The sequence below is a fragment of the Tolypothrix campylonemoides VB511288_2 genome, from assembly GCF_045999855.1.
GTDB lineage: Bacteria > Cyanobacteriota > Cyanobacteriia > Cyanobacteriales > Nostocaceae > Scytonema > Scytonema bouteillei_A.
On sequence record NZ_JBFPMW010000002.1, the window covers coordinates 1 to 57,671 of the forward strand.

Annotated in this window: 49 protein-coding genes and 1 pseudogene (1 of these 50 running past the window's edge); 25 read left to right on the forward strand and 25 right to left on the reverse strand. The window is 42.6% G+C overall.

All coding sequences use genetic code 11. The annotated features are described in order from the left end of the window. Positions 1–126 precede the first annotated feature (126 nt). Both AB0756_RS04520 and glyA read right to left on the reverse strand, forming a co-directional pair. Positions 127–1,170 carry a glycosyltransferase family 4 protein gene (locus AB0756_RS04520; protein WP_038113018.1) on the reverse strand — a complete coding sequence of 348 codons (1,044 nt, stop codon included), beginning with the start codon at positions 1,168–1,170 and terminating at the stop codon, positions 127–129. Between the two features lie 224 nt (positions 1,171–1,394). Continuing rightward, positions 1,395–2,678 carry a serine hydroxymethyltransferase gene (gene glyA / locus AB0756_RS04525; protein WP_050046269.1) on the reverse strand — a complete coding sequence of 428 codons (1,284 nt, stop codon included), beginning with the start codon at positions 2,676–2,678 and terminating at the stop codon, positions 1,395–1,397. Between the two features lie 299 nt (positions 2,679–2,977). Between glyA and AB0756_RS04530 the strand changes: the two genes are divergently transcribed. Beyond that, a complete protein-coding gene (locus tag AB0756_RS04530) occupies positions 2,978–3,175 on the forward strand; it encodes a hypothetical protein (RefSeq protein WP_050046270.1) in 198 nt (65 codons plus the stop codon). An 84-nt stretch (positions 3,176–3,259) separates the two neighbouring features. Continuing rightward, positions 3,260–3,736, forward strand: a complete 477-nt coding sequence (locus tag AB0756_RS04535) for a Tic20 family protein (protein ID WP_038088205.1) — start codon at positions 3,260–3,262, stop codon at positions 3,734–3,736. Positions 3,737–3,739: 3 nt separating this feature from the next. On the opposite strand, the gene AB0756_RS04540 is transcribed toward AB0756_RS04535, so the two are convergent. Continuing rightward, entirely contained in the window at positions 3,740–4,513 is a 774-nt protein-coding gene (locus AB0756_RS04540; RefSeq protein ID WP_038088208.1) for a fumarylacetoacetate hydrolase family protein, read from the reverse strand. 452 nt (positions 4,514–4,965) lie between these two features. Here AB0756_RS04540 and rpsF point away from each other — a divergent pair, with 452 nt between their 5' ends. Together rpsF and AB0756_RS04550 are read left to right on the forward strand one after the other, a co-directional pair. After that, positions 4,966–5,292, forward strand: coding sequence for a 30S ribosomal protein S6 (gene rpsF, locus AB0756_RS04545; RefSeq protein WP_038088241.1), 327 nt, complete (start codon positions 4,966–4,968; stop codon positions 5,290–5,292). A 311-nt stretch (positions 5,293–5,603) separates the two neighbouring features. Then, the gene (locus AB0756_RS04550) at positions 5,604–6,158 is read left to right on the forward strand and encodes an Npun_F5560 family protein (RefSeq protein ID WP_038088210.1); all 555 of its coding nucleotides are present in this window, start codon (positions 5,604–5,606) and stop codon (positions 6,156–6,158) included. A gap of 480 nt (positions 6,159–6,638) precedes the next feature. Here the strand turns inward: AB0756_RS04550 and AB0756_RS04555 are convergent, their stop codons facing one another. After that, complete coding sequence (locus AB0756_RS04555; protein ID WP_038088214.1) at positions 6,639–6,992, reverse strand: STAS domain-containing protein; 354 nt, start codon at positions 6,990–6,992, stop codon at positions 6,639–6,641. 434 nt (positions 6,993–7,426) lie between these two features. On the opposite strand from AB0756_RS04555, the gene AB0756_RS04560 reads away from it, so the two are divergent. From AB0756_RS04560 to AB0756_RS04580, 5 genes and pseudogenes are all read left to right on the forward strand, one after another. Next, on the forward strand, positions 7,427–8,059 hold the full coding sequence (locus AB0756_RS04560; RefSeq protein ID WP_038088218.1) for a DedA family protein: 633 nt from the start codon (positions 7,427–7,429) through the stop codon (positions 8,057–8,059). A gap of 629 nt (positions 8,060–8,688) precedes the next feature. After that, positions 8,689–9,666: a cysteine synthase A gene (locus AB0756_RS04565; protein WP_038088221.1), complete on the forward strand. Its 978-nt coding sequence runs from the start codon at positions 8,689–8,691 to the stop codon at positions 9,664–9,666. After that, positions 9,663–9,973: pseudogene (locus AB0756_RS04570) on the forward strand ((2Fe-2S) ferredoxin domain-containing protein). Before AB0756_RS04565 ends, AB0756_RS04570 begins: the two are co-directional and overlap by 4 nt. Positions 9,974–10,047: 74 nt before the next feature. Next, positions 10,048–11,016, forward strand: coding sequence for a DUF5331 domain-containing protein (locus AB0756_RS04575; protein ID WP_050046272.1), 969 nt, complete (start codon positions 10,048–10,050; stop codon positions 11,014–11,016). 128 nt (positions 11,017–11,144) lie between these two features. Beyond that, the gene (locus AB0756_RS04580) at positions 11,145–12,473 is read left to right on the forward strand and encodes a flavin monoamine oxidase family protein (protein ID WP_038088223.1); all 1,329 of its coding nucleotides are present in this window, start codon (positions 11,145–11,147) and stop codon (positions 12,471–12,473) included. A 16-nt stretch (positions 12,474–12,489) separates the two neighbouring features. Here AB0756_RS04580 and ygfZ read toward each other — a convergent pair whose 3' ends face one another. Beyond that, positions 12,490–13,497, reverse strand: coding sequence for a CAF17-like 4Fe-4S cluster assembly/insertion protein YgfZ (gene ygfZ, locus AB0756_RS04585; RefSeq protein WP_038088245.1), 1,008 nt, complete (start codon positions 13,495–13,497; stop codon positions 12,490–12,492). Between the two features lie 125 nt (positions 13,498–13,622). On the opposite strand from ygfZ, the gene AB0756_RS04590 reads away from it, so the two are divergent. Together AB0756_RS04590 and AB0756_RS04595 are read left to right on the forward strand one after the other, a co-directional pair. Continuing rightward, complete coding sequence (locus tag AB0756_RS04590; RefSeq protein ID WP_153021517.1) at positions 13,623–13,772, forward strand: hypothetical protein; 150 nt, start codon at positions 13,623–13,625, stop codon at positions 13,770–13,772. Positions 13,773–14,512: 740 nt separating this feature from the next. Next, positions 14,513–18,652: a non-ribosomal peptide synthetase gene (locus AB0756_RS04595; RefSeq protein ID WP_038088226.1), complete on the forward strand. Its 4,140-nt coding sequence runs from the start codon at positions 14,513–14,515 to the stop codon at positions 18,650–18,652. 129 nt (positions 18,653–18,781) lie between these two features. On the opposite strand, the gene AB0756_RS04600 is transcribed toward AB0756_RS04595, so the two are convergent. Continuing rightward, positions 18,782–19,267: a hypothetical protein gene (locus tag AB0756_RS04600; protein WP_038088231.1), complete on the reverse strand. Its 486-nt coding sequence runs from the start codon at positions 19,265–19,267 to the stop codon at positions 18,782–18,784. Positions 19,268–19,430: 163 nt separating this feature from the next. Here AB0756_RS04600 and AB0756_RS04605 point away from each other — a divergent pair, with 163 nt between their 5' ends. Beyond that, positions 19,431–21,302 carry a serine/threonine protein kinase gene (locus tag AB0756_RS04605; protein ID WP_038088234.1) on the forward strand — a complete coding sequence of 624 codons (1,872 nt, stop codon included), beginning with the start codon at positions 19,431–19,433 and terminating at the stop codon, positions 21,300–21,302. A gap of 233 nt (positions 21,303–21,535) precedes the next feature. Here the strand turns inward: AB0756_RS04605 and AB0756_RS04610 are convergent, their stop codons facing one another. From AB0756_RS04610 to ndhL, 10 genes are all read right to left on the reverse strand, one after another. Further along, positions 21,536–22,084 (reverse strand): hypothetical protein, encoded by a 549-nt coding sequence (locus AB0756_RS04610; RefSeq protein ID WP_038088247.1) that lies wholly within the window; start codon positions 22,082–22,084, stop codon positions 21,536–21,538. Between the two features lie 182 nt (positions 22,085–22,266). After that, complete coding sequence (locus AB0756_RS04615) at positions 22,267–25,653, reverse strand: SdrD B-like domain-containing protein (RefSeq protein WP_237266066.1); 3,387 nt, start codon at positions 25,651–25,653, stop codon at positions 22,267–22,269. Continuing rightward, entirely contained in the window at positions 25,535–27,865 is a 2,331-nt protein-coding gene (locus AB0756_RS04620; RefSeq protein ID WP_038088236.1) for an OmpA family protein, read from the reverse strand. Before AB0756_RS04620 ends, AB0756_RS04615 begins: the two co-directional genes overlap by 119 nt. A gap of 7 nt (positions 27,866–27,872) precedes the next feature. Continuing rightward, positions 27,873–31,760, reverse strand: coding sequence for a hypothetical protein (locus tag AB0756_RS04625; protein WP_237265857.1), 3,888 nt, complete (start codon positions 31,758–31,760; stop codon positions 27,873–27,875). Next, positions 31,757–32,686: a DUF11 domain-containing protein gene (locus tag AB0756_RS04630; RefSeq protein ID WP_038072447.1), complete on the reverse strand. Its 930-nt coding sequence runs from the start codon at positions 32,684–32,686 to the stop codon at positions 31,757–31,759. The genes AB0756_RS04625 and AB0756_RS04630 overlap by 4 nt, the downstream gene beginning before the upstream one ends. A 254-nt stretch (positions 32,687–32,940) precedes the next feature. Beyond that, positions 32,941–33,156 carry a hypothetical protein gene (locus AB0756_RS04635; RefSeq protein WP_137986456.1) on the reverse strand — a complete coding sequence of 72 codons (216 nt, stop codon included), beginning with the start codon at positions 33,154–33,156 and terminating at the stop codon, positions 32,941–32,943. Between the two features lie 883 nt (positions 33,157–34,039). After that, positions 34,040–34,687 carry a hypothetical protein gene (locus tag AB0756_RS04640; RefSeq protein WP_038072445.1) on the reverse strand — a complete coding sequence of 216 codons (648 nt, stop codon included), beginning with the start codon at positions 34,685–34,687 and terminating at the stop codon, positions 34,040–34,042. 244 nt (positions 34,688–34,931) lie between these two features. Beyond that, on the reverse strand, positions 34,932–35,732 hold the full coding sequence (gene trpA, locus AB0756_RS04645) for a tryptophan synthase subunit alpha (protein WP_038072443.1): 801 nt from the start codon (positions 35,730–35,732) through the stop codon (positions 34,932–34,934). A 77-nt stretch (positions 35,733–35,809) separates the two neighbouring features. Beyond that, entirely contained in the window at positions 35,810–36,121 is a 312-nt protein-coding gene (locus AB0756_RS04650; RefSeq protein WP_038072441.1) for a DUF3007 family protein, read from the reverse strand. A gap of 103 nt (positions 36,122–36,224) precedes the next feature. Continuing rightward, positions 36,225–36,437, reverse strand: a complete 213-nt coding sequence (ndhL, locus tag AB0756_RS04655) for an NAD(P)H-quinone oxidoreductase subunit L (protein WP_050046274.1) — start codon at positions 36,435–36,437, stop codon at positions 36,225–36,227. 29 nt (positions 36,438–36,466) lie between these two features. On the opposite strand from ndhL, the gene AB0756_RS04660 reads away from it, so the two are divergent. Then, positions 36,467–36,757 (forward strand): hypothetical protein, encoded by a 291-nt coding sequence (locus AB0756_RS04660; RefSeq protein ID WP_137986457.1) that lies wholly within the window; start codon positions 36,467–36,469, stop codon positions 36,755–36,757. A 650-nt stretch (positions 36,758–37,407) separates the two neighbouring features. Next, entirely contained in the window at positions 37,408–38,727 is a 1,320-nt protein-coding gene (locus tag AB0756_RS04665; protein ID WP_038072437.1) for a hypothetical protein, read from the forward strand. A gap of 8 nt (positions 38,728–38,735) precedes the next feature. Here the strand turns inward: AB0756_RS04665 and AB0756_RS04670 are convergent, their stop codons facing one another. Continuing rightward, positions 38,736–39,647 carry a lysylphosphatidylglycerol synthase domain-containing protein gene (locus AB0756_RS04670; RefSeq protein ID WP_038072435.1) on the reverse strand — a complete coding sequence of 304 codons (912 nt, stop codon included), beginning with the start codon at positions 39,645–39,647 and terminating at the stop codon, positions 38,736–38,738. Between the two features lie 182 nt (positions 39,648–39,829). Here AB0756_RS04670 and AB0756_RS04675 point away from each other — a divergent pair, with 182 nt between their 5' ends. The 3 genes from AB0756_RS04675 (at position 39,830) to AB0756_RS04685 (ending at position 41,303) form a co-directional block, all read left to right on the forward strand. Then, positions 39,830–40,036 carry a hypothetical protein gene (locus AB0756_RS04675; protein ID WP_038072433.1) on the forward strand — a complete coding sequence of 69 codons (207 nt, stop codon included), beginning with the start codon at positions 39,830–39,832 and terminating at the stop codon, positions 40,034–40,036. Between the two features lie 40 nt (positions 40,037–40,076). Then, a complete protein-coding gene (locus AB0756_RS04680; RefSeq protein WP_038072451.1) occupies positions 40,077–40,616 on the forward strand; it encodes a DUF6658 family protein in 540 nt (179 codons plus the stop codon). 93 nt (positions 40,617–40,709) lie between these two features. After that, the gene (locus AB0756_RS04685) at positions 40,710–41,303 is read left to right on the forward strand and encodes a hypothetical protein (protein WP_038072431.1); all 594 of its coding nucleotides are present in this window, start codon (positions 40,710–40,712) and stop codon (positions 41,301–41,303) included. Between the two features lie 57 nt (positions 41,304–41,360). On the opposite strand, the gene larC is transcribed toward AB0756_RS04685, so the two are convergent. Next, positions 41,361–42,614 carry a nickel pincer cofactor biosynthesis protein LarC gene (larC, locus tag AB0756_RS04690; protein ID WP_038072430.1) on the reverse strand — a complete coding sequence of 418 codons (1,254 nt, stop codon included), beginning with the start codon at positions 42,612–42,614 and terminating at the stop codon, positions 41,361–41,363. A 395-nt stretch (positions 42,615–43,009) separates the two neighbouring features. Between larC and AB0756_RS04695 the strand changes: the two genes are divergently transcribed. From AB0756_RS04695 to AB0756_RS04715, 5 genes are all read left to right on the forward strand, one after another. Beyond that, positions 43,010–43,666 (forward strand): L-threonylcarbamoyladenylate synthase, encoded by a 657-nt coding sequence (locus AB0756_RS04695; RefSeq protein WP_038072428.1) that lies wholly within the window; start codon positions 43,010–43,012, stop codon positions 43,664–43,666. 375 nt (positions 43,667–44,041) lie between these two features. Beyond that, positions 44,042–45,262, forward strand: a complete 1,221-nt coding sequence (locus tag AB0756_RS04700) for a HetZ-related protein (RefSeq protein WP_038072426.1) — start codon at positions 44,042–44,044, stop codon at positions 45,260–45,262. A gap of 614 nt (positions 45,263–45,876) precedes the next feature. Then, a complete protein-coding gene (locus AB0756_RS04705; protein ID WP_050046276.1) occupies positions 45,877–46,083 on the forward strand; it encodes a DUF751 family protein in 207 nt (68 codons plus the stop codon). A 56-nt stretch (positions 46,084–46,139) separates the two neighbouring features. Beyond that, the gene (gene rbfA, locus AB0756_RS04710) at positions 46,140–46,538 is read left to right on the forward strand and encodes a 30S ribosome-binding factor RbfA (RefSeq protein ID WP_038072423.1); all 399 of its coding nucleotides are present in this window, start codon (positions 46,140–46,142) and stop codon (positions 46,536–46,538) included. 1,067 nt (positions 46,539–47,605) lie between these two features. Then, positions 47,606–47,842: a DUF4327 family protein gene (locus AB0756_RS04715; protein WP_017749881.1), complete on the forward strand. Its 237-nt coding sequence runs from the start codon at positions 47,606–47,608 to the stop codon at positions 47,840–47,842. Between the two features lie 321 nt (positions 47,843–48,163). On the opposite strand, the gene AB0756_RS04720 is transcribed toward AB0756_RS04715, so the two are convergent. Beyond that, positions 48,164–48,511 (reverse strand): hypothetical protein, encoded by a 348-nt coding sequence (locus tag AB0756_RS04720; protein WP_038072421.1) that lies wholly within the window; start codon positions 48,509–48,511, stop codon positions 48,164–48,166. A 137-nt stretch (positions 48,512–48,648) separates the two neighbouring features. On the opposite strand from AB0756_RS04720, the gene AB0756_RS04725 reads away from it, so the two are divergent. Continuing rightward, a complete protein-coding gene (locus tag AB0756_RS04725) occupies positions 48,649–49,536 on the forward strand; it encodes a cation diffusion facilitator family transporter (protein WP_038072419.1) in 888 nt (295 codons plus the stop codon). 62 nt (positions 49,537–49,598) lie between these two features. Here AB0756_RS04725 and guaA read toward each other — a convergent pair whose 3' ends face one another. From guaA to AB0756_RS04750, 5 genes are all read right to left on the reverse strand, one after another. After that, entirely contained in the window at positions 49,599–51,221 is a 1,623-nt protein-coding gene (gene guaA, locus AB0756_RS04730) for a glutamine-hydrolyzing GMP synthase (protein WP_038072417.1), read from the reverse strand. Positions 51,222–51,443: 222 nt separating this feature from the next. Then, positions 51,444–52,562 carry a cobalt-precorrin-5B (C(1))-methyltransferase CbiD gene (cbiD, locus tag AB0756_RS04735; RefSeq protein ID WP_038072416.1) on the reverse strand — a complete coding sequence of 373 codons (1,119 nt, stop codon included), beginning with the start codon at positions 52,560–52,562 and terminating at the stop codon, positions 51,444–51,446. 46 nt (positions 52,563–52,608) lie between these two features. Continuing rightward, on the reverse strand, positions 52,609–52,905 hold the full coding sequence (locus AB0756_RS04740) for a DUF7734 family protein (RefSeq protein WP_038072413.1): 297 nt from the start codon (positions 52,903–52,905) through the stop codon (positions 52,609–52,611). Between the two features lie 144 nt (positions 52,906–53,049). Continuing rightward, entirely contained in the window at positions 53,050–53,643 is a 594-nt protein-coding gene (locus tag AB0756_RS04745; protein ID WP_038072411.1) for a DUF3177 family protein, read from the reverse strand. Between the two features lie 335 nt (positions 53,644–53,978). Beyond that, positions 53,979–54,200 carry a Calvin cycle protein CP12 gene (locus tag AB0756_RS04750; RefSeq protein WP_038072409.1) on the reverse strand — a complete coding sequence of 74 codons (222 nt, stop codon included), beginning with the start codon at positions 54,198–54,200 and terminating at the stop codon, positions 53,979–53,981. A gap of 408 nt (positions 54,201–54,608) precedes the next feature. Between AB0756_RS04750 and AB0756_RS04755 the strand changes: the two genes are divergently transcribed. Further along, a complete protein-coding gene (locus AB0756_RS04755; protein WP_038072407.1) occupies positions 54,609–55,823 on the forward strand; it encodes an FIST signal transduction protein in 1,215 nt (404 codons plus the stop codon). A 346-nt stretch (positions 55,824–56,169) separates the two neighbouring features. Here the strand turns inward: AB0756_RS04755 and AB0756_RS04760 are convergent, their stop codons facing one another. Continuing rightward, the gene (locus tag AB0756_RS04760; RefSeq protein ID WP_050046277.1) at positions 56,170–57,276 is read right to left on the reverse strand and encodes a metallophosphoesterase family protein; all 1,107 of its coding nucleotides are present in this window, start codon (positions 57,274–57,276) and stop codon (positions 56,170–56,172) included. Positions 57,277–57,570: 294 nt separating this feature from the next. On the opposite strand from AB0756_RS04760, the gene trmB reads away from it, so the two are divergent. Beyond that, positions 57,571–57,671 carry the beginning of a tRNA (guanosine(46)-N7)-methyltransferase TrmB gene (gene trmB, locus AB0756_RS04765; RefSeq protein WP_038084102.1) on the forward strand. 535 nt of this gene lie beyond the right edge of the window, so only the first 101 of its 636 coding nucleotides appear in the window; its start codon is at positions 57,571–57,573; its stop codon lies beyond the right edge, outside the window.

The following is a 57,671-nucleotide window of genomic DNA, read 5'->3' on the forward strand; positions in this document are numbered from 1 at the left end:
CCATTAGCCATTAGCCATTAGCCATTAGCCATTAGCCATTAGCTATTAGCTATTAGCCATTAGCCATTAGCCACTAGCCATTAGCCATTAGCCATTAGCCACTCACCACTAACCAATAACCTTCCACTAAGTTTGCCGACAAATTTTCCATACTCTCCAAGTTGCGTAAATGAGCAACGAGGTCGCACAACAAGTGTAAATAATACCACTAGGGACACCAGCAAGAACTAATGCTAAACTTCCAACCCATAGGGTCAAAGAGTAAATAAATAAAACAGTCAATCTGTGGGATAACCCCGCTCGCAACAAGCGATGGTGCAAATGACTCTTATCTGCAGTAAAAGGTGATTTACCACGGCGCAGTCGTGCCAAAATCACTGCTGACATATCGACAATTGGTACAGCTAGAATCAAAAAAGGCAGTAATACTGCAGTAGCAGCAGTTTTCACCAGACCAACTACGCTCACTGCTGCTAGCGTGAATCCCATAAAATAAGCCCCGCCATCTCCCATAAAGATTTGTGCGGGGTTAAAATTATAACGCAGAAATCCCAGTGCTGCACCTGCTATGGCAGCCGCTATAATGGCGGCGGCTGTTTGTTGCATAAATAAGGCAACCACAAGAATAACCAAAGCTGCTATTCCCGATACTCCCGCAGCTAATCCATCTAAACCGTCAATCCAGTTAATCGCATTGACCATTCCTACCAGCCACAGGAGTGTGATGGGTAAACTCAACCAACCAAGTTGCATCACTCCACCTGTAGGAAGGCTCAAAAAATCTATACTTACGCCTGCTTTCCATGCGCCAGCCGCAATAACCATCTGCATCAACAACCGTGTCAAGGGCGACAGGTTTAATAAATCGTCTGCCAAACCAATTATAAAAAAACCTACACCGCCTAAAATCACTCCCCAAATTTGCCATTCTTTCTCAGTTGGTAGATTTCCAAATCCACCTAAAAGCCAGACAATGAATAGGGAGGCGATCGCACCTGCAAAAATAGAAACTCCTCCGAGTCGTACCATTGGGCGCTGATGAACTTTTCGGTCATTCGGTCTATCCAGGCGTCCGCTTTTGATGCCCATGTTTCTAACATCAGGTGTAGTCCAGAGAACGACTACAGCAGCAACAAGGAACGCAATCAGATGATAAATCTGAACTAGCATCTGTATTCACTATTAGGTTAGGTTCTACACTTAAAAATCCTGCGTGGATTTCTTTACATCTATTTACTTCATCGACTGCTTTTTATCCACAGGGGATTTTTAGAATTCAGTCAGTACCTAACTAGTGACTTGCGATCGTTGAGCGCTCTCGTTCCCAGGCTGAGCCTGGGAACCAAGGGGATGGAGATCGCGATCTTTACCAACCTATCCCCTATCGCCAATCCCTAAGCTAAAGCCGGGACGGGAATTTGTAAGTGCGAGTACAAGGGGAAGCGATCGCACAATGCTTTGACACGTCGCCGACAATCTTCAGCCACTGGCTTGGAATCTGGATTTAACAAGCGATCGGCAATAATATCGCCAATCTCCGTAAATTCTTCAACTCCCAAACCTCGCGTTGTCATGGCGGGAGAACCCAAGCGCAAACCACTGGTTACAAATGGTGACTCTGGGTCAAAAGGCACTGTGTTCTTATTGGCAGTTATATTGACTTCACTGACCAATTTATCGGCTTGTTTGCCGGTCAAACCTATAGATCGTAAATCGACTAACATCAAGTGATTGTCAGTACCATTTGAGACTAACTTTAATCCCCGCTTTTGCAGCTGGTTTGCTAAAGTACGAGCATTTTCAATGACTTGGGCAGAGTATGTTGTAAACTCAGGTTTTAAAGCTTCTCCAAAAGCCACCGCTTTCGCAGCAATTACATGTTCTAGGGGTCCGCCCTGTGTACCGGGGAATACTGATTTGTCTAGCTTCTTACCTAACTCAGGATCGCGAGTTAAAATCAGACCACCGCGAGGACCGCGTAGGGTTTTATGAGTCGTTGTTGTGACAACATCACAGTAGGGAATTGGATTGGGATGATGACCGGTAGCTACTAACCCCGCAACATGGGCAATATCTGCCAGCAAATATGCGCCTACTTCATCCGCAATACTGCGGAATTTTTCAAAATCAATGATACGAGGGTATGCGGAGTAACCACAAATCAAAAGCTTTGGACGCTCCCTAAGCGCCAGCTCTCGAATTTGATCGAAGTCCAGTTGTTCTGTTTCTTTGTTAACACCGTAGTGGCAAGCTTGAAACCACTTACCAGAAACGTTTACGGGTGAACCGTGAGTAAGGTGTCCCCCATGAGACAAATCCATACCCATGAATTTATCCCCCGGTTCTAGCAGAGTCAAAAAGACTGCAAAATTCGCCTGTGCGCCTGAATGAGGCTGTACGTTGGCACTCGCTGCACCAAACAATTGTTTGGCACGATCTATAGCCAGTTGCTCAACTTTGTCTACAAATTCACACCCACCGTAATAACGTTTACCGGGTAGCCCTTCGGCATACTTGTTTGTTAAAACGGAACCTTGAGCCGCCAGTACAGCAGCTGAAGTAAAGTTTTCACTTGCTATGAGCTCTAAGTGATCCCTTTGGCGCTGTAGTTCTTGATTGATTAACTCTCCAATCGCAGGATCGGAGGATGTAAGAAAATCTGAGTTCGTGAGAGTCACTTGTTGCCATCCTTAAATAGAAATGTTTGGGCTGGAACTTTTTTAGCCACACAAAGCACGTGTGTTATATACCAGGATATTAAAGTGTAATCTATGTTAGAAGTCACTTGTTAAACTACGGCTTTAACCGCTATCTTTCGATCGCCCGTCAGCGATCGCTCATTTGCGATCTCTGTCAACGCGGTTGACAAGTTAATTAATGTATTACTTTTTACTACAATACTCAATTTCTAGCATACAATAAATTTTGAAATTAGCTTTAGTATCCCTCATTCATTGGAACTTACAGGAGGCATTGGATGCTAATGATTATGACGGAAAACCAAATCTTTGCTCCCCAACACGTTTGTCAGTCCTGTTTGCTGGCTGATAGTAGCGGTCAACCCCGCTACCATCAAGGTCAACTTCGTTGCGGTCATGCTATTCGCAATACTGACGAACAACAGCCGGATCGGTATGAGTGTCTGATGGGTTTTCGCATCGTTCATATTGAATAATCTGAGGTTTTCCCAGAACCATTGGGTAACTGCGTTATTCTAGGGTCATGTAACTATTGAAGTTTAACTATAGGAGAACGCACGATGGCTTGGCGCGGGTCTACCACGGTTTCAGATCGCCTTTTTGCTTGTTTACCTTATTTGCTACCTCTGATTGCTGCACTTGCATTCGGAATTTCTCTATTTACAGAGTTTCCTGCACTGGCTGTGCTGTTTTTGCCCCTACAGCCAGTGTTAGCAATCTACGGTATTTTAGGACCATATAGCGAACTCATTATTTTCTTTTTGTTGTTCTTTTTAGTAGTTAGAAACGAAAGAATTCCTCACTTCATTCGTTTCAACACAATGCAAGCGTTACTTTTAGACATTGTTGCTTATTTGTGCGGTATACTTTTGCGACTCGTGGCACTTCCCGGTATCGCTTTTGCAGCACAAACCTTATCTACAACGATCTTTTTGGGCATAGTCGCAGCAGTTGTTTACTCTGTTGTTCAGTCTTTAATGGGACGTTACGCAGAAATTCCTGCTATTTCTGATGCTGTTTACATGCAAGTCCGTTAGTTGTTAACGGGTTTTGACTGTGTTTTCTAGCCGTCCAATACCCTCAATTTCTACTCGAATGCGATCGCCTGAATGTATTGGACCGACTCCTAGGGGCGTTCCTGTCAGCACGACATCTCCAGGTAGCAGGGTCATTATCTGGCTGATGTAAGAGACAAGAAAATCAGGGGAAAACACCATCTGATCGATAGTAGCAGATTGGACGGGTTCTATTTGCTCGTTCAAAAAAGTCTGTATTCGAGCGCCTGGGCTTAATTCACGGACAATCCAAGGTCCGAGAGGACAAAAACTATCAAAACCTTTAGCTCGCGTCCATTGATTATCACGTTTCTGCAAATCTCTTGCTGTTACGTCATTAGCAATGGTGTAACCCCAAATTTTTTTTTGTGCTTCCTCGGGCGTGCATTCAAAAGCGACCTCGCCGATGACCAATGCTAATTCTCCCTCATAATCTACCCGTTGGGATTGGGGCGGATAGTAAATTGCTTCTGAAGAAGCAATTATAGCTGTCGGCGGCTTTAAAAAGAGCAAAGGTTCACTTGGCACATCTGTTCCCATCTCTGCAGCGTGTTCTGCATAGTTTTTGCCCACCGCCACAATTTTTGAGGGCGCACAGGGAGCAAGAATTTGGTAACTTTCTGGTTCCAATACCATATCGGCTGGTTGTCCTTCAAGCCAGGGTGGAGCATCAAGTACCTGTACTTTCAAGGAGAGTTGTAACAAGCCGTAGTAAACTTGTCCTTTGGGATTTTGGACTCGCACGTAGCGCTGTGCCATAAGCTTGGTTAGTTCCTTACTCAGCAATTAGAACCGCCACCAAGTGAGAAATTCTGATGGCGATTTATTCAAGTACTATAATTAAAAACTGGTAAGATTATAAAGCTATGAGGGAAGTGCATCCACTCAGTGTCTTTGATCGGATCGCACGATAATTTGAAAAAGATTTTGGGAAACTACCTTACAGCACAGTTTTTGGTTGAAACCAAAGCAACATCAAACGTAAGGCAACAAGTGCAAGAAAAGCGCTTAGTAGTTACCCATATCTAAGGTTGCAGCCGTCGAGTCAGAGTACGACTCGCTCCGGCTTCATCTCAAAAATTTCCCGATTATAATCAGAAGGTATCAATTACACCTTGTTGCTTTAGGTGTTAATCAGTGCAGGTTTTGTAAAAAAAATACCTGTACGAAGTAACATCGGCAGCCATACAGCCCAAAAGGAGATCGAAACAGTGGCAACAGCTTACGAGACAATGTATATCCTTCGTCCTGACTTGACAGACGAACAAGTAGAGCAAGCGATCGCAAAATACGAAAACTTGCTGCGGGAACAAGGATCTGAAGATATCCAAATACAGAATCGGGGAAAGCGCCGTCTCGCCTATGAAATCGCCAGACAAAGAGACGGAGTTTACATTCAAATGAACTATAGTGCGCCCGGTAATGCCATCGCTATTATGGAACGCGCTATGCGTTTGAGTGAAGAAGTCATTCGCTACTTGACCATCAAACAAGAAGTTCAAGAAGCAAAAGCTGAACCCGCAACCGCTGCTACCTAGTCAGGGAATTAGTTAGTGGTTAGTGGTTGGTAGTATAAGTATACTATAGGAAGATCTCTAACCTTTGGGGTACGTCAAGCGCCAAGCGTGTGCTTAGCACAGCCATGTAAGAGCGCAAGGCTATATTCCCCCACCAACCACTAACCACCAACCACCAATCCACCAACCACCAATCCACCAATCAAAAAAAATAGCATATCTACGTATTGCCGATTCGTCTGGTAATGCTACATTAACTATTACTTGCCAAACTATGATTACTGTAGTAACAAATAAAGTAAAAAATATTTTTAACGGGAGCTGCAAGCACGGTGAGCCAAACTGATTCCACAATCCAAGCTCTCTCCGCTGAAGTGTCGAAACTGCGTCAAGAGTTGCAGCTTCGAGATCAACTCGTGCAACAACTGTCTCAAGAACTCTTCCGCCTGGTGAAGGGCAATACCAATTTTATGCCCCAAACAGAGGTATCGGAACGTCATCTGAGTCAGTTGCATGAACTGCGAGAGCAATTGCAAGCTGTTGAGCAGCAGGTAACGTTTTATCAAGAACAAATATCAACTCGTGATGCGGAAATTTATCAGTTGCGACAATCAGTCCAGGAACTGACCGATCGCAGTCGCATGCTAGAGCAAGTCGTACAAGAATTACCCCATATATACCGCCGCAAATTTGAAGAGCGCATGGCTCCAGTTCGGGAAAAGGTAGCAATGCTACAACAGGAAAACCGTCAATTACAAGCCGAACTTCAAAGTGTAAGTTACCGTTTGGCTTTGAAAACTCGTACAGCTAGCCATAGCGGTATAGATTTGCCAAATTTTCCGCGTGCTGCATCTCCACAAAATAATATTTCAACCCAGAACGCTTAAGTCAGCGATCGGCGATTGGTGACTAATAACAATTACCTAGCAACAAATCATTTAAGTGATAACTTTTTCCCACTTGCAGGAGATTATTCTTTTGCCAAACCATCAGGACTTGTAAATTTAAAGATAGAGTACACCCATTTTAAAGAATTGTTGTAGTTTGCCAAAAAACTTTCGCATGGCGCTAATATTTGTTTGGCATAACGTATTACAGATGGTCATGGCTGATTAGTGGAACTATTCAATCAACGAGTGGTACTTGCTGCTAAAGGTCTACGTCGCAGACAAAAGTTACTTTAGCAAAGCAGTTAATGGGAAAAAGTTATGAAGTCACCTAGTGAGTGCTTGTTCAATTGGTTTGAACGATGAAGTTATCCATCGCTTTAGGTTTCTGAGGTGGATATTTTCAATTGATAGGATAATAATCTCCTGCAGTATGCACGCAAGCACCACTAACGATCTTTGGAATCACGTGTCAAATCTTTAGTTCGCTACAACTAGATTTTCCTCATTGCTTTCAATGAAAATGTCTTCGTAGGAGCTAAAAATTTCAAAGACGGTATCTAATTGAGTGAGTTCCAATATCAATCTGACAGGAGGTTGAACGTTACAAATAACCAATCGACAGCCGCTTTGACGGGCTACTTTTAATCCTTTGACTAGAGACACTAGTCCAGAACTGTCCATAAAATCAACTTTAGCTAGGTCAATAACCCACAGTTGATTGGATTTAGGAACCACTGAGGTCATTTTTTCGCTAAGAGCCATTCCTCCTTGCAAATCTATACGTCCTTCGGGTTTAAACAAGATTACTTGACAGTCTGATGTAGTAGTCATGAATTTAACTGGGTAGTTGAAACACTGTACAAAAACAGAAAACAGACACAGACACCGTTTTACTTTAAACCATTAAAAATGCTGCTTTTTCACCCAATAACTTGGGGAATTGCAGCGGTATGGTTTAGACTGATATTTTCAGTATCCATGTCGTATAATTTGTCCTAACTTTCCCCAATATAGGCATAACTATTTGTGGATTTCAGTATCAACCGTATCTTTTACAGAATTTTTACAGGTTTTTGGTACTTTTGTAAACTTTTTGTTAAAATTATTTATGATGTCTTTTTAAGTGCCGTTTCTATGATAAAGAGGTACAGCAAAAATTGTCGGCAGACAATGGCACGTTGACCTGAGTAAATTCATTGACACGCGGCATAAAAAAGAGTCAACATAGAAGAGAAAGTAAAAAATTGTAAAGATGGCGGTGCTGGATGTCTCTTGAATTCATATCACTAGAAAACATCCAGAAGGTTGCTCACGAGTATGGCTATTGGGCAATTTTTTTGGGAATTTTGTTAGAAAATTTAGGGATTCCTCTTCCTGGCGAAACCGTGACCTTAGTAGGTGGTTTTTTAGCTGGTAGCAAGGAACTAAATTACTGGCTGGTTCTCAGCGACGCCTCAGCTGGTGCTGCAATCGGGGGTACGTGCGGTTATTGGATAGGTAGAATTGGCGGCTGGTCTTTACTTATTAGGCTAGCAAGTATATTCAGAATTTCAGAAGCGAGAATATTAGCCATCAAAGACCAATTTAGTGAAAATGCGGTCAAAGCAGTGTTTTTTGGACGCTTTTTTGCACTGTTGAGGATTTTTGCAGCGCCTCTTGCGGGTATAGCAGAAATGCCCTTTGGCAAATTCTTTTTGTGCAATTTAGCAGGAGCAGTCTCTTGGGCTAGCGTCATGGTAACACTGGCTTTTTTTGCAGGAAAAATAGTTTCTCTAGAACAACTCGTAACTTGGGTCAGTCAGTTTGCGATCGCAGCGTTGCTCATTCTAGTCGCTGTAATTGCCATTCCCCTGTGGTTGGAGTCGCGGAAAGTCGGGGTTGAGAGCACTAAGGAGTAAGAAGATCGCTTAAGTCAGGAAGCCCCGAACGCTCGCTACTACGTTAGAAAGCATCCCTACGCATAAATGCGATGGGGGATTCGAGGGATTTCGCACCTCAACAGCCAATGGCAAGAGGGCTAGTAACTGCTGATATCAACACTTAATTATGGTGCGCGGAATGTCACAATATAAAAAAATCCTATTTGATTTTTGAATATACCCGGTACAAGAAGGCAGAAGTACTCTCGTCAGAGGAGCCACTGCTGTGGACGGTGAGATCGGTGCTGATAGCGAAATGCGGTACGAAAGTACCATAGGAGGGTTTCCCTCTTTTGGTAACTGGTGAGTCAGCGCTGCAGGCGGTGAGACCATTGCTGTAGGCGGGTTTCCCGCGCCCTGGCGACTGGCGAACAAGGGAGGGCGAACTCAAAGGGGTTCTCCGGCATAAAGCAAGTGGCGTGGCAAAGGGGGAAAAACCTTATACAGTAAGCTTTTTGTCTGTTACTGATGGTTGCCTTATTTCCGCACCACCCGTACTGCACAGGTACGGTAAATCCCCACCATACCTGATTTTTGGTGGGCTAAAGCCCTACCCACAGTACTGAAAAATTTTTTAGAAATGAAAACCGAATGCGAGTTAATTTAACATGGATATTAAAAATGGTTTTGTAGGTGCTGTAGGGAACACACCACTGATTCGACTGAACAGTTTCTGTGAAGAAACCGGCTGCGAAATCCTGGGTAAGGCAGAATTTCTTAACCCTGGTGGTTCTGTAAAAGACAGAGCCGCACTGTACATTATTAAAGATGCTGAAGAAAAAGGATTAATTAAACCCGGTGGTACAGTCGTAGAAGGCACAGCAGGGAATACAGGTATTGGACTGGCACATATTTGTAACGCTAAAGGCTACAAATGCCTCATTATTATTCCCAACACCCAGTCCCAAGAAAAGATGGATGCTTTGCGGGCGTTAGGCGCAGAAGTTCGCCCCGTTCCTGCAGTACCCTATAAAGATCCAAACAACTACGTTAAACTCTCTGGCAGAGTAGCCTCGGAGATGGAAAATGCTATTTGGGCAAATCAGTTTGATAACTTAGCAAATCGCCGCGCTCATTATGAAACGACAGGACCGGAAATTTGGTCGCAAACAGACGGTAAAGTTGATGCTTGGGTATCTGCAACAGGGACTGGAGGAACCTTTGCGGGTGTAGCAATGTACTTAAAGGAAAAAAATCCAGCTATCAAGTGTGTTGTCGCCGATCCCATGGGAAGTGGATTGTACAGCTATATCAAGACAGGTGAAATCAAGATTGAGGGGAACTCTATCACGGAGGGAATTGGGAACAGTCGCATCACTGCTAATATGGAAGACGCACCAGCGGATGATGCGATCCAAGTTGACGATCGCGAAGCCTTGAGAGTTGTTTACCAGTTGTTGCGAAAAGATGGCATATTCATGGGGGGTTCTACAGGTATTAACGTTGGTGCTGCTGTTGCTTTAGCTAAACGAATGGGACCGGGACATACCATTGTCACCATTTTATGTGATAGCGGTTCTCGTTACCAATCGCGGATCTTCAATACTGAATGGTTGGAATCGAAAGGCTTGGCTGTTAATTTATGACTCAACCGCTAACGCCACAATCCGATTCTTCTAAATGCATCCGGGTTTGCCAAAACCGCGCCTGTCGCAAGCAAGGTGCAGCAAAAGTTTTAGCCGCGTTTGAAGCCAGGTTAATTCCTGGAGTCACGGTGTCCGGTTGTGGTTGTTTGGGACAGTGTGGTAACGGACCTATAGTTCTGGTATTACCCGAAAGGATTTGGTACCGAGGTGTCCGTCCCCATGAAGTACCTCTACTGGTAGAACAACACCAGCATAGTTTAAAAGAGTGACACATATGCTCTATTATCGATTTCAAGAACATAGTTAGTCATTAGTGGTTGGTCGTTAGTGGTTAAAACAACTAACCACTAGCCACTAACCATTAACCACTAACACCTTTCAATGAATATTCAGCAAATTCGCCAGTCTTTGAAACTCAAGTGGGTGAATTACTACTACAAAAATCGTTCGTGGCTGGTAAAAGTACGAGTGTGGGGAACGTATGATGGATTGCGTCGCCCTTCCTCTAGTTTTATTTTGGCAACTCTGTCTGTTTTGGAACCCCAACTTGAGCAGCTTCTTCCTTTTCTTATAGAACTGAATAACGATCCAGATGAAATTGTGTCAGCTTTGGGTCTTAACTTTAACCCTGAGGAGCATTTACACTTAATTCCTTTGGATGAATCTGAGGTAGCTAGCCCAAGTTCCAATATTTTTTTACAAGAGAAATTACTGCATGGAAAATCTCTAAACCCCAGTGTAGCTGCCACGGAAGTAGAAAGCAAACACCAATCTGTAACTTCCTTTGAAGTAACGACTGAAATATTATATGGCGATCGTCCTCTAACTTCCAATGACATTGCCATCAATGAAGAAAGCCAAAACCACTCTTTACCATTAGGGAATTTTAATGTTTCTCCCAAAATAGAAAGTGAAAGCCATACAGTACCATCAGTTGCAGTTACGGCTTCCCCTGTAAAAAGCAAAAATATATCAATTCCATGGTTTTCCTATTTTTCCAAGGAGGTAACGCTTCAAGGCAAATTTTTTCGCTCTGTTGATGTCCCCACAGAATTGGAAGTTAAAAGAAATTACGTATCTTCTGTTGCAGTTGCTACGCCTGACCGGACAAGCAGTCTTCATCGCGTACCAACTCTTGCGCTTTTTGATAGAGAAGGGCAAAGAAATTGTGAATCACACTTTACCATCGATAACGATGGGGAAAGCAAAAGCCCGTTTGTGACGATACCGCAGGAAGACAGTCATCAACAAGAGAATTTAGTGTCAACACGTCGAGTTCGTCATCTAGCTAATTGGATAGATGACTTTTGCCAAGGTAAGAGTTGGAGCGCGGAAGAGGTTAGGGAATAGGGAGAAGGGAGAGGGGGAGACACGGGAGAAGCCTCTCCCAATTGGGAATGTTTTCAAGTATTTTTAGGTGAGGACTGCGGGAGAACATTTCTGTTTAATCCAAAATCTAAAATCAAAAAAAATTAATAATGAATATTAATGTAAATGTCGCAATTGTAGGTGCAGGTATTTCCGGTTTAAGTGCGGCTTGGGAACTTTACAAATTAGGTATTGAATCTTTAATCGTATTAGAAGCAAGTTCGCGAGTTGGTGGACGGACTCTCAATCATCCGCTAACATCGGGAGGTTATGTCGAACAAGGTGGGACTTGGGTGGGACCTACTCAAACAGCTTTGCTTGCTTTGGCTGCAGAAATGGGCATAACCACGAAGAGAGGAAAGTTTGAAGGTCAAACTCTTTATGGCTTTCGGCAAAAATGGACAATGCTGGAAGCATCTCCAACATTAGCATCAGACATTGCCCAACAGGATTTTGCTCGAGCCATGGCAAAGTTTGAAGCTTTATGCTTGACAGTTCCAGTAGAAACCCCTTGGGATTCTCCTGACGCTGAAGCATTAGACTCCATAACAATGGGTGATTGGATTGAGCAAAACACAGTCACAGATGAAGCAAAAGCTTGGTTTGAGGGATGTGTGCGCCAAATTTTAAGTGGCGATCCGAATCAAGTTTCCTTTTTATGGATGCTGCATTTTGTCCATACGGCGGGATTTTACGATCTTCTAGAAACGGCTGAGGAGTTTTGCTTGGTTGGAGGGACACAGCAAATTTCCTTGAAGATCGCAGAACGTTTGGGCGAGAGGGTTGTGCTCAGTGCTCCTGTCACTGAAATATCTGGTTACGATGGCTCTACTGTTCAACTGGTTTCAGAGTACGGGGTTATCCGCGCTCAACAGGTTATAGTGGCAATGATGCCCAAAAGTATAGCTGATATTAAATTTTCTCCTCCCCTACCTTTGGGACACCGCCAACTCATTGAAGGGTGGAAAACAATGAGTTGGGTAAAAATCCACGCTGTTTACGAAAAACCCTTTTGGCAGGGAAAAATTGCCACCGGTCACTTTCTCAGCGTCGATACCAAAATTGAGGTTATTGATATTTCACCAGAAGACGGGAGCAAAGGAGTCATTGTTGGATTGCTAGCTCCCGATTATTCCCATTTAGCAGAGTCCGAGCGTCAAGAGATTTTCTTGGCGTTTCTCGGGCAAACTTTTGGTGAGGCTGCACAACGACCTTTAGAATTAGTGGAGTTTGATTGGAATACTCAACCTTGGATTGGTGGATGTATTTCTGCACTCCCACCTGGTTTGCTTACTGCGGTGGGTTCTGTCCTGAATAGTCCTGTAGGTAAAATTCATTGGGCTGGTACAGAACGTTCTAGCATTTGGGTTAACTATATTGAGGGTGCTATTCGAGCTGGACAAAAAGCTGCTCTCGATGTTCTCAAAAATAAAGTATAGAAGTGGAAAGCAAACCTTATACCTGTGGATATTCCTGAGAAACAAAAGGTACTTCAACTATTTCACCCTCGACATTTCCCACAGAAACTTTTAAACCCGCACCACCAGCCTTGGTGCGAATGTAGCCCAGCCCAAAATGACCGTCAAGAGTTTCCGTGTAACTTGTTAGCTTACCAACTTTTTCATTTCCAATGGTAATCGGACTTCCTAATTCAGCCGGGGCGGTGAGACGTATACCCCAAAGATGCTGTTTGACGCCTTTGTAAGTGTTTAAGCGGGCGATTGTTTCTTGTCCTATGTAACAACCTTTGTCAAAAGAAATAGTCTGCCACAATCCTACCTCTAGGGGGTTGTAATCTTCAGTAAGTTCTTGGTCTGGGGCTGGGCGTCCTTGTAATATCCGCAACATATTCCAAGCGCGATCGCTTAACGTTACCGCTCCATTTTCAACAAGTTGGTTCCAGACCTTCTCTTTGTCAGCAATTGGTAAAATCAAAGTATATCCAGGAGAAGCCAAACCACTTCCAACAGCAACTACAAGACTTTTGTCTTCTCTATCGGCAATGGAAATGAGTATATGGGTTCCGTAAGGTTGACCAACAATCGCCCCAGCCCCTAGCTTTTCCATCGCAGCGTCACTTTTTGGTCCAAAGACACTCAAGCTAGCGGTTTCATCAGTCACATCTGTTAATTGCACCTTATCAGCAAAGAAGATGTAGCGATCCAACCATTGCATCAAAAATTCGCGGCGATTTGGGGAAACTAGTAATAATACTGCATCCTCTTGAATATACACTGTTACTAAATCGAGGGTGCGAGCGGTAGAATTGACAAAAACTGTGTCGCAGCCTTGTCCTGGTTTCAACTGTTGAATGTTATTAGTGCTTTGATTGTGCAAAAAGCGAAGGCGGTCATCATCAGAGATTTTTATACGTCCCCACGAGGTGCGATCGCACACTGCAAGCCCTTCTTGCACTGCTTTGATAGCTGCTGCATCATTGACGTCAATTGCAGATGTAGCCATAGTGATGAAGAGTTCCGCTTTGTCATGATTTTGCCATGAAGATCTTATCAGATCTGGGTTTTCCAGTTCAATAGTCGATTGAATGCTCGGCAAGCAAATCAGTACTTACGTATTATTTATATATTTTGGCAAGCCATTCATTTTGCACGACTACTTATGTTATGGTTTGCGATCGCGCCCTTCAGCTAGACGCTAGACAGCGTGAATGGTTCGCTTTGAAGAAATTCGATCGCCACTGGCTAGCACAGTCAATTGCAAACTTATTAAGTCGCTAAACTGCCAATTGATAACAAGAGAATACGAGCGAGATTTTTTATAACAATTCTCAATCATTCAAAAAAAGTTATATATAGATAGGACGGTATCTACCAATAGATGGATGTCACTGGTAATGCCCGCTATCGAGCAAAAATGACAGCATCAATTGCTATCAGCTTGAATCTGAATTCTAAGAAAATTCTTAATCATATTTAGTAAAAAAATTATAAATTATTTGTGGAAAATACTATAATGAGCAAAGATTTCATACATTGGGTCATCATAATACTGCGTAAGCAACATCCAAGACATAACTTGCGGTGAGTTATTTTGTTGCGATAAAAACTTATAACTTAAAGTTGGAAGTGGCTTATTCTACCTTGGTTTGGGAATAATGCAAGAATGTTTTATGTTAACTATCTTAAGGAGTATTTAGATTATAAAAAATAATTGGATAACAAAACAGTCATAAGATTGTAACTTTTTAAGCTACATAATAAGATAAGAAATCAGCAAGTCTTCACATAATTTATTTTAAAAGAATAAATTAGTTTTCTAAATTCAAAGAGGAACATACATGATGCAACATTAGTCGAAAACTTAGTGTTCCCAATTTCCAAAAAATTTTTGGAGAGAATATTTTTTGACTCAAATTGTCATTTATCTAGGTGCTACTTTGCACTGATAAATGTCTTGTCTAAATCGTCTTTGAAGATCTATTAGCCTGAAGTTAAGCTGAGAATATAGAGGGTAAATAATGAAAGATATCAACCAAAATATCACCGCTCTTTCACCAGCCAAAAAGACACAAACCAAGCTAGAGTTTCAAAATAATGCAAATTTTGACCAAAAACTGAATAATGTTAGAAAAACCGAGCAAGAATTAGCACCTCTCTCTTTTGCCCAGCAACGGCTGTGGTTTTTAAGCCAGTTGGAGCAAAATCATTCTGTATATCACGTTGTAAAAGCTTTCCAATTGCGTGGGAACCTAAATGTATCGGTACTGCAACAGGCTTTAGATACAGTTGTAGTTCATCATGAAGCTTTACGAACTAAATTCATAATACAAAATGGCAATCCCTTACAGGTTGTTACTGAACCTCGTTCAGTGGAACTAAAAGTTATAGATTTGAAGAACGCTTTAGAAGAAAACGATACCAGCTTTGTACAAAAGTTGCTACACAAGGAGGCGCACCGTCCCTTCAACTTGACATCAGATTTGATGTTACGCGCCTGTTTGATACAACGCTCGCCACAAGAACATATTCTGCTACTCGTCATGCATCAGATAGCTGCTGATGATTGGTCAATGAGTGTTCTTTTAGAGCAGTTGGCAAAACTCTACAAAGCCTTCGTAAATAAAAAGCCCAGTCCTTTGTCAGACCCAGCCATTCATTATATTGATTTTGCAGTTTGGCAACGACAATGGCTTTCCGATGAAGTACTAGAAAAGCAATTGAAATATTGGAAACAGCAGTTAGCAGGTGCAGTTCCCGTACTGGAATTACCTGCAGATAGACCTCGACCACCTGTCCAAACATATCAAGGTGCAAGAGAAAGTTTTATACTTCCCGAGAAATTATTGCAAGCACTTGCTAAACTCTCACAAAGAGAGGGTGTAACGCTTTTCATGACATTGCTAGCGGTATTTCAGACTTTGCTTTATCGCTATACCAAACAAACAGACATTTTAGTTGGTTCTCCAGTAGCGGGTCGAAATTTACCAGAAATAGAGAATTCAATCGGATTTTTTGCCAATACTCTGGTGCTACGCACTGATATGTCGGGTAACCCCAGTTTTCGAGAACTGTTGCAAAGGGTGCGTTCGGTGGCAATGTCTGCTTATACTAATCAAGAGTTGCCTATTGATAAACTTATAGATGAACTTCAACCAGAGAGATCGCTCTCCTATCATCCCCTGTTCCAGGTGATGTTTGTTTTACAAAACACATCGAAGCAAACATTGGATTTACCGGAGATCGCCTCAACTCCTTTCGATTGGGAAAACATAGCTTCTAAATTTGATTTAAATCTCTCCATTGCTGAAACAGAACAGGGATTGCGAGGATTTTGGGAATACAACACCGATCTGTTTGATGCTCCTACAATTCAACGTATGAGCGGGCATTTCCAAACGCTGCTAGAGGGAATTGTTGCCAATCCAGAGCAGCCTTTAAGCGAATTGCCACTGCTAACAGCAACCGAGCGCCATCAATTGCTTGTTGAATGGAATAACAATCAAGCAGACTATTCTCAAGAACAGTGCATACACGAGTTGTTTGAACAAAGAGTAGAGCAAAATCCGAATGCGATCGCTCTGATGTTTGAAAACGAGCAACTGACCTATCGGCAATTAAATCATCGAGCAAACCAGTTAGCACGCTATTTAAAGGCGTTGGGTGTCGGACCTGAGGTACTCGTTGGCATTTATTTGGAACGTTCTCTAGAAATGGTCGTGGGACTGTTGGGAATTCTCAAAGCCGGTGGGGCGTATGTACCTTTAGACCCAACGTATCCTAAAGAGCGTTTGGCTTTCATGCTGGAAAATTCTCAGCCTCTAGTATTGTTGACTCAGGAAAGTCTAAAAACAGAGATCTGCGATTTTACAGAAAAAGTAGTTTGTTTGGATACAGATTGCCGATTCATTGCCCAACAATCGGAAGAAAATTTAAACCAAACAGCAACACCTGCAAACTTAGCCTACGTTATTTATACTTCTGGCTCAACCGGAAAACCAAAGGGTGTTCAAGTAACACACGCAAATTTGTGTCATTACGCACAAGCAATGGCAAGAGCACTCGGGATTGCACCTGAAGATATCTATCTCCACACGGCATCGATTGCGTTTTCTTCGTCTGTCAGACAGTTAATGGTACCTTTAGCTCAAGGCGCAACTGTCAAAATTGCTACTTCGGAACAGAGGAAAGACCCAAGAGCGCTTTTTGAGGCTATTAAACAACACAATGTCACGGCGATCGATATCGTCCCCTCTTACTGGCGCAACTGCATTCACGCATTAACTCACCTCGACCCTGAGAAACGAGAATTTCTACTGGACAACAAATTACGCCTGATCGTGTCTGCAAGCGAACCGCTACTCTCTGATGTTCCCGCACAGTGGAAGCTTGGTTTCCAGCATGGCGCACGATTAATTAATATGTTTGGTCAAACGGAAACCTGTGGAATTGTTGCAACATATCCCATTCCATCGCAACAAAACAATCGCGTCAAAATTGTTCCCCTTGGGCGTCCGATTGCCAATACACAAATTTATTTGCTAGACGAACACATGCAACCTGTTCCCATTGGTGTCCCTGGAGAACTGCACATCGGTGGCTTGGGTTTGGCGCGAGGCTATCTCAACCGACCGGACCTTACAGAGGAAAAATTTATCCCCGACCCCTTTAGTCAAAAAGAAGGGGCGCGTCTGTACAAAACAGGGGATTTAGCGCGTCATTTACCTGATGGTAATATTGAATTTATTGGACGCAGAGATTACCAAGTAAAAATACGGGGCTTTAGGATAGAATTAGGTGAGGTAGAGGCTGTTTTAAACCAACATCCCACCGTAGTACAGACAGCAGTTGTTGCATGCGTTGATGCTCTCGGCGATAAACGTTTGGTAGCTTACGTTGTACCCAATAAAGAACTCGAAGTTGTCACAAGTGACTTGCGTAGCTTCTTAAAAGAAAAGTTACCTGAGTACATGGTACCTTCAGCTTTTGTGTTACTTGAAGCACTACCTCTTACTCCTAGTGGAAAAGTCAATCGCGCTGCTCTTCCAGCACATGATTTCTCAAAACTTGATTTAGAAGCAAACTTTGTTGCTCCACGAGATAAGTTAGAACAACAAATCGCACAAATTTGGGAAGAAGTTTTACACCGCCAACCGATTGGTATTCGAGATAATTTCTTTGACTTGGGAGGACATTCCTTACTCGCAGTCCAGTTATTTGCTCAGATAGAACAAAAATTTGGCAAAAAACTTCCTTTAGCCACTCTCTTTCAATCGGGAACTGTGGAAGCTCTTGCTACGATGCTTCGTTTTTCAGAAGAACAAGCAGGTGCTACTTCAGAAAACGAAACAGACACATCTTGGTCCTCCTTAGTCAAAATACAACCCTACGGTTCCAAGGCTCCTTTGTTCTTAGCCCATCCTCTTGGCGGAGAAGTTCTGTGTTATCGAACCTTAGCTATGCATTTGGGAAAGGACCGACCCGTTTATGGGTTGCAACCACAAGGGCTAGATGGAAAACAAGCTCTTTACACTCAAATTGAAGAGATGGCAGCCCACTATATTAAAGAAATTCAGATGATACAGCCCAAAGGACCTTATTACTTGGGAGGATATTCATTTGGAGGTGTTGTCGCTTTTGAGATGGCCCAGCAACTCCACAAGCAAGGTGAAAAAGTAGCAATTCTTGCCATGCTTGATACTATTCGTCCGGGTTCCGAGCGCCGATTATCTTTCCGTTATCGAGTTCTCGAGCATCTAGAGAATTTCTCTCAAGAAGGAATGGTTTACCTACAGCACAAGCTTGTCGGTTGGCGCGATTGGATTGGGTTTCACATCCAGTACAAGTATAAAAAGTTGATGGGTATTCCCGAGCCTTCCCCCAAAGAGGACAAACATTTAGAGATCATGGATGCCAACTCTAAAGCCCTCAATCAATACACTTTCCAAACTTATCCCGGTTGCATGACTCTCTTGCGGACTTCTGATAAGCACCGAGACGAAGCTACAGGTATGCAGTACGACCCGTTGTTTGGGTGGGGTGAGTTGGTACAGGGAGGAATAGATATCCAGCAGATCCCTGGTTCTCACTATACCTTGTTGGAAGAACCTCATGTTGGGGAACTAGTCGAGAAATTAAAAAACTGTTTGGAAAATTCATAATTCTTAAAGATTTTGGCAACTAGAGACTAAAGTAGGGTTGGCATTGCCAACCCTACTTTAGTTGTAAGGAAAGCGGAGCCTCTGAAGACGGCTCCCCAGGTCGGGAACAAGAAGTTCCAAGTCCCCAGTCTACTGAGGTAAATTTGCAAACACCGCTTCAACAACCTGCTTAGTCTTAGTTTCTAACATTTGCCAGTCCACATCACCCATTTCATCGATTAGACTGGTATCTATCTCAACTTTTTCACTTCCGGGTATGTAGTTACGAAAACACACTTGATAACATAGTTCCCACAAATCAATACTGACTTTTTGCTCTTGACGCTGCAGGCACAAATGATATCCTGGATGGGGCATGGGTAGAACGGAGAGAGTTTCTCTGATTTCCAAGGCTTGCTCTGGTGTTGCAGCTTCCAGGTCTTGCAGGAGCTTAGTCACTATAGCTTGAGTCTCATCGGTAGTGCCATTCGGCCAAATCAAGACATCTTGATAAGTTCCTGTCCAAGAAGATACATCAAGCAGCTTGCGAATATTATCGACTACTCGAATAAAAGCTGGTTGCATGAGGATTTCTGCCTGCTGCCATGCGACTGAGTCATTTATTTTAGGTGGCATTGGAATTTACAAAGGTTATTGAAAGAAAAATTAACAACGTGTATTTATTAAAAAACTGCGTTTGACATCCAAATCTTTTCCCAAGATAGCGGATTTTATCAAGGAATATTTGGAGATATTTATTACGCTCTTTTAAATTGGGTGTGAACACTGGGGAGTGAAAATGATAGGCAAGCTACTAGATCACCGTTACCAAGTCATTAAAGTCCTTGCTACAGGAGGCTTTGGTGAAACATATATTGCTAAAGATACCAAGCGACCGGGCAACCCCGTCTGCGTTGTCAAGCACTTAAAGCCTGCGAGTTCTGACTCCAAAGTGTTTGACACTGCCCGACGGCTGTTCCATAGCGAAGCCGAAACTTTAGAAAAATTGGGCAATCACAACCAAATACCCCGGCTTTTAGCTTATTTTGATGAAAACCAAGAATTTTATTTAGTACAAGAATTTGTTGAAGGACATCCACTCAGCGATGAGTTACAGCCGAACCGTCGCTGGAGCGAGAGCCAAGTTATCGCGATGCTACAAGAAGTTCTTGGTATCTTAAAATTTGTCCACGGTCAAGGCGTTATTCACCGTGACATCAAACCAGATAATATCATCCGGCGCTCTTCAGATGGCAAATTAGTTTTAGTGGATTTTGGGGCAGTCAAGCAATTACGCGTCTCTTCTGGATACTCCCCCCATACACAATTGTTTACCGTCGCGGGAAACCAGTCTGCCACAGTAGCTATTGGAACTCCCGGTTATATGCCCACAGAACAAGGACAGGGCAAACCCCGCCCCAACAGCGATCTTTACTCCTTAGGTATTATTGCCATTCAAGCACTTACAGGCGTTGCGCCAATGGAGTTACAAGAAGACACCTACACGGGGGAAATCTTATGGCAGCATTTGGTTCCCGTCAGCAACAATTTGGAAGCGGTTTTAAGCAAGATGGTGCGATATCATTTCAAAGATCGCTACCAAAGTGCATCAGAAGCCCTACAAGCATTACATTTGTTTGCTCCAGCATCTTCAACACCTGTAGAATACGTTAACAATTCTACAAGCTACCAAGCCGTCAAGTATTCATCTCCTGAATCCAGACAAAAAACGATCGCTGTAGCCCCATTGAATCGCGTTGCTCGTTCACCAGTAGAAGCAGCACCTAAATCAACACCCAAAAATTCTAACGGACCGGACTTACTACAGCTAACAATCTTAGCTCTTTTAGCAGGTGGTGCGGCTGCGATTACCCCAGCTGTGGTCAAAAACGTTCAAAACGTTGCCTCTAATTTTTCTGATAATAGTAGTACAACAGCATCATCACAAATTTGCTTGGCTGTTATTAAAGAAAATTCAAATATTCGTTCTGAACCCAGTAACCTTTCTGATAGCGTTATAAAAACTATTACAGAAGATAGTACTTTTGAAGTAACAGGTTTGCGAACAAAGCGCGGTTGGGTACAAGTTAAACTCGATCCTAAAACCTCCGGTTGGGCGGATTCCGATGTTATTAAAAATAACGAACTTTGGGTTGATTGCTTGCGCGACAAGGGAATTGCAGTAAAAACAGAAGATGATGACGATTTGATTACAGTCCGCCCCGCACCCAAGGCGAAATCAAAACCAGCCGTAAAGCCAAGTCTTTCATCTTCAGAAGATTTACTGGACAAATTACAGGGGAAATCTCCTGAAAATTCTAAAGTTTTAGAACAAGCAAGAAAGAAATACGAATCGGGAGATTTGCAGGGAGCGATCGCATTACTTAAATCTGTGACTTCTAACGCTCCTGCTGTCAAAGAGACAACAGAAATGGTAGCTCAATGGCAGAAAGATTGGGCAAAAGCAGAAGCTTTATTTAAAGATATCGATACAGCGATTGGCGAAGGACAATGGGATAAAGTTTTGGGGTATAAAAACGATCCAGAAAAACTACCCAATATCCAGTATTGGCGAGATAAAATCGAGCCACTCTTTAAACAGGCTGCTGATAATTTAGACAAACAGGAACCTGCTAAAACCAACCCTCAAGAATCGAATGGAGAGCGCTAATGGTTAATGGCTAATGGCTAATGGCTGATGGTTAATGGAAAACTGAAAATTATATGTGAAGTCCTGTATGGTGGGCAATGCCCAAAGCTACTTTTCCTACTTTTGCAGCAGATCCCGCATGGAAAACCTGCGTAAGAGGATGTCTCTCCCCTATGTGTTTTTAATTAGGATGGCGATCGCAATTAGCAATTAGCCATCAGCTATTAGCCATTAGCAATTAGCCATTAGCAATTTTATTTTTTCACTGGTTGAGGTGCGGTGGGTCGCTCTAAAGCAGCCGTAAAAAAGTAAACGCGATCGCAATATTGGCTTTGGCTGGAGCAAACAGCTTCAACAGCAACATTGGAAACATTGCTCACATCAACAGCTAAGGTAGCCGATTGACCTGGGGCGACGGTGCGGTTCTCCGCTTGTCTGCCGTCTAGGTAGACTTTAACGTCAACACTTGTATTATTTGTGCTGTTATCGCGCATTCCAAATCCTAAATTTAAAGTCTGAAACACGGGTTGAGGACGGTTTTGTGGTTTGATGTTGCAGGTTAGTGAAGCCGAGCGATAACCGGGTCCTAAATAAAATTGACTTGTATAAACTGCTCGTCCTATAGAAACATCTACATTTTGCTCGCGAGCAGTGCCAAGCCCGCTGTTAACACATCTGGCATTCAGCAGGGGTACAGGTCGCTGTGCTTTTTGTGCTCGAGCACTTTCTTCAGTCATACTGGTAACTAAAGATATAAGTACGGTAGTGGCGATCGCTGAAGCAATTAAACTTGTTTTTTGCATTTCTGTCTGATTAGTAAAGTCGCGGCAATAGCAATAGGGCAAAAACAAGAATAATAATAACTTGGTTTGGTGAGTTGTTAGTGGTTAATTGTCTCCTCGTTCTCAGCCTCTGGCTGGGAAGGAGAAGACTACTAGCTTGGAAGCGAAGGCTACTGACTAGCAACCACTAACGACTCACTGAGTTAATCAACTCTGACACGGAAACGAATGTAAGCTGGATTGCCACTGGAATCCCCAAAAGTGCCAAAGTTAACAATCACTGCACCCCTGCTATTTGTCTGACTCAAGCAGGCGTTGTTTGCAGGCAAAGGTGCTAAAGGCGAGAAAAATGTACCTTGGTCTGCACCAGTACCACTACCAACAACGTTAATAGTACCGTTACTGTAACTTGTTCCTTCTGGAATTAAATCGCAGAATCTGACATCGTTTGTATTTTGGGCAAGGAAGTAGATTGTATATTCGACTTCATCACCACTTTGTAAAGCAGTTTGAAGGTCGCGAATACCGAGTACTGGTTGTAACTGATTGATATTATTGTCATCATCACCAGGACCGTCATCAAAGGTATTGAAATTGCCACCGATGGACTGATTGTTTCTCAAGACGTTGGTAATTCTCTTGACCAAGCGTAAATTGGGTTCACCAGCACCTACAGCAGAAGCAGCGAAACCAAAGTCTACCGTGTCAAGATTTTGACCTGCACTCAAGGTAACTGTTTCTGGTGGAACTAATGTGGGGGTGAAGTCTGCCGGGCGATCGCTCACAGTCACTCTATAATTGCCTGCAGGAAGATTGGGGAACAGGTATCTACCATTTTGATCGGTCGTTGTCGAACGATTGATATCGTCGGCTGTACCAAATTGACCGTCAGGTCCGGCACCGGTCAAAGTAACGGTAGCGCCACTAATTCCCCTTTCTCCGGAATCTTGGCTGTTACTGCGGTTTGTGTCAATAAAGACAGTATCACCAATGGAACCAAGTTGCTGTTGTGTAAAACCAAAATCTGCCGTGTCAAGATTTTGACCTGAGGCTAGAGCGATGGTAGTGGGTGGTGTTTGAACCGGGTTAGCACCTGTGGGTGGGTTGGAGACTGCAACTCTGTAGTTTCCGGCAGTTAAATTGGGAAAGCTGTATCTGCCATTATTATCGGTTGTTGCAGTACGGCTGATGTCATCCGATGTGCCAAATTGACCATCGGGTCCTGCACCTGTCAAGACAACAGTAATACCGCTGATTCCAGGTTCTCCTGAATCTTGAACGCCGTTACCATTAGTATCCGTATATACAGTATCACCTATCGTTCCTAGAGCCTGCTGTGTAAAGCCAAAATCTGCTGTATCAAAATTCTGACTGGCTCCTAAGGTAATAGTGGTTGGTGGAGTTTGAGTGGGGTTGAAACCATTTGGTGGATTGGTAACAGTCACTCTGTAGTTTCCTGGAGGTAAACTGGTGAAACTGTAGTTACCATTGCCATCGGTAGTTGTGGTACGGTTAATGTCGTCAGACGTACCAAATTGACCGTCGGGTCCTGCACCTAACAAACTAATGTTGCGACCGCTAATACCTGATTCTCCTGGATCTTGAACGCCATTGGCATTAGTATCAGTGTATACGCTATCTCCAACAGTACCTTGTGCTAACTGAGTAAAGCCAAAATCAACGGTGTTGATAGTTTGACCTGCTGATAGGTTAACGGCGTTAGGTTGAGTGAGTGTTGGGTTGAAACCTGTAGGTGGGTTGTTAACAGTAACTCTATAAGTACCTGCGGGTAAGTTGGTAAAACTGTAGTTACCGTTGTTGTTGGTCGTTGTGGTTTGAGAAGTGTCGTCAGATGTACCAAGCTGTCCGTCAGCGCCTGCTCCCGTGAGAACGAGGGTTATGTTAGCAATTCCCGGTTCTCCTGGGTCTTGGACGTTGTTTCCATTGAGATCGTTAAACACTGTATCCCCTATTGTCCCGGTCGAGCTTGGTCGGAAACCAAAATCAACGGTGTTGATGGTTTGACCTGCTGCTAGAGTGACGGCATTAGGCTGAGTTAGGGTGGGGGTAAAACCTGTTGGAGGGGTGGTAACAGCGACTCGATAAGTCCCTGCGGGTAAACTCGTAAAACTATAGTTACCGTTGTTATTAGTTGTTGTCGTTTGGGTAGTATCGTCTGCTGTACCAAATTGACCGTCGGACCCAGCACCTGTTAAAGTGAGGGGAACGTTAGCAATACCGACTTCGCCAGTATCTTGAACGTTGTTACCGTTTGTATCATTAAACACAGTGTCTCCAATTGTCCCACTTCCTCCTTGCCGGAATCCAAAGTCAACGGTGTCGATCGTTTGACCGGCTGCTAGAGTGACGGCATTGGGCTGAGTTAGGGTGGGGGTAAAACCTGTTGGAGAGGTGGTAACAGCAACTCGATAACTACCTGCGGGTAAGCTGGTGAAGCTGTAGTTACCGCTGCTATTGGTTGTTGTCGTTCTGGTAATATCGTCTGCTGTACCAAATTGACCGTCAGACCCAGCACCCGTTAAAGTGAGGGGAACGTTAGCAATACCGACTTCGCCAGCATCTTGAACGTTGTTACCGTTAGCATCGTTAAAAACAGTATCGCCAATTGTACCCGTTCCCGTTGGCACGCAAATTTGCAATCTTGCAAGACCGATGGTTTCATCTTGTAAGGGGTTACCAAATTCTGTACCTGGTTGATAGGTTATTTGAATTCGAGTGACCGGATTGGCGATCGCAACTGAGACGTTACCAAAGGATTCTGCCGGGAAAGCATTCTCAATAATACCTTCCGCAAGGTTGCCAGTTACTCTCACGTATTGACCGGGGGATACCAGGCTGACTCCAACAGAATCGTTACCGTTGAACGCGCTAACCGTAACTCTATCTTGGTATATGAATGGTGTACCGTTAATAGTGTCACGCGCACCCGAACGGTCAACGTCCAAAAGGGTGAGAGCGGACGCTAGCGAGATTGGTTCTGAAAAGTTAATCGTGAGCGTTGCACTACTGCCTACGGGTGCTGGTCCGTCAAAAGGCGAGTTTGGATTGGTACTTTGAAGACCTATATTAAATCTTAGATTTGGTCCGGCGATGCCACCGTAGACATCATTGCTAATTAATGTTTCCTCTGGATCGATAACCTGACCGGGACTGCTTTCAGTGAAACTAATAGTGGCATTAACACCACCAACAGTCAGGTTTTGACTGGTAATTCCTGCCAAGTTGTCAGCAGTATTCCAGTTTAGTGTTTGTGCTGTTGTACCCGTCGGACAACTGGTTGCTTGTTGTGCTAACACCTTTCCACCACCCGAAATGTTTCCCAGGAAGGGAACTTGTGGCACTGTGAAAAGCAATGTCAGCAGTGTTTGCTTGAATGTCAAAAAACGGGGTGCTTTTTTATCAATCTTATTAAATTCAGGAGTCACAGCAAATTCCCTATTGACTTTTGAACTACCTTCTGCCTCGTCGCCGTTCGATTTGTAAATCTTGCTCTTGATCTTCAATGATGAGGTCGATACCTCTAACATCAGTGAAGATAATTTCGACTCGGCGATCGCGGGCGTAATCAACAACACCCGTACCACCAGGAACTTTCCTTCGACTTTCACCAAAGGAACGGATGGTCATCCTTTCTGGTTGAATGCCCTTGCGTAATAAATAATTTCTTACAGATAATGCTCGCCGTCTTCCCAGGGCTTGGTTGTAAGCATCGCTGGCTCGGGGATCTGTGTGACCCTGTAATTCAATGACGATGAAAGGATATTGTTGCAGAACTTCTGCCACGCGATCGAGAACTGCAGCACTCTCTTGACTAATAAAAGATTTGTCAAGTGCAAAGTGAACGTTTCTCGGGACTTGTATCCGTATTGGTTCTGGTGGTGTTTCTGGTGGCGGTTCTGGTTGTGGTGGTGGTTCTGGCGGTACGGGGCGTGTTGTACACTGCGGGGGTTGAATTCTCTGGGTTTTTGCGTCTGGAGTTGGGTTGGTAGAAATTGCTCTCGTCCCAATAAATGCAGCAACGGCAGGTTCGGACGTTCCGTATTTGGGGTTGGTGGCGATCGCGCTTACAATCTCCCCATTTTGTAAATTTTCTATCGCAATACTAAACTTGCCTTTTTCGTCAACTTGTGCATTTCCTAAAGGTTCTCTTAAAGCTCCATAACCGGGTTCGTAGAGTGCTTCTTTACCTGTTTGATAATCGCTCAAACGATAAATTGTGACTTCCGAACCGGGGTCAGCTTTTCCTTGTAAAGTGACGCTATTACCAGTAGGTACAAACGTCCTTGTAGCAAATTCTGGAGCGTTAATCGCAGCATTCCCCGTATCCAATCGCCGATTGGAGGAATTGCGGCGGGGATTTGGACCGTCACCTCTTTGAAAATCGCTGACATCCAAATTTCCTTGGGTATTGAGGTCAATGCTCAACCCTTCTAACGCAGCAAATTTGTTATTTTGAATGATATTGCCCTGAGTATTGGGGAAAGCCGAAACTACAACACCGGGTCCGGTTTGATAATCAATTTCGTTACCCGTTACCTGATGGTTGCTACCCATCAAATAAACTGCTGCACGTCGCAAACGCCTGCCATTATAGGTGATGCGGTTATTCTGAATTTGAACATCCCCTTCTGGTTTAAATAAATACACTCCAGCACCATCGTTAGCACAAATCAAATTGCCAACAATCTTGGATTTATTCACTACACCTTCAAATCGCAAAGCATCTGGCATGCCAGCCAGCCCGTTACCCACAATAATATTTTCAGTGACTACCGTATTTTCACCACGTACTGAAGTGATAATAGCACTTCCTTCATGGTAATAAATTCGGTTGCGTCGAATGGTTGCCCCTTGAGAGTTAAAAACATAAACTCCAAAAGCTGAGGTTGACTCTGGTAATTTTTCATCTAGAGTCAATCCCAACCAGTTGTTTTCAATGACAACGTTTTTTGGAGGAACATTTTTTTCATAAAACGGAAAATCATCATTTGGGGGTTGCTGTTGGCTGGTATTTGGGGGTGGGAGAGGATGGGAAATGACTATATCCCCTGGTGGCGTGGTGAGAGTGGCTGGTTTGGGTTTGCCATCATATATCAGTAAATTGCCCAGTTGTTGTTTAATTGGGCTAGCTGTAAAACCGTAAAGGTTTAAACCCCGAATTGTGATGCCATCAGCCACTACTGTTAAACCGCGAAAAATTTCGCGTTCTGGTGCGGGAGAAATTGCTACCACAGGAATTGGAATTGCAATTTCAGCAGTAGCCGAACCAGAAGCATCGTATCCGGGCTGAGTGGTGCCATCTATAACCAATCCCGCAGCAGCTAGATCGGGCAATTGTTTCTGTAACTGGATGGCAGTAGCACCCGCAGGAAGATTAAATTCAATGCGAGAACCACCATCAGTTGCTGGTTGGATTTGTGCTTTTTCTGCACTGCTCAATCGCTCGGTAGAAAGCGTCCCGTTAGCCAATTCAATAGCTTCTCGTAAAGTTAGCTGGTCATCAGCTTTAATATCACCATCTTGATTGCTGTTCACAACAATCCTTAGAGATGGGGAAGCAAGGGACAAGGGAGAAGGTTCTACCTTGTCCCCCTTGTCTACCTTGTCTCCTCCTTGTCCGAATGCAACACCTGAAGGGAAAAGACAAAGGGCGATCGGTAATAATAAAACTAACGGAGTGTAGGGAGTAGGGAAATATTGTCGTGTTATTCTTTCCCATTCCCTCTTCCTTATGCCCCATTCTCTATTCCCCAATCGAAGATAAATTTTGCTCTTGAACATTACTCACTCACTCCTCTCCACCACTGAACCTGCGAAAAGCCGATCGCTTTCTGAGGGAATTAATTAGCTTGATTGTGGACTTTTGTAACTCCGTGTTTTGCGGAACTGCTAGTGCTTGAACTTGTTTCAAACGCTCAATGAGTATACTTTGAGGGGTTTGCAACTGGTTTGCAGGAGCAGTTCTTGCTTGGGTTTGTTTCAAACGTTGAATGAGTTTGCTTTGAGAGTTTTGCAATCCGTTTGCAGGTTGTCTGCTAGCTGTAGGAATTTCCGACTCTCTCTGTTGCTTGGGTACGGGCTTTTGCAATCCAAAACCACCCAAAAGTTCATTCAGTTTGAGGCTGATATTGACGTAGAAACCTCCTTCAGAGCGGTAACCACTAAAATCACGGTCATAGTCCACACTGCCAAAGCTATAACCCACACCTAAGCGCAGATCGGGTGTTAAGTAATACCCACCTTCTACGGCAACACCAAACTGATTATAATCCGAACCACTATCAAAGTCTTGTCCTATCCAGCGTCCTTCCACAGCTAAATCGGTTCGGTAACCCATTCTATAAGTGGCTCTAAGTTGTGCCAATTGGGTGTTGCTATCGTTACTTTGGTTGTTTCCAAGATCGCCGCTAGTTGCCAGACGAAAAGCATACTTACCATAAAATTCCCATCGCCAGTTCGGGGCGTATATCCCTTCACCTGAGAGTACGTGAGCGTTTGAGTTTCTATCGGTGTTAAATTCAGGGATTGAACCGTAGTTTTGACGCCACTCATACTTCAGCAATCCGTTGAATTTATCACTGTTGGGATCTCGGTAAGCCAAACCAAATCTGAGGTTGATAGCATCTCCCAAGTCATCGACTCTGCCAACAAATCCAGAGGAACTAGAGGGAAGATACACGGGAATATTTGCCCCACCTGCTTGTTGGAAGCGAACTAGGGCTGTGAGGGCGGGTGAAAGTTTACCTGCAGCTGCAGCTGTGATGACGAGGTTATCGTCATCATCGCCATCGCGATACTCAAACTTGGCACCCGCTTTAAAGTTAGGATTATCGCTGTAGTCCAATCCAACGCTGTAAACACTACCAGCAAACAGTCCCAGTGAAGCCGTGTTGGAACCTACCACAGAGGTTTGGAATAGACCATCTGCAGCATTACTATTAAAAATGTTCTTAAAGACGTATTGGTAACCCAAACTCAATTTCAAGCCGGGAGCGATGCGAGCACCGTGATTGATTCCTACCGCTCCTTGACCCTGTAAGCCGTTGAATCCAGATAAAACAGAGTACTGCCCGCTTAAAATTGTATCGTCAGAAAATTTATGCTCGACAATCGTATCTAATGAGGTAATGGAGTTACCGCGTAATACGCTGCTGTCATCATAAAACTGGTGAGCTAGCCGGAACGTAACTCCTGGGTAAGCCTTCCAGTCTAATGCCAGGGTTGTTCTGTTGGGATAGAGTGGGTCACTATCGCCCAAATTCAATTCATTTTGCGCTTGGAAGGTCAGGGCTTGAGTAAGTGGAAGTTTGAGCCGAGATACCAACTGGCTGGCATCTCCTTCAAATTGATCGCTCACGCGGTCTTCACGGGAACGGTTGACATATTCCAAACTCAAATCGGCGAGCCGACCAACAAAGTTAAATTTTTGTAAAATTCCAGCGCGGATAGTTTGCAGTTCGTTGTTCACTCTAGACCCAGCACTGGCTGCGGGTGGTTCTGGATTGAATACATCAAAAAATGGTGTAGCACCAGAGGAACGTCCAAAGTTTTCTTCGTAGTCGTATGCGGCTGTCAGGAAGGTGGTATTGGTGACTCTTGCTAAAAGAGAGCCTCCATAGCGTGTTTGTCCTGCGGTGTAGCTATAGGTGGCGTTGTTGGAGAAACCTTCATCAGAAGAACGATAATAGGCTCTTGCGTTCAGGCGATCGCCAATATTGCCAATAGCCTCCAATCTATAAGCGTTACCCGTTCCATCGTCTCCATTGAGGAGGCTACCGCTAGAGCGTGCAAATTCTCCTACAATCTGACTGCCATTTCCTAAAGAGAGAAGGAAATCTGCTCCATACAGTTCAAAGTCTTGACCATCTTGGTATTCTCGCAAATAGCTACCACCCAGGAAAGTTTTCCTGTCTGTCTCCTGAGAAATGTTGAATTGTACCCGTCCTCCAACAAGAGTAGACCGTTCCTCTCCTTCGTCCGGTTGGTAGGAGATAACGAGGCGACGCACTAAAGTGGGACCAAAGGGCTGTGTGGCTACGGAGAGAACTGATTTGTAAAGCTTAACGGTTCCTCGGTTATAGTCAATTTCGTAATCGCGACCGCGAAATAATTGTTTGCGGTCTAAGACTGTACCGGGACGGTTGATCTCTTCTTCTTCTAAATAAACGCTTTCACTACCGGGAACTAGCAAGCGCCGTGACAAGAAGTAGTCCCCACTTGTACCGTCAGGAACGATAATATCTCTGGTGTAGCCTTCAATGTTGTTAGCGTATAAGCCGGTTATTTGAACCGGACCAAAGCTGTAGTTACCCTTAAAGCCGTGTAGTTGACGGTTTGTAGCTGTGTACAGTTGGGAGACTCTTGCAAATTCCTCAGTATTGTAGTCTCCCCACATGGCGTAATCAGGCTCAGCTCCTGTTACGGGGCTACTGCGCTCAAAGCGAAGGTAAACACTGTCTATTGAGGGTGCTGTAGAGGTGACAGTAGAACTGTCACCGTAGACGGGATATTGTTGTTCGCATTGCTGGTCGGGTTTGCCAAATAACCGCACATTGCCTTCGCAGTCTTCATTGAGAGGGCGATCGCTGTTATACGCACCTGTAAACAACCACTCTCCGACTTTACCTGTAGCAAAGACGGCTGCATCTAAATCAACCTCAGTTCCTTCATCCAAATCCTCTGGAACAAATTCGCGAAAACTTCCCCAGTAATTTGTACCGCGAGCACCTATCCGTAAATTTACTACCCCTGTTACTAGTGAAGGGCGCAGGTATGTTGTAAACTCTACCTGCGTATAAGCTTCTATTGGGGTATCTTTAAATTGCTGAACAAGCGAATTGTCTGTTTGTTGGGGAAATGGAGTATCGTTTGAAACACCTCTTTGTCCGTAAAAGGGTGAATCTTTTACGATATCTCTATCTCTTCGGAAGGGATTTTGTGTCCTAATACTTTCTACCGCCGCTCGGACGCGAACTTGTTGGGGTTTAATATCAGATTGCAAAGTGGCGGTAAATTCTCCACCGCGTGCTATTACCTGAAACCCGCCTTGGTCTTTATCTTGGTCAGCACCAATAAATTTCCCCGCACTCGATGTCAGGGTGACCACTATATCCTCACGGATAATTTGACCGCTTTCATCGGTAATCTGTCCGGTGAATCTAATAGTAGAACGTCCATCCGCTTGGACTCGCGGATCTCCAACAGGTACGATTTCAATTTTTATCCGGTCACCAATTACCTCTGAAGGAATGGGGGGTGGCGAGTTGGGAGTGGAGGAGTTGGGTGAAGGAGTGGGGGATTGGGAGAGGGGGGGAGTGGAGGAGTTGGGTGAAGGAGTGGGGGATTGGGAGAGGGGGGGAGTGGAGGAGGGGGAGTTGGGAGTTGGGAGTTGAGAATATTCAGAAAGTTCTTTATTCCCGATGCCTTGAATTTCCACTTCGTAGGGGTTTTGAGTTCCCCATTCTCTATTCTCGGGCACGCTGGCTGCTTCAGCACTGGAAAATATAGCCTCGCCTGCGAAGCAAGGGAAAACGACTGCCACAAAAGCACTCCAGATACCTAGACTCCCTTTACTAGCTAGGGTTGAAGGTAACATCAAAAATGCTAGCTTTTGGCTTTTCCAATCTCTAATGCCAAATTTGTTGGTAACTTTAACTTCAAGCTTTCTTGTTTTCATCGCTTATCCTCTGAAAACGCAGGCGTAACACCAAAATTCACTCTTACCATACTGTTAGGCGCTAGCTTGACTAGGCGTGACTGACTGTTCCTTTCAATGAAGTACGTATTGGGTGCCAAGCCATAACCCGGTAAGCTTGTCAAGTCTAGTGTTGCTGTTCGATGTCCTGGAATGACATTGGCTAGGGAGAACAGCCCTTTGGCATCAGTGACGATCCGATTGCCATCATCCATGTAAATTACGGCATTAGGAACTCCTGGTTCGTTTGGTTGCTGTTCGCCATCAAAATTTTTATCGACAAAAACTCGTCCAATTAAGGTGCCACAATCTGAGACTATTCCGGGTCTGATTCTCAGTAGGTGGCTCGCTTGATTGCTAGTCAAGTTTCCAGATCGTGCTTGTGCCAAGTTTCTGCCGGTACCTTGAATAGCATCCGGTGTGACTTCAACGGCATAGCGGATATTTAAGGTTTGATTGGGCTGTAGTGCAGTTGCGGAGGTGATTGTGATTGTGCGATTTGAAGTCGTGTTAGCAGTCAAAGGAACTCGCGTACTTCCTATAGAACCTTGCAGTGTGTTGGAAACAAATTGCAGTCCTACAGGGAGTCTGTCTACGATCGTTAAATTTGATAGAGATGCTGTACCTGTATTTCTCACAGCAAGACTGTAAACGACGTTGTCTCCCGGTTCAGCCGCTGCGCGATCGCCTGTTTTTAGTATCTGTAAAGCACCTTGACCTGCTCTAAACGTGACTGAATTGGACGATCTTGTTTCTGTAATATTGCTTGCACCAGAACCAGCAGTATTTGTGATTACTCCGGTTGGCGTCTGAGCCACCGACGGCAGGAAACTGTAAGCAAAAATACTTAATACAGGAAACGTAAAAAAGAGGCTTTTATGCCTCAAGCATGAGGATATAAAAGTCATTGCTCAACCAATAGCAAAGGTTTTTCTTTCGTTTAGGCTTCTATAGAACCACCTAATTTTTTCTGTCAATCCTAAACTCTCTTAATGCGTCAAATTGTTACTCTTGAAAATCCTGTCAGGGATAAAAACATTGATTTTCAATTTGAAGGAAGTTTGAGTTTCAACACTGAAAAATATACGCATATCTCAAAACTAGGATTGAATCACAAATATTAAGCTTCTGCTTGTACAAGGAAAACATTGCAGAGCACTTTCTAAAAGCGAGATCTTGCAGTTACTACAGTGCTTCCAGTACAGTGAGCAAGCAACAATCGAGAAGCAAGCATTGCACGCAAATAGTTTCTCGTGAATACACAACGGTGTTTTGCTGAAAGCACCTTTCTGCTGTTAATGAAAGGCATATACTCCACTTGTGGTAGAGCAATGGGTGGGATATTGACCTGCTTTATATACCATTGTGTTTTTTTCATTTTTATGTTACAAAATGTTTATTTTTTTACTGCCAGAGTATAATAGAGAGGGTTTACCTGCGTTTGCACACAGATTTTTTGCCTGACAGTACGCAGCAGATGAACACCATTGACGATCCGGTTGGGATACAAATATGCAGACATGACAAACACACTTCAGCTTATTCATCGCATGAAAATCACGAAAAACTGCATGGCTTGCTTGTGCTGCATCCCCAGATTTCAATGACTTGCTCCAATGGTTTTCAACAAAACTGAACTCAAAAACACGAGTTGTTATTTTATCAGTGAACTGGTAATAGGGAAAGCCCAAGCTATATCCAATCCACTAATTTAAGAATCATCGGATTTGGCATTGCACAAATACGTTTTAGGAGAATAATACAGTAAACTGTAAACGATGCACCAGCTTGCTTTACCGAATCTTTATTTTTGACTAGGTCTTAGGTAACAGTATTATCATCTAGAAGTATCTCACAAACAATTAGATAGATAACAATTTATCCGGAAATTTATGTAGAAAAATTATTTTTCGAGGGAGTTTAAAGGATCTTTAGTATGCATTCGCTGTTTTTTTACATAAAGAAAGCTTCCCGAGCAAAAGTTGGGAGGTGTCAGGGAATATGTCAATTCTTGGAGAAAATTGAGTACAGATGTCCTAAGTCTGAAGGATTTTGTGCCCATCTTCTGCTAGGGTCTGAAAAGAAATCAACTGCGATCGCTAACTTCTGAGACAGTTTATACTTGACAAATAAATAGTTTATCTAACGGAAATTTAGAGCGCAGTCAGCAATCTTGCGCCCGAATATTTATGATATATTAATTTTTCCGCTCCTAGCTTGAGCGTTAAACGGGGTGGCTCAACGTTACTAATGCCTCACGACTAATATGTATCATCGTAATCGTGTGTTTCAACTCTTCTGACATCGCTGCGAGGAGGTAAAAACTCCGGACGACGTACAGGCGCAAGTGGTGGCGTTGGACCATTATAAGGATGAATAACTTGTACGGTACGGGCGGGACGGGGCTTTTGCGAGAACAAAGCGTTTATCCCAGCGACGACAACACCACCGCCAACAGTTAAAGCCATACCACCGACAGCCCAAACAATACCTGATGACCACCAAGGATTTTGTGATTGCTGCAATGCTGCTTGCTGTGCTGCTTGAGCTTGATTTTGTTGCTGAGCGCTCCACTGAGCCAGGGTATTTTGAATTTGTCCCTGAAGTTGTTGGTTTTGTTGTTTGAGGTCTGCGTTTTCCTTCTGGAGTTGAGCGGTTTCCATCTTCATCCGTTCCATCTGTACCCGCAGCTCCTCAGTATTGGGGTTTAGCGGTGCTGGATTGGGATACGCTTGACTGGGATACGTAGCAGGCGGAGCCATAACTGCAGGTGGTGCTACTACAGTTGTTGGCATCTGTGGAGTAACAGTGAAACCGGACTGAATGGGACTTGCTGAGCCTTTGAGTAGCAAAAGAGCTGCTAACCCAGCTACAGCAACTCCGCCGATAAATGCCATACTCTCACTCATCGCCCTCTCCCTTAATTTGCAACGAAACTACTACGGTCGTTGACTGACGCTCTCTCACACTCATAAGATATGTATCCTACTGAATTTCACATACAGCCTTTACCCTATTTTGCTGTATTATTTCGTTTTTGACCGCTACATACGCGCTTTTTATATTCAAGACGATATCTGTTAAATTGTCTACCAACGAAGGTGAAAAAAAGCTAGCATTTTTTACATGGAAAAATTCAGTAAGTATCCTTACTTAAGATGTAGTAATTGCTGTCTTGAGACTTTGACAAAACTCGGAAATAGCAATGAGTCCTTGCTGTGGTGTTCCTTCTGCCAAACGCTTGACAAAAGCACTACCAACTATAACTGCATCAGATCCCCACTCTTTCACTTGTTTGGCTTGTTCTGGATGCGAAATGCCGAAACCTACACCGATGGGTTTGCCGGTAACATTACGAATCTGCTGTAGTAAATCTGAGACTCGGGTTTCCATTTGCGATCGCATTCCCGTCACCCCGGTCACACTGACTAAATAAATAAATCCTTGGGAAGAGCGAGCAATTGCTTCTATACGTTCGGAGGAACTTGTTGGAGCAACCAACAAAATAACATCAATCCCCATCTCAGAAGCTATTTTGAGTAAGCCAGATGACTCTTCCAAAGGTAAATCCGGTACAACCAATCCTGCAACCCCAGCTGCTGCTATATCTTTAAAAAACTTTTCAATTCCACGATTTAGAATTGGATTGTAATAAGTAAATAAAATAATAGGGGCTTGCAAACTGGAAGTTACATTTTGTAACATTTCTAGGACTTTATCCAAAGTTATGCTTTGCTGTAAAGCGCGAGTCGCTGCGGCTTGAATAATTGGTCCATCAGCCAGAGGATCGGAGTAAGGAACACCCAGTTCAATAATGTCTGCTCCATTGCGATCCAAAATTCGCAGTGCTTCTGCTGTTGTTTCCAAATTCGGATCTCCAGCTGTGATAAATGGAATCAGAGCGCACTGGGATTGACTTGCAAGATTTTCAAAGAGATTGGAAATAGCTGTCATTGGCGATCGGTCATGGGTCTGTTGTCCTTTGACACTATACCTAAAGACAAAGGACAAATAACAAAGGAAGAACAAATTTACACTTGAGATTGTTCTTCTTGTTCGATTTCAGCTTGAATTTTGGCTAATTCTTCAGGAGACAGTTCTTCCAATCGCTTTTTGAAAAAGGCGTCTTCGTACTGTTGGCGTTGTGTGTGGTAGGTCATTTTTTGACCCACCGCACGGAACAAATAGGTTAGCAACCAGACAATCAATCCCACAAAGAGTACGGCTTGAGTCCAAATTCCAGCTTGTGCGCCATCTATACCAGCCACCTGTAGTGACAGATATATCAAGCCACCTAATAGAAAAATGCCAAAACCTATTCCAATAGCGTCAATGCGTCGCATGAGAAGTATTAAGGATGAAGTATATAAGGATGAAGGATGAAAAAAGTTCCAGTACAGTATACGTCCGGATTTCATACTCGATCCTTATATACTTTATCCTTTCTTAAACTTCTATTTGTCGCCGTTGGGGGCGATAGTTGATAACAGGCGACAGAAGCAGTAGACCTGGGAAGAACAAAAATACTAGAAAGTACATGAAAGCACGTTCCACAGAGCTAGCTACGTACCACCGAAATTTTAAATACAGCAGGACAGCTGCTGGTACGACGAGTAAATAAGCTCCTGCCAAAACTAAATACAGTAGCGCTACAACCATAATTCTTAGCTCTCGGTGAAAAAGACCTATTGGTGCATCTGTTTTCCATCATAGGGAATGAGGGACAAGGGGGACAAGGGGGACAGGGAAGCCATGATAAGTTATCGCTCATTTCCAAATTGCCCATTGCCAATCCCCAATATTTTTTTCCTTATGATTGGACAAATGGCAAAATTAGTGGTGGAATATATAAAGAACAAAAAAACATCAGTCAAAAACTGATTTCTTTTGCTATAATCGTCCAAGTGCTGATTGAGGTGAGTAAAAATCAACCTAGCCAGCAAAACCTGGATTCATCTGGGGGTGTGGCGGAATGGTAGACGCTACGGACTTAGAAAACTGAGCCTTGATAGAGAAATCTTTCAAGTGACTGCTCTCAAACTCAGGGAAACCTAAATCTGTGATCTGTTTACAGACATGGCAATCCTGAGCCAAGCCAAGGTAGTTATCGGTCATTTTTGACTTGTCCTTCGGTTAGCGATTGATAACAAAGGACAAACAATAAATGACAAGTGACTAACTCGGAAGGTGCAGAGGCCCGACGGGAGCTACCCTAACGTTAAGTCGAGGGTAAAGGGAGGGTCCAATTCTCAAAACTTTACAACTTTGTGGATAGTGTAAAGCAGTAGCGAAAGCTGCAGGAGAATGAAAATCCGTTGACCGTAAAAGGTCGTGTGGGTTCAAGTCCCTCCACCCCCATTTAAAAATTAGATCTTGGAAAGTTGGAAAAGATAGTCAATACTATCTAGTCCTCATATATCTGTAGGTAAAGTGTAATTTCATACGAGTACTTAAGTAGTTTTTTATAGATTTTGATAAATTTTGATATAAGTAAGTCTGTAATTTTAAGGTTTGATAAAACTTCGTTTAAAGAAATACTGAACTTTTCAAGAAGCGATTGATACTGTTTGTAGGTCAAGTTAAGCTGATAAGAATATGTATTGGGTATTCTTTGGTCTTGAAAAATACCATGACCGCTAACAGCTTAACGGGTAGTCAGAGCAATAAATATACTTTTGACTCTGAGAACAAACGACTGGATTTAGAGATTGCACAAGAAAGGATATATAACTATTTTATTGGAATTGTCAAAACCTGGGAACCTGAAGATGTTTTGCAAGAATTTAAGCGTGTATTCTTAGGATTTTTTGGGGCGGGTAATTCTGATTCAACAGCAGGAATTTATGAAATCTTTTCTAAGAATGAAGAACAGGAGTTCATTCATACACTTAAGCGCTGCTGCTATATTCTGATTAATAACTGGGAAAGCAACAGAAGACATAAGTATGTTCAAGAATTAGTGAATTTACTGTCTGGCTATAAAGATTTTAAGCCTACTAAATATATAAAAAATAGTTTTTATATTCAGTGGATAGAAAATTTTCTTGAGAGTGAAGAATATCATCAGCTTCAATTCTTTGCCTTGAAAAATATTGACGAACAATCTCAAAGAAATTGGATTAATCGTTACTCTTCTTATCTGCTAGTCGCTCAATCTTTGGATATTAACAATTCCAAGGAACAACAAGAAGCGGCTATAAAGTTATCCAGACATTTGAAAGACAAATTTAAGTTTGAATTGGCAATGTATATTGCTCGTTCTCAATCTTCTACATCAAGCACCAGTCGATACAAAAATCCCAGTATTTTAGGAGATAACGTTCTCCGTTTAATTAAAGCGATTGTTGTTAAGAAAGGTACGTTTAGTTATGAAAATATTGCCAATATCTTTATTCAGCAAACTCAAAATCAAACATTAGAAGAATTTAAGGAGAATTTGCAAAAGTATTTGATTTTTTCAGTTCAACAACAGGATTTTATTGAAACTTTAAAAACGCAATTGTCAGAAAAGCTATATCCTTGGAAAGCCGAGCAACATACAGAAATAATTAACAAGGATTTAGTGTTAAGAACTTGTAATAAAGTCATTGACCATTTAATAACTGAAAATGGTAAAGAACCTTCATCATTATTTATTTTACTATTATCTCAAGGTCATCCTCTGACATTGGTTATTGTATTGCTAAAAATTATTTTAATTTCTAAAAATTCGCGTATTCATTTGGAAAGCCGCATAGCTTACTTGATCCGCTACTACAATAATTATCCAGAAGATGAATGCCAGTGGTTGATCAATTTTATTGAAATGTTTAATATTACTTTTGCAATTTATGCAGAAAATGTTGAGTATAATTTGATTAAGATAAAAGAAGATGAACCGCTTGCCGAACCACAGGTGAATCTTGATGATTACCATGTTTTTTCTCAGCTAAAGAACAAAACCGTTTAACCGATCGATTACAACGAAAAACGTTTATCAAGCCATGCTAAAGTAGCTCCTACAGTTTCAGCAAAAATACTAATAAGGCGATAAAGACCAACAGCACTAATGACTAAAGAGGGTGGAAAATGAGACTGTAAGAGTGCGATCGCAGTGGCTTCAAATACTCCCAAGCCACCAGGCGCACCCGGAATAATAAACCCTAACAACCAAGAAAAGCTAAAAGCTCCCAACAACAAAGGTATATGATTCCAATATAAAGGGCTTAGAGCAAAAAGAGTTAAAACAAAACCAAAAGCACGCAAAACGACAAAACCCAGTTCTCCTAACAAAGGTCGCCACGGGTAATGCTGAAGAGTGGGAGTTGAGGTTGGAGTAGAATCTGACTTTTTGACCTTCAAGCGTTGTACGATGGCAATTCCAAAGTTTAAAAACTTCGGATGAAGTACGCAAAGAACTCCCAGCAAGCAAAAAAGTTGTATTATGTGCAAGTAGAGGGTCGATTCGCTAACTATAGATTGACTGGTAAGCAAAAAAATAATTAAAGCAGCCGCAGCCATGAGCAGTGGTTCTAACAAAACACTGAGAGTTGCAATTTCTACAGAGATACTAGCATTTTTGGCTGCGAGGATTCGTCCATAGTAATGCCAAACATTACCCGGTATATATTTAGCGATATTTGTTTTTAAGTAGACTTGAACAAATTCAGAAGAACGTATAGGTTGATTTAAATCTTGAAGAACCCAAGCCCAAATCCAACCTGCCCAAATGTGTGCCAGTAATGTTATACCTGTTGCAATCGCTAGAATTGCCCAACCCAAAGCATCAATATTAACAGCCGCAACCCCTTGCCAATTATCCTTAAGGGCTTTTGCTAAAAAAAATAAAGTTCCACCCAAAATTACCCAGCGTAAAATCCGCTTTATCATTTTAGTAATTAGTAAATTAACTGATAGTTTTGATAATTATACAAATACTTTGACGTGGGTTAACTCCCTAGATTTCTTAAAAAAGGCGGGGATCTTGTAACGTTGTTTACATAAATTCATAACTAAAGATTCTGTATCGCTATCGAAGCGAAGCCTTTTATATGTAAAAGAAATTCTAGAAAATGACAATAGCTTATATCCTTCTTAAGTTAGAGAAGAAGAGCAAAGCAGCGTTAAAAGAAATGAGACCTTTGCTAGAGGAAAGAATTGCCATTTTCTCTGTAATCTTAGTACCTGTTGGTCAAATATTGCAAATCTTAGGCAAGCAACAACAAAGCGAAAACGAAAAGTTCCTTCATAGAAAAATTTTGAGTGAAGGAATTTTCTGAAGTCCTATTGTTACTTGTTGGAGGTTACAAGGAGGAATTGGTGAACCGTTTAACAGCTTTTTTAAACAAACTGCGGCTGCGCCAGATTTTAACTGTATTTTTGGCTGGTCTATTGTTGATAGTAAGCACTGCTTGCAGTAATGCAGACGTTCAAGGTGCGAATCCAAAAAACCCCGCCGTACAAGCTGGTGGTGCAAACAACCCTTATAAAGGTGGTGGGGATAAATATACGAATTCAAAGATGTCCAAATCTGGGCTAGACCAATCGAGCTTACAGCTAAAGTCACCATCAATAGTCGCAACAGCTGTTAATAAGGAAGTCAAACTTTATCCTGGTGCTGAAACACCAGAAGGTAGAGCTTATAAAGAAGCAGAATTGCCTATCAAATCTGCTAAAGACTTTCAACAGCCCGAACCAGGTGGTTTAATTCAGCGTGAGTCGAGCGTTGTAGAACGCGCTAAAGACAGACTTGATACTGTTGGAAAAGCATTCCAAGATGCCTCAGGATTCATCAACGACAAAGCAGATGAAGCATCTCAGAGACCGGAATTGCAAAAGAATCCAGCAGTCGGTAAGTAGTCGATAGTGAATTGCAAACAGTCAATGACTGCATTGCTAACCGCTTTCTGACGGAAGTTTAAATTAAGTACACTCATTGCAAGGAGTAGCACTATGAGAAGAGTAGTTGCTGTGTTGAAAAATTTGCGTCCCCTGAAAGTTTTAACAGCTTTTGTTGCAAGTGCAATCCTGTTCTTAACACAGGCTTGTGATTCTGCAGTTGCAACAACACCTAATCAAAGCAGGGAAATACCTCATCAAATCGTGGGAGAACAGTCTGCAAGACCTAATTCCAATGTATACGTACCCAAGGGAGAGAATCAGCTATCTCCCTATGAGGGCGGAATGAATAACTTTAGCGATGTAGACCCCAGAAATCAATCAGCTAACGTGAAAGCTAGAGCTGAATATCTCAAAGAGAATGCTGAGCGCAACGTCATTGACGAATCCAGCAACGTAGGAGAAGTTGGTCGTCGCATTCTTGGTAAAAAGAATGAGAATGCCAAAGATTTTGGTGACACCCTAAGAGAAGGTGGTGAAAGAACAGCAGATAAAGCTCAAAAAACCACCAGTGATTTTATCAAGGGAACCCAAAGAGGCATTGAGAACATCAAAGAAAATACTGGCAATGCGGCTAGCGATTTGGGTAGAAATACTCGGAATAAAGCTGCAGAAGCAGGTAATGCTATCAGAGATGCTGTTGACTAAACAGTGATTCGCGATCGCTCTCCATAACCAGTAGAGATGCGTTGTTATAACGTGTCTCTACTGGTTTTTATGCTGAACATACCACTGGTTTAATGCCAGTCGGTGAATTTCCCGCCAGGAAATATTGTTCTTTCTTGCTAATTCTGCACAGTCTTCGTATTCCGGTTGTACGTTAGAAATGGCTTTATCTTTTTCCTGACCCGTCCATGCGACTTTAACACGTACCGTACCATATTCAATCTCTATTGGTTGAATTTCTCTTGAGAGAATGGCACGTTGTTGAGTAGAACGGCGAATTCCTAGAGTCGTAGTTTCACGAAACAAAATTGTTTCACAGTTAGATAAATTCTCGGGATGGCAAATAACAGTTAGCAAAATTCCCGTCCGGGATTTTTTCATGCCAATGGGTTGGGTAAAAACATCCACTGCACCAGCTGCAAACAAGGTGTCAAATAAGTAGCCGATCGCTTGCGGGTTCAAGTCATCTATTTGGGTTTCCAAAATTGCGATCGTTTCTAAACTTGGACTGTGGGAAACATCTGCTTCACCGATCCACAAGCGTAAAATATTTGGTATTGGTAAATTTATAGAACCTGCTCCCAATCCTACTTGTTTGATGGTCATTGGGGGTGGCGAGCCAAAGTTGACTGCAAGGGTTGTGACAATTGCAGCTCCAGTTGGTGTCACCAATTCCCGTTCAATGCCGTTGCTATACACCGGACAACCGCGCATTTCCCACAATTTCAAGACGGCTGGTACTGGCACTGCCATCTGACCGTGTGCTGCTTTGACAGTTCCTCCACCGACTGGTTGGGGCGAACAGTATAGTAAGGGCAATTCTTTCTCATTGCTTTCAATTAAAAGCCAATCTAGTCCCAAACAAGTGCCAACAATATCTACAATTGCATCTATTGCACCTACTTCGTGAAAATGAACGTTTTCGGGAGGAACACCATGCACTAATCCTTCGGCTACCGCCAATTGTTGAAATACGGCCAAACTCCATGCTTTGGCACGTGATGGTAACTCAGCCTTTAAAATCATCTCGCGGATTTCAGGTAAGTGGCGTCCGTGATGGTGGCTGTGTTGGGAGTCATGGTGATGGTGCTTTGTTAAGTTCACATGAACTTTCGTAGCCTGTTGACCGTTGCGAAGGACTAGTTCTGCCTCGATCTGGTACTCACCCTCAATTCCTAACTTGTTTAAGTTTTCAGTTAAGTACTCTAAAGGAACGCCCAGGCTCACCAAACTGCCCAAGCACATATCACCTGAAATACCCGTTGGGCACTGAAAATAAGCAATTTTAGTCATTAGTTTAGTAGTTAGTTGTTAGTTGTTAGTCTTTGGTGGTTAATAGTAAGTCTAGCCCTGTAAAAAGGTCTCCTTGCATGGGGGACTGGCATATAGCCCCGTGCGGGTATAGCTAAGGGCATTGCGTATTTCTTATGCCCGGACATTGCACGATGCTGTAGGCTTTGCCCGTAAGGGCAATAAGCGAAGCTATATGCCTTGCACATCTCCTCTCGGAGATACCCGAAGGGTTAGTTGAGGCACATTGCTTTGCGCCCGTACACAAACTATCACTAACCCTCTTTTTCTGCCAGTTCCCTATGGAGGAGAGAAGTTGCAAGCAGAAGACAGCACTCATCCCACCACCTACTCACCACTAACAACTAACAACCACCAACAACCCTTATTTATCTCTTATGGCAAAAATTTTTCCAGTTCATCCTGATAATCCGCAATCTCGACGAATAGAAGAGATACAAGCAGAATTGCGACGCGGCGCGGTGATGCTTTATCCTACTGACACGGTTTATGCGATTGGATGCGATCTAAATGTTAAGTCAGCAGTGGAGCGAGTGCGGCAGATCAAACAGTTAGCAAATGATAAACCGCTAACATTTTTGTGCCCCTCTCTCTCAAATGTCACCACGTATGCTTTTGTAAAGGATACAGCTTATCGAATTATGAAGCGTCTGATTCCCGGTCCGTATACGTTTTTACTACCTGCGACTAAGTTAGTACCGAGGTTGGTACAAAATCCGAAACGGAAAACGACTGGAATTAGAGTCCCAAATCACACCGTTTGCTTGGCACTGCTAATGGCATTAGAAAACCCAATTATTTCCACTTCAGCCCACGTGCCTTCAGATGATGTTGATGAGTTGCTTGAGGTAGGAACAGACCCTTTCCTCTCCCGCGTAGAAATGTTCGATCGCTTGGATAAACTGGTAGATGTGATTGTGGATACTGGCGAGGAACCCACTTATGAAGTCTCTACCATTTTAGACTTGACAGGAGAACGACCAGTTCTCACAAGACAAGGTTTGGGTTGGGAAAAAGCTGCAACGCTAGTATAAGCTTTATACATCACTACTTCATCTGACGATTTCGGATTTTGAAGGTTTAGCGCTCCAGTTTTACGATTGTCATACTTGTTAAGCTGAAAGTGCCAGTCACTCAATTGGGTCAAAAGCCTTACAGAGTTCAGGTTAGAGCCATTTTAATTTGGCTGTAGAGAATTGCATGCCACTGAGTATCTGGTGGCTTGTGAACGAAGCGACACAATGCAATCCCTGTAACTTTTCCGGATGCTCTACAGTCTTATATGTAAGCAGTGCTGATGGCGGTTCTTGACATATGAAGAATATGTAAGTTATTCGTCAGTAGAAGCTTGACACCTCAGCGCTGTTTATGCTTTGTCCTTACGGTGCTATACCACTCCCAGAAACATCATGAAAGCTAACCTCGCCAATCTACCTACCCCAACACCAGATTTCAATCGCGAAGCTTCTACAGAACAATCCCAAACAATTGATACAAATGCTTTGGTGCAAATGTTGTGTCAGGATATGCAACCTGAGGTGAAAACATCACTGGATTGCATGGAAGCTGTAGCAAAGCGCATAGCCCGAGAGGTAGAACGTATTTGTGAAAAAAGTTCTCGTATTAAAACTTCCGGACAAGTTACGTCTTGGTTAGTCACTTTAGCTAGACATCGGTTGCATAAATGCCTGCATTACTACCAATTAGGTTCAAAAAAAGGTCGGGTAGAATTACACAGCCAACTGGGTGCTATGGTTTATCGCCACGTTGCCACACCTAACTCCGATTTAGGATTTGATGCCCGTTACAACCTAATTGAAGACTTTCTGCAAGCGTTTTATTTGGAAGCAATTAAAGCTTTCCGTCGGGAAAACGAATTAGCTGAAGATTACACACCTCGGACTCAATTAGAACTGGCAGAATACATGGCGTTTACCGAACAGTATGCCAAGCGTCGCATTAACTTACCTGGTGGTGCCAATCAACAGCTTGTGATACTGCGTGCTCAAGGTTTTGCTCGCCGTCTACCTCAAGAAACAACAGTTGATATTGAAAGGGCAGTTGAGTCTGGCAAAACTGAAGATTCCGAATCTTACCAACGGAATTCGGCAGTTCAACAAGTACGTTCTCAAATGATTGCACAACCGAGCTTCGATCCCGCTGAGGAATCCGAGCGCGATCGCGTCATTTCGGAATTAGTAAAATACTTAGAATCGCAAGGACAATCTGACTGTGTCGATTACTTAACATTAAAATTACAAGATTTTTCTGCTCCAGAAATCGATCAAATTCTCGGTCTTACCAGTCGTCAGAGAGATTATTTACAACAGCGTTTTAAATATCATGTGGAAAAGTTCGCAAAACAACACCACTGGCAATTGGTACATCAATGGCTCGGCGCTGGGTTGGAGCAAAAGTTGGGTTTATCATCTCAACAGTGGGATATATTTTTAAGCCAATTAACCGAACAGCAACGCCAAATACTAGACCTCAAAGCTGAAAAGCAAAGCGACCAAGCGATCGCTAAAGCTGTTAAATGTACCCCCAAACAACTACAAAAGCGCTGGACTCAACTGTTAGAACTTGCATGGGATATTCGGAACGGAAACACTGAAATTCAGCCCGGTTAAAGTCATGGTTATTTGCATCTACTTTATGAACGCAAGCTTAACCAATTTATTTCTGACTTTATCCTGTTTGTTTAAATGTTTATTATACCTTGGATACCTTTCAGTTTAACTCCAATTCTTCTCTATTTCCCCCGCCAATCTTACTATTTAATATTAGGGATTGCGACTGCTTTGTTGAATCTTAGTTTCAAACAATATATTTTGTAGTCTCTTTTCAAAATAGTATAATTTGTCTCTTAATTGATAGAAACTTAAATTAGGAAGCGGGGGTATAAAGGGAAGTAAAAAACTGAAACGAATCAAATTAAACCCAAAAAATATATAAAAATTATTATCAAATTTCTTTAATTTTAAAATATTCATTTTATGAGATTTATCAAATAAAAATAGGGTGCTAAATGCCTATTACCCAAAGATTTGTCCGAGCAATTTCTGCGACATCCAGTTACACATACAGTACTGCCACCATTATTGGTAGAAAAAATTTATTTATATTAAAATACACTACTTTAAAATAGAAAAATCAACGGCTTACTGGTTCCCGCTCGCTGTATTAAGATAAGATTATAGGGAGAAACCAACCTACATCTTATATCAAAACCATCTCAAATCAAATGTTTGAAGGATTTTGGGCAAACGTCTTTAGATATCCCCGTTACTTGGTGACTATTCTCTTAGGAGTCGTGTTAAACGCATTTTCGCCTTTGATACCGTTATTTAAACGCCCAGTTACCTTAGTCGCTCTTTTGGGATTTTTTGGAGCTAGTCTTGTTTTCGTCACTCTGACTTTGCGCGCAATGCTGGGCTTAAGCTCAGTTTAGTCTGAAGTTTAGAGATATTTTCATCATTACAACCTCTTGTGAGGAGATAAATTGTTATGGCTACAGATCGCCGTGTTTCCCGAGTTGCTGAATTGATAAAACGGGAAGTTAGCCAAATGCTGCTCAACGGGATTAAGGATGACCGTGTGGGTACAGGAATGGTAAGTGTCACTGACGTTGATGTTTCTGGTGATTTGCAGCACGCCAAAATCTACGTCAGTATATATGGTTCGGAGGAAGCCAAAGCAGAAACAATGGCTGGGCTAAAGTCGGCGACAGGTTATGTCCGCAGCGAACTAGGTGCAAGAGTTCGCCTGCGTCGCACTCCAGAAGTCGTCTTTATTGAAGATCGTTCTATAGAACGCGGTACTAAAGTGCTGTCACTCTTAAACCGATTGCAGGAAGAACGGAAGCCCGAGCGAGAAAACAATTACGATAAAGATGAAGAATCTTAATCTAAAAGATTAAGTAACGTGAACAACAATCAACTTATGGTATATTAGCCAAACATTTTACAGACGCGAAGCCTTCGCGTCTGTTTCAATGTTGATATATATAAAATTCAAGGCTAAGGAGTGAAACACATAAGATATATTAATAGTTAACCGTTAAGAGAGCCAGCGCTTATTTAATCATGATGCGATCGCTAAATAACTTGAAAAAAGGCAATAGAGCAGAAAAGCAAGAATCACAGACGCTCATAAAAGTTATATAAGGCAACAAAACTTTGGAAACTTATCAACACTGTCTCAGAGTAAAAAGACTTATTTCAAATGGAATATGAAACTTAGACTCTTGATTGCTAAACTCAAGCCATTGCTAACTTGGAGGCAAACTTCTCATGTAGTAGTCAATGTGAGTTTTGTGTTTGTTGATTCCGTCAGTTACCCAAACTACCAAAGTCGCAACAGTTTTCCTTAAGAAAATATTAATAAGTCATGACTAATGAACCTTTGTGTTGTAGGGTAGCTTTTGTGTTTTGCAACACTTTATACTCACTATCCCAGCAATTGTTTCAAGCGTATTTTCTGCTAAACAAAGACAAAAGAGTGGAGAGAGTACCTTACGTACTTTGTTGAGTATGTAACCAGAGCAGAAGTAGCCTCTTTGTTGCGTGGAAAAAGGTTTTACCTAAAGTTTCTTACCTTTTTCATCCTTATTTCTAGAGGATGGATATTGAACCCTATGGTAAAGAACGCCCGTACTGACTTTTTGGAAACATTCAACATCTTCGACTTTCTGCCGTATGCCCTTATTCTTGTAATTTATGATTTATCCAACCTGTATTGGACAAATGCACTACCATATTTACCCCGTGTGTACGCCAAACTTGGAAAATGTCAGAGAACTTTGACAATTTTAACATTTCTTCATATAATTTGAGGATGTGTAGCGTCAAAATGAAAATAGTTCCGTATATAAAACTACAAAACTGTAGCAACTAGTCTTTTATTTCCGGTGATGTTTGTTCCTAACTAATTTTGGGAATACTACTTACGTGTTAATCTGTGAGCAAAAAATCATGAGTGTGAATACGGTGCCTTCTATCAGTTACTATTCTTTAGACGTGATACAAGAGGAAGCACGGCGGTTAGTTCAAAGGGGCTTGGTTAGCAGACAGCAGCCAATCTACACCCTGTGCCAGTATATTCCAGCTAGAGAATGGGTCTGCATTGAATGCGAATTGGAAAAGTGTGATTTTTTATTACGCGATCGCATCGCCGATCTGATTGGTCGCGAACAATGGGAAAACGACTGATCGGTTTTCGCTCCGATGTATGGATTAGGAACTGATTTCGGGTAAGCGTGATTTAGATGGAAAGAGACTTCATCTTTTTGTTGAATGACATTCTCTACTACATCGACAACCCACAACTATCCGGAAAAGAAAATATTCCACGTCTGCTAAATACATATGTACTAATGTTTTTATAAAATTCCCTGAAATACACCCGCATACAGCCGTTTCGAGCAACCAGTCTTTGAAGCGTGGCTGTATCGGGTGTAATTACTTTATGGGTATTTTAGATTTTGGATTGGGAAATACACGATTTCTCCTTGTCTCCCAACCCCCAACCGTCTACTCCCTCTCTAAATACTGATTCACATCCTCAATAACTCGGGTCAGTTCAGCTTCTGTTGTTAAGCGAATATTAAGGTCACGGATAGTTAACAAAACTTTAGCGGCGAAGGGAGAAGGCCAAATATTAGGATTGCAAAAAATTTCTAGAAACACTTCTCCTGTATATCGATATTCCATAGGAGATTGTGGTGTAGGCTTACTACTACCAGACGCACTTTTAGCAGAGACGACTTTAAGACTGTGCGTTAACTGGTCAAGGGTCGCCTTAAGTTCTCGTGCTGCTTCCAGTGAAAAACTAAAAGAGACAGAACCTTCAACTAGATTCAGTGTTAAATTTCCGGACATGAGTTTTCTATCAAAACGTCTAAATAATTCATGTTACCGGGATTTAACTTGAAATTACGTAAGGGTTTGCAACATTCTTTAGATGTTCCCAGTTTTACAATGTAAGTTGTAAAACAAAATATTTAAAGACTGATTTTATGACCTACGATAATAGGGGTGCAGTACAAAAAGTTTTAATTATTACTTTATTCCTCAACATATTTGTGATGGCATTGAAAGCTGTTGTGGGATATTTGACAGGTTCTTTAAGCTTACAAGCTGATGCCTTGCACAGTGTGACTGATAGTGCCAACAATATTTTAGGATTAGTTGCTAGTCGGTTCTCTTCGCCAAAACCGGATCGCGAGCATCCTTACGGACACCAAAAATTTGAAGCAGTGGGAGCGTTAGGGATTTCTGCTTTTTTAGGCATAGCCTGTTTTGAAATTCTTCAAGGAGCAGTGGAACGAATCATCCATGGCGGTCAGATGGTTAGAATCTCACCATCAGAATTATGGATACTGCTGATAGTTTTAGGAGTCAATATTTTTGTAGCTTTTTACGAACGTGGTGTAGGACAGAGAGTTGGTAGCCCGATCCTGATTGCTGACGCCAAACACACCATGAGTGATATTTGGGTGACCATTTCCGTTATTGGTGGATTGATTGGTGTATGGTTGGGCGTTCAATGGATAGATGTAGCTTTAGCTTTTCCCGTCGCGTTGTTAGTTTTTTGGAGTGGTTGGACAGTTTTAACAGAAAATTTACCCTGGCTAGTTGACAGAATAGCGATCGCACCGGAAGCCATTCATGCGATCGCAGTTTCTGTTCCCGGTGTTCTCAACTGTCACGATATTGCTTCTCGGGGCGTTTTAGGTCGTCAGGCTTTCATTGAGATGCACTTAATCGTGGATGCAGCAGATGTAGAGACTGCTCATCAAATTACAGAAGAAGTAGAGAGGCGGTTAGAAGAACGGTTTCATCCAGTTAGAATTCTCATTCACGTCGAACCACCAACTTATCAATCCAGTCACATTACTTTTTGATAGTGGTTAGTTGTTGGTTGTTGGTTATTCAAACCACGAACTACTAACCACTAACCATTAACCTATTCCCACTCTATAGTTCCAGGTGGCTTGGAAGTGATATCGTAAACGACACGGTTCACGCCTTTTACCTCATTAACAATTCGGTTGGAAATCACTTCTAAAACATCGTAAGGGACACGCGCCCAGTCTGCTGTCATACCATCTTCACTTTGTACGATCCGCAAAACGATGGGATAGGCATAGGTACGTTGGTCACCCATGACTCCCACACTGCGAATTGGAAGAAGTACAGCAAAAGCTTGCCAGTAATCGTGATACAAACCACGTTGGTTAATTTCTTGACGCACGATTAAGTCAGCATCGCGTAAAATGTTCAGGCGTTCGGCAGTGACTTCACCTAAGATGCGAATTGCCAAACCCGGTCCTGGAAAAGGATGTCGTTGTACGATTTCTTCTGGCAAACCGATAGCACGTCCGACTTTACGGACTTCATCTTTAAACAGCTTCCGTAGGGGTTCCACCAGTTTAAATCTCAAATCTTTAGGCAATCCCCCAACATTGTGATGGCTCTTGATTTTGACTGCGACTCGTTCCCCAGTTTGCGGGTCAACATTAGTATCGGCAGATTCGATCACGTCTGGGTAGAGGGTTCCTTGTGCCAAATAATCAAACGGACCAAGAGTTTTTGAGGTTTCTTCAAATGCACGGATAAACTCATGTCCGATAATCCGACGCTTTTCTTCAGGGTCGGTAACGTCAGCCAATGCGGAAAGGAAACGCTCTCTAGCATTGACGTATTCTACGGGAATATGAAACTGCTCTCGGAACAGTTTTATTAATCTCTCCGGCTCGTACTTCCGCATAAAGCCTTGGTCGATGAACACACAAGTCAATTGGTCGCCAATGGCTTTGTGCAGTAAGAATGCCAAAGTAGAAGAATCGACTCCTCCGGAAAGTGCTAGCAATACACGTTTGTCACCAACTTTAGCGCGAATTTCTCGAATGGCCTCTTCTACAAAAGCAGCCGTCGTCCAAGTTGGTTCGCACTCGCATATGTGGTACACAAAGTTACGAATTAAAGCCAATCCACCAATAGAATGAACGACTTCTGGATGAAATTGAACCCCGTAGAGTTTTTTCTTGTGCTCGGCGATGGCTGCACAAGGGGTATTTTCTGTATGTGCTAGCACTTCAAACCCAGGTGGCATATTGATGACTGAGTCCCCGTGGCTCATCCACATAGTTGTGCCATCTTCGACATTAGTCAGCAGGTCTGTCGGGTCATCTATATGTAGAGAGGCTTTTCCGTACTCCCCTCGGTCAGCTTTTGCCACTTCTCCACCCATTTGTTGCACCATGAGTTGCATACCGTAGCACACACCCAAAATAGGAATTCCTAAATCCCATATCTTTGGATCGCAATGGGGAGCGCCGTTGTCATACACTGACTTTGGTCCACCCGAAAGGATGATTCCCTTGGGATTGAGTTGACGTAGTGCTTCAGCTGTGGTGCGATAGGAAAGGACTTCTGAATAAACCTGTGTTTCACGAATTCGACGAGCAATCAGTTCGGAATATTGAGAACCGAAGTCTAGAATTACAATGATTTGGCGATTGAGTTGCCTCAAAGATTCCTCTGTTTGAGGCGCTTGTTGTGTGGGTAGAGTCACCGCAGTATTCATGACGGGATGGTGTAAATTGAATGAAGATTGACAACTAGGGGGTATTGATTGATACCAGTTTCTGCCTTACCAGATGGTGATGGTAAAATAGCTCTTTCCTAGACGCGACATTGCTGCGCGACTGTACAGACCTTATACGTAGCAGTGAGATTACGAAAAAACTTACTCTAACCTGGTAAAAAAAGTTATTGAACGCTAGTGTTTAAGATTATTCATATTAAATTAACATAGTTTTGCCATGAGAGTATGTGCAGTTTTGCTTTTTACAATAACTTTGCGATCGCGATCGAAAAGGACTGAGCCAACATACGGTAATGTCCCTGCTTCACCGATCTGGTTCTTTATATAATCTCGCGAACGAGAATCAATTTCTTGCACAATAGAAGTATATACCCGTTCTACCCAATCATGACCACCAGATGTATGTAAAGAGCGGAGGTAAACCAAAGCTGCTTCTGCTGTACTGCTGTTAAACACAACCTGCAAGTCTTGAGTGGGTAGACCAACATTAGCACAATGAGCTACTAGAATGTCCCGACGTCCATCAGCAAGATGATGATGGGTGTGAAAGATTCCGCCCGCAAGTTTTATGAGCTTGCCATGATATCCAAATAATAGGATTTGCTTAACATTTTGTAAAGCTGCTTCTACAAGCATCGGACCAAGCCAATTAGCTGTTTTTACCAGTTTTTCTCGGTCAATCCCTAGTTTTCGCGCTAAATCTAAACCATTTTCACCAACACAAAACACCAAACAATCAAACCGGGATACTTTATATTGTAACTGTTCTCGAAAAGCTTCCAATTGACCCGGAGCACTTAAGGGTTGAGAAATCCCTGTTGTTCCGAGTAGAGAGAGACCTTCAACAACACCAAAAGCAGCGTTAGAAGTCCGAAGAGCAAGCGATCTGCCTTCTGGTAAAATAATTGTTACAGTAATTCTTTCTTCCGGTGCAAGCATTGGCTGCAAATTCTCTTGCAACAACCTGCGAGCGTAAGCGTAAATAGCAGGTTTCCCCCCAGTTTCAACTATTTTTCCAATTCCCTCTCCCCCTTTAATAGTTATTTTCTCCCCATCTTTCCCTTGTGTTCCCAACTCCACCAACGCCCAGATAGGAGTGTTTCTTGTAATATCTAGATTATCTCCAGGATCGGAGCGAGCGATCGCCAAAGCCATATTGTCGGACAACCCCGCAACCTGTTCTACAGGTATGTCTACCACTTGGCCAGGTTCAATCAAGTCTACTGATACAGAAAGTACGGCTTGACGGTAATGCAACCAGTGCAAAGCAGCCATAGCAGACGCACAAGCAAAGACAGGAAGAGTATATCCAGGAACCATAGGAATTATGAATTATGAATTATGAATTATGAATTATTTTCTGAATTCATAATTCATAATTCATAATTTCTTCCATGTTTTGCCAAGAGATGTCTTGCTGAATGTAACGTGGGGCTTCTGGATTGTAAGGGCTTGCAACTCGATCGATTTTGATAATTTTTGCGTCATTTGGGATTACGGGTATGTCGGGATCGAAAGCAGTTGGACGCATTAATGAACTGGAAAACCCTTTGAAAATAGCAATTTGGTCTTGTTCTCCTGCAACTTCTATTGTTACTAGTAAAACCTCTTGCGGATGTTTAGTTGTGTATTTTTCTAACTGCTTGTTAATAGAATGGGTCATAAATTAACAGATTATTGACAATCGCTAATAAGTGAGTTTAGAGCCCCAACTTCTTGAAGAAATTGGGGCTCCAACCAGCTTTTATAGTACAAAGGTACCGAATTTCTTTGTCAGGGATAGAGGGAGGATACGCCTGACTCACAATTATTGAGGTGTTGCTGAGCGTCCTTGCTTTCCTAACTTAATAAGGACAAAATAGCTTAAATAAAGCACGTAGATGACTAAACCAAGAATGCCAAGAAATCCAAGGAATCCTGGTTTTGTATCGTGATGGAAATAATCTTTAAACATAAGCGGTGCTTCAAACCAGACGCGACAATATGATGTTGCGATCGCAGTTTCAGAAAAAGCACAAACTATGAAAGGTATCAAAGCGAATGCACCTAAAATACAGTAAACAGTGATACCCCAACGCCATGAAGTAAAAATTAATTTTAGAAGTCCGTCTGGCTGATACTCTATTTCATCATTGAGATCTATCCAGAACCATAATGAAACGGGAATTAAAATACGAGCTATCAATCCTGAGATAAAACTAACACCAAATCCACCAATCATTAAGTATATCGTAATGGCTAGTAAACTGGCGACTCTCCAGTAAATTAGAAGTAAGCGTTGTATGGCTTCAGCTTTTTGTACAAAAGCCCAAAGTAGCAGAATTACAGGCAAAATAACTGTAAACAATACTGCTACTCGGTAGTCTATCCAAACTAGGGGACGAAACCAGACTTCAGGCATAATATTTCCTCATATTAGCGAGCGGGGACCAATTACCAATTAAGTATGACAAGTCATTTCAACTCACATGACTATAGTTTAAGTTTTCCCTCAAGAGGTTCAATCCCCCACTAGCTAGTCAGTTTTTTGTAGTTTGCTCATTGCTTGTTGGCTATCGGTCACAGATCGCTGTAAAAATAAAACCTCACTCTATTCCTCTAGACCCTGCTGTAACACGGGATGAAAAAGGTTGGAGTGAGATTCACACACAAGTGCTATTAAAGCACACAATTTTCAGTAAAAGGCTTGTGGTTGTGTTTCCACTAGCCCTAAAATAAGAGTTATGGAGTTAACTCTTAGTCTTCGTAAACTCTGCATTCATCTGCTTCTGGGTTGGCATCACAATATTGCTCTAGGGATGTTTTGCGCTTTGCTTGGCGTTGGTGAGAAGCCTCAGCTTGTAGTTCTTCCACTGCATCCCAAGCTGCTGCACATTCGGCAGAATTGCTACCTGTGACGTCACATGTAGCACGGGCTTGTTCAACTTCTTGGTCGATCTTGTCTTGAATGTTGCTCATTGTCTTAGTTCTTGTTGCGTGTTTTCAATACTAGTATAGAAAAATTTTCAAAATGACAGTTTTTCGTACTATCATCCCCTATTTTACTGTGTCTGTGCAATAATTTTGTCAATTAATGGATCTGTGCTTCATAACTATTACAGCATTTATGATAGTAACAGTGTATTCATCTATAATGTCTTAATGTTTTACAAGGTTACCGAAAAACTGTAAATTATACAATACTTCTTGATGTAAATACTAATATTATAAAAGTATAATCATTCTAAAAAATAACAGATTGCTGAGAGGATTAGTTAAGAAGTCGCATCAATTCTATTAGGATGCGTTATAGTAGTCCCCAAAATAGAAAAAGAAACTGGCTTACTTAACAACAAAAGCCGAAGAACAATATAGAGTGTAAAACTCATGGCAGACCAAATGCAGTGGGCAAATGCCCTATCAACCCGTCCTTCCTTAGAAGCAGCTGTTTCAGATGTAGTACAGCGCACTGTCTCATCGCTAACAGCACCTCCAGATTTAGGGCTGGTGTTTATTTCGTCTGCTTTTACGAGTGAGTACTCTCGCCTTTTGCCACTCCTAAACGAGCAACTGTCAGCACCTATATTGTTAGGTTGCAGTGGTGGTGGTGTGATTGGCACAACTCAGTGGGGAAAAACACAAGAGTTGGAAGCAGAACCCGCACTCAGTTTAACTTTGGCACACCTACCTGGGGTTAATATCAAGCCGTTTCATATTGTTCCTGAAGAATTACCGGATCTCGATGGACCACCAGATGCGTGGATAGATCTGATTGGCGTACCACCAACACCCGTGCCGCAATTTATACTATTGTCTGGCTCATTTTCTTCAGGAGTCAACGATTTATTACAGGGTTTAGATTTTGCATACCCAGGGTCAGTCACAATAGGAGGACAGGCAAGTGGTGGTGGTTTGGGAGGGCGGATCGCTCTTTTCTACAACGACCTTCTCTATAGAGAAGGAACTATTGGCATCGCCCTGAGTGGCAATATTGTTTTAGAAACAATTGTGGCACAGGGATGCAGACCTATTGGGAACCCTTGCCAAGTCACAAAAGGCGATCGCAATATCATCCTAGAACTTAACGAGCAAGTACCGTTAAAGGTATTGCGAGATTTGATTGCTGATTTGAGTGAAGAAGATCGCATGCTAGCACAACATTCCTTATTTGTTGGTTTAGCAATGGACGAATTCAAGCAAGAATTGCATCCAGGAGACTTTCTAATAAGAAGTATTTTAGGGGTAGAACCATCCGCAGGGGCAATTGCGATCGCCGACTACGTTCGTCCGGGACAGCGCTTGCAATTTCACTTACGCGATGCTCAAGCATCCGCTGAAGATTTAGAATTTTTGCTGCAAAGGTATCAAAAACACAGTTCTTCAGACGCAGCCGCAGTGGGAGCGCTCATGTTTTCTTGTGTTGGTAGAGGAGAGGGTCTTTACGGAAAGCCGGATTTTGATTCTCAATTATTCAATCGCTACATCAAAAATATACCATTAGCAGGCTTCTTTTGTGGCGGCGAGATCGGTCCTGTGGGGGGTAGTACGATGATACATAATTATACTTCTGTGTTTGGAATTTGTCGTTCTGTTAATGGCTAATGGCTAATTGCTAATGGCTAATTGCTAATGGCTAATTGCTAATGGTGAGTCCAGCCCTGAAGGCGGTGAGACCGGTGCTACAGGCGAGTTTCCCGCCGTAGGTAACTGGCGAACCCGTATAGCCCTGCGGGCATAGCTTCGCAACGCGTATAGCCCTGGCGGGGATAGCTTCGCAACGCGAAGCGTGTGCCTTGCACATAGCGTCTGTGCTCCTGAGATACAAGGGAGGGCGAACAAGGGAGGGCTAATGGCTAATGGCTGATGTTGAATTAACAATTAGCAATTAGCAATTAGCCATTAGCCATTAGCCATTAGCCATTAGCCATTAGCCATTAGCAATTAGCAATTAACCGCTAACTAACAACGTAGTGTTGTTATCAATGAAAAAGGGTGTACCGCTTGAGTCAATAGCACCATATTTCTGAAAATAACGCCGCAGTTCTAGCGGAAACTCAGGATAGTCAAAGACGGCGTCTCCGTCAGCCATATTTGCCCAAAAATATCGTAAGGTGGGAACTAGCTCTTTTGCTTGTGCTAAAGGTAAACTGATCGGTGGTACAGTGAGCAGCTTGATTAAGAAGGGAACACTGCGATCGCCCATCCATTTACGGGAGGAAGTTTGTAAATTAGGAAAGTTAGGGACTGAGTCTACTCGATAAGACAAAATTTGCAACCAGTCTTGACCGAAATCATTGCGATGAAACTCTAAAACACGATAAGGATGTGGATAACTGACTAAAGAACCTGTTGTTATGTCGTACACTCCGTCTGCGTAGGCGACATCCTGAACGTGTAAATGTCCGGTGAAAACTAAACTAACGCCATATTGTCGTAACAGGTGTAATAGTTCTGGAGCATTCTCCAACATATATCGGTTTGCCATAAGGTGGCGGGACTGGTTGGGTAAATGTTCAATCACATTGTGATGCACCATCACCAGCACGAGTTCGCCAACGGATGCAGCTAGTACTTCTTCCAACCATTGCAGTTGTTTGTCATCTAAACGCCCTATTTGCTTACCTTGGTCATTGAAGAAGTTGGAATTTAAGCCAACTAACCTCACTCCTGGTAGCAATTGACAAGTGTAGTAAAGTTGATTGGTGTTACCATACCCAAACTTGCGATAATAATGGGGAAAATTGGAAAAAGCAATTGATTGCTCGTTTGCCATCACAACTGGAACATCATGATTGCCAGGAACAACATAGGCGGGAAACGGTAACTGTGCCAAACGGTTTTGTAACCATGTATGGTTTTCTGGTTCACCATGCTGAGTTAAGTCGCCTGGTAGTAAAAGGAAATCTAAATCAAGTTGTGTGAGATGTTCTATTATGCTTTCAAATGCTGGAATGCTAACTTCGACTAAATGAAAGCGATCGGGATGATCCCAGATTGTGTGGGGAACTGCAACGTGCAAGTCGCTGACTACAGCAAAACGAAATTTTAGAGCCATTGACCTAATAGTGATGTTAAAAACAGGTGTAAAAACTCTTTTTAAATTGAGTATAGCCTGTAACTCCCCATGACTTGATTACACTATATATCGACGATCCCCGTTAATATTTGTATACAGAACGGGTTAGTTGTTAGTAGTTAGTGGTTATTAGGCGACAAATACCACTTACCCACAACTGTGTACGGGCGCAATACTTTGTCTGTTGACTAACATCCAACCATTTTTATGTATAAAAAAACACGTATTTGCTAATTTCTAACAACTAACCACTAACCAATAAGGAGAAATATTTTGGCAATTATTCGAGTCCGCCAACACGTTAACCCACTAGCACATAAGTATCAAACCCCTCTCAATCCACCAAATTGGGAAAAGGTTTTTGCCCAACCAAA

Coding starts and splice junctions, on each gene's coding strand:
- AB0756_RS04520 (WP_038113018.1), bottom strand. CDS start 1,170: ATGCTAGTTCAGATTTATCATCTGATTGCGTTCCTTGTTGCTGCTGTA.
- AB0756_RS04530 (WP_050046270.1), top strand. CDS start 2,978: ATGCTAATGATTATGACGGAAAACCAAATCTTTGCTCCCCAACACGTT.
- AB0756_RS04535 (WP_038088205.1), top strand. CDS start 3,260: ATGGCTTGGCGCGGGTCTACCACGGTTTCAGATCGCCTTTTTGCTTGT.
- AB0756_RS04540 (WP_038088208.1), bottom strand. CDS start 4,513: ATGGCACAGCGCTACGTGCGAGTCCAAAATCCCAAAGGACAAGTTTAC.
- AB0756_RS04555 (WP_038088214.1), bottom strand. CDS start 6,992: ATGACTACTACATCAGACTGTCAAGTAATCTTGTTTAAACCCGAAGGA.
- AB0756_RS04560 (WP_038088218.1), top strand. CDS start 7,427: ATGTCTCTTGAATTCATATCACTAGAAAACATCCAGAAGGTTGCTCAC.
- AB0756_RS04565 (WP_038088221.1), top strand. CDS start 8,689: ATGGATATTAAAAATGGTTTTGTAGGTGCTGTAGGGAACACACCACTG.
- AB0756_RS04575 (WP_050046272.1), top strand. CDS start 10,048: ATGAATATTCAGCAAATTCGCCAGTCTTTGAAACTCAAGTGGGTGAAT.
- AB0756_RS04580 (WP_038088223.1), top strand. CDS start 11,145: ATGAATATTAATGTAAATGTCGCAATTGTAGGTGCAGGTATTTCCGGT.
- ygfZ (WP_038088245.1), bottom strand. CDS start 13,497: ATGGCTACATCTGCAATTGACGTCAATGATGCAGCAGCTATCAAAGCA.
- AB0756_RS04595 (WP_038088226.1), top strand. CDS start 14,513: ATGAAAGATATCAACCAAAATATCACCGCTCTTTCACCAGCCAAAAAG.
- AB0756_RS04600 (WP_038088231.1), bottom strand. CDS start 19,267: ATGCCACCTAAAATAAATGACTCAGTCGCATGGCAGCAGGCAGAAATC.
- AB0756_RS04605 (WP_038088234.1), top strand. CDS start 19,431: ATGATAGGCAAGCTACTAGATCACCGTTACCAAGTCATTAAAGTCCTT.
- AB0756_RS04610 (WP_038088247.1), bottom strand. CDS start 22,084: ATGCAAAAAACAAGTTTAATTGCTTCAGCGATCGCCACTACCGTACTT.
- AB0756_RS04620 (WP_038088236.1), bottom strand. CDS start 27,865: ATGTTCAAGAGCAAAATTTATCTTCGATTGGGGAATAGAGAATGGGGC.
- AB0756_RS04625 (WP_237265857.1), bottom strand. CDS start 31,760: ATGAAAACAAGAAAGCTTGAAGTTAAAGTTACCAACAAATTTGGCATT.
- AB0756_RS04630 (WP_038072447.1), bottom strand. CDS start 32,686: ATGACTTTTATATCCTCATGCTTGAGGCATAAAAGCCTCTTTTTTACG.
- AB0756_RS04635 (WP_137986456.1), bottom strand. CDS start 33,156: ATGAAAAAAACACAATGGTATATAAAGCAGGTCAATATCCCACCCATT.
- AB0756_RS04640 (WP_038072445.1), bottom strand. CDS start 34,687: ATGAGTGAGAGTATGGCATTTATCGGCGGAGTTGCTGTAGCTGGGTTA.
- trpA (WP_038072443.1), bottom strand. CDS start 35,732: ATGACAGCTATTTCCAATCTCTTTGAAAATCTTGCAAGTCAATCCCAG.
- AB0756_RS04650 (WP_038072441.1), bottom strand. CDS start 36,121: ATGCGACGCATTGACGCTATTGGAATAGGTTTTGGCATTTTTCTATTA.
- ndhL (WP_050046274.1), bottom strand. CDS start 36,437: ATGGTTGTAGCGCTACTGTATTTAGTTTTGGCAGGAGCTTATTTACTC.
- AB0756_RS04665 (WP_038072437.1), top strand. CDS start 37,408: ATGACCGCTAACAGCTTAACGGGTAGTCAGAGCAATAAATATACTTTT.
- AB0756_RS04670 (WP_038072435.1), bottom strand. CDS start 39,647: ATGATAAAGCGGATTTTACGCTGGGTAATTTTGGGTGGAACTTTATTT.
- AB0756_RS04675 (WP_038072433.1), top strand. CDS start 39,830: ATGACAATAGCTTATATCCTTCTTAAGTTAGAGAAGAAGAGCAAAGCA.
- AB0756_RS04685 (WP_038072431.1), top strand. CDS start 40,710: ATGAGAAGAGTAGTTGCTGTGTTGAAAAATTTGCGTCCCCTGAAAGTT.
- larC (WP_038072430.1), bottom strand. CDS start 42,614: ATGACTAAAATTGCTTATTTTCAGTGCCCAACGGGTATTTCAGGTGAT.
- AB0756_RS04695 (WP_038072428.1), top strand. CDS start 43,010: ATGGCAAAAATTTTTCCAGTTCATCCTGATAATCCGCAATCTCGACGA.
- AB0756_RS04700 (WP_038072426.1), top strand. CDS start 44,042: ATGAAAGCTAACCTCGCCAATCTACCTACCCCAACACCAGATTTCAAT.
- AB0756_RS04705 (WP_050046276.1), top strand. CDS start 45,877: ATGTTTGAAGGATTTTGGGCAAACGTCTTTAGATATCCCCGTTACTTG.
- rbfA (WP_038072423.1), top strand. CDS start 46,140: ATGGCTACAGATCGCCGTGTTTCCCGAGTTGCTGAATTGATAAAACGG.
- AB0756_RS04715 (WP_017749881.1), top strand. CDS start 47,606: ATGAGTGTGAATACGGTGCCTTCTATCAGTTACTATTCTTTAGACGTG.
- AB0756_RS04720 (WP_038072421.1), bottom strand. CDS start 48,511: ATGTCCGGAAATTTAACACTGAATCTAGTTGAAGGTTCTGTCTCTTTT.
- AB0756_RS04725 (WP_038072419.1), top strand. CDS start 48,649: ATGACCTACGATAATAGGGGTGCAGTACAAAAAGTTTTAATTATTACT.
- guaA (WP_038072417.1), bottom strand. CDS start 51,221: ATGAATACTGCGGTGACTCTACCCACACAACAAGCGCCTCAAACAGAG.
- cbiD (WP_038072416.1), bottom strand. CDS start 52,562: ATGGTTCCTGGATATACTCTTCCTGTCTTTGCTTGTGCGTCTGCTATG.
- AB0756_RS04740 (WP_038072413.1), bottom strand. CDS start 52,905: ATGACCCATTCTATTAACAAGCAGTTAGAAAAATACACAACTAAACAT.
- AB0756_RS04745 (WP_038072411.1), bottom strand. CDS start 53,643: ATGCCTGAAGTCTGGTTTCGTCCCCTAGTTTGGATAGACTACCGAGTA.
- AB0756_RS04750 (WP_038072409.1), bottom strand. CDS start 54,200: ATGAGCAACATTCAAGACAAGATCGACCAAGAAGTTGAACAAGCCCGT.
- AB0756_RS04755 (WP_038072407.1), top strand. CDS start 54,609: ATGGCAGACCAAATGCAGTGGGCAAATGCCCTATCAACCCGTCCTTCC.
- AB0756_RS04760 (WP_050046277.1), bottom strand. CDS start 57,276: ATGGCTCTAAAATTTCGTTTTGCTGTAGTCAGCGACTTGCACGTTGCA.